The 41909-nt window shown below is 54.0% G+C and carries 42 protein-coding genes; 22 read left to right on the top strand and 20 right to left on the bottom strand.

What is annotated here, in order from left to right:
* The first annotated feature begins 84 nt into the window (after positions 1–84).
* Positions 85–513, top strand: coding sequence for an IS200/IS605 family transposase (tnpA, locus tag G7Y51_RS08050; RefSeq protein WP_241160178.1), 429 nt, complete (start codon positions 85–87; stop codon positions 511–513).
* Between the two features lie 122 nt (positions 514–635).
* Here tnpA and atpE read toward each other — a convergent pair whose 3' ends face one another.
* The 5 genes from atpE to rlmD all read right to left on the bottom strand — a co-directional run bounded on the left by atpE (position 636) and on the right by rlmD (position 4295).
* A complete protein-coding gene (gene atpE, locus G7Y51_RS08055; RefSeq protein WP_165065977.1) occupies positions 636–959 on the bottom strand; it encodes an ATP synthase F0 subunit C in 324 nt (107 codons plus the stop codon).
* 121 nt (positions 960–1080) lie between these two features.
* Complete coding sequence (gene atpB, locus G7Y51_RS08060; protein WP_165065980.1) at positions 1081–1785, bottom strand: F0F1 ATP synthase subunit A; 705 nt, start codon at positions 1783–1785, stop codon at positions 1081–1083.
* A 97-nt stretch (positions 1786–1882) separates the two neighbouring features.
* Complete coding sequence (locus G7Y51_RS08065; RefSeq protein ID WP_165176313.1) at positions 1883–2332, bottom strand: hypothetical protein; 450 nt, start codon at positions 2330–2332, stop codon at positions 1883–1885.
* Positions 2298–2645, bottom strand: a complete 348-nt coding sequence (locus G7Y51_RS08070; RefSeq protein ID WP_165176315.1) for an AtpZ/AtpI family protein — start codon at positions 2643–2645, stop codon at positions 2298–2300. The genes G7Y51_RS08065 and G7Y51_RS08070 overlap by 35 nt, the downstream gene beginning before the upstream one ends.
* Positions 2646–2795: 150 nt before the next feature.
* A complete protein-coding gene (rlmD, locus tag G7Y51_RS08075) occupies positions 2796–4295 on the bottom strand; it encodes a 23S rRNA (uracil(1939)-C(5))-methyltransferase RlmD (RefSeq protein ID WP_165176317.1) in 1500 nt (499 codons plus the stop codon).
* Positions 4296–4476: 181 nt separating this feature from the next.
* Here rlmD and rplU point away from each other — a divergent pair, with 181 nt between their 5' ends.
* Positions 4477–4785 (top strand): 50S ribosomal protein L21, encoded by a 309-nt coding sequence (gene rplU / locus G7Y51_RS08080; protein ID WP_165176319.1) that lies wholly within the window; start codon positions 4477–4479, stop codon positions 4783–4785.
* Here rplU and G7Y51_RS08085 read toward each other — a convergent pair.
* Positions 4775–5071 (bottom strand): hypothetical protein, encoded by a 297-nt coding sequence (locus G7Y51_RS08085; protein ID WP_165176321.1) that lies wholly within the window; start codon positions 5069–5071, stop codon positions 4775–4777. The genes rplU and G7Y51_RS08085 overlap by 11 nt on opposite strands.
* On the opposite strand from G7Y51_RS08085, the gene rpmA reads away from it, so the two are divergent.
* The 3 genes from rpmA to proB all read left to right on the top strand — a co-directional run bounded on the left by rpmA (position 5070) and on the right by proB (position 7988).
* Positions 5070–5336, top strand: coding sequence for a 50S ribosomal protein L27 (gene rpmA, locus G7Y51_RS08090; RefSeq protein WP_165065995.1), 267 nt, complete (start codon positions 5070–5072; stop codon positions 5334–5336). The genes G7Y51_RS08085 and rpmA overlap by 2 nt on opposite strands.
* Before the next feature lie 242 nt (positions 5337–5578).
* A complete protein-coding gene (gene obgE, locus G7Y51_RS08095) occupies positions 5579–6679 on the top strand; it encodes a GTPase ObgE (RefSeq protein WP_165176323.1) in 1101 nt (366 codons plus the stop codon).
* 94 nt (positions 6680–6773) lie between these two features.
* Complete coding sequence (proB, locus tag G7Y51_RS08100) at positions 6774–7988, top strand: glutamate 5-kinase (protein ID WP_165176325.1); 1215 nt, start codon at positions 6774–6776, stop codon at positions 7986–7988.
* Between the two features lie 160 nt (positions 7989–8148).
* Here the strand turns inward: proB and G7Y51_RS08105 are convergent, their stop codons facing one another.
* The 14 genes from G7Y51_RS08105 to G7Y51_RS08175 all read right to left on the bottom strand — a co-directional run bounded on the left by G7Y51_RS08105 (position 8149) and on the right by G7Y51_RS08175 (position 25555).
* Positions 8149–8841, bottom strand: coding sequence for a DVU0298 family protein (locus G7Y51_RS08105; RefSeq protein WP_165176327.1), 693 nt, complete (start codon positions 8839–8841; stop codon positions 8149–8151).
* Positions 8842–9163: 322 nt separating this feature from the next.
* Positions 9164–10555, bottom strand: coding sequence for a class I SAM-dependent methyltransferase (locus G7Y51_RS08110; protein ID WP_165176329.1), 1392 nt, complete (start codon positions 10553–10555; stop codon positions 9164–9166).
* Positions 10556–10558: 3 nt separating this feature from the next.
* A complete protein-coding gene (locus G7Y51_RS08115; RefSeq protein ID WP_165176331.1) occupies positions 10559–10762 on the bottom strand; it encodes a hypothetical protein in 204 nt (67 codons plus the stop codon).
* A gap of 8 nt (positions 10763–10770) precedes the next feature.
* Positions 10771–13608, bottom strand: a complete 2838-nt coding sequence (locus G7Y51_RS08120) for a tetratricopeptide repeat protein (RefSeq protein WP_165176333.1) — start codon at positions 13606–13608, stop codon at positions 10771–10773.
* Between the two features lie 113 nt (positions 13609–13721).
* Positions 13722–15023, bottom strand: a complete 1302-nt coding sequence (locus G7Y51_RS08125) for a radical SAM/SPASM domain-containing protein (RefSeq protein WP_165176335.1) — start codon at positions 15021–15023, stop codon at positions 13722–13724.
* The gene (locus G7Y51_RS08130; RefSeq protein ID WP_206214283.1) at positions 15020–16942 is read right to left on the bottom strand and encodes a glycosyltransferase; all 1923 of its coding nucleotides are present in this window, start codon (positions 16940–16942) and stop codon (positions 15020–15022) included. Before G7Y51_RS08130 ends, G7Y51_RS08125 begins: the two co-directional genes overlap by 4 nt.
* Positions 16942–18621, bottom strand: a complete 1680-nt coding sequence (locus G7Y51_RS08135) for a methyltransferase domain-containing protein (protein ID WP_165176339.1) — start codon at positions 18619–18621, stop codon at positions 16942–16944. Before G7Y51_RS08135 ends, G7Y51_RS08130 begins: the two co-directional genes overlap by 1 nt.
* An 11-nt stretch (positions 18622–18632) precedes the next feature.
* The gene (locus tag G7Y51_RS08140) at positions 18633–20534 is read right to left on the bottom strand and encodes a glycosyltransferase (protein WP_165176341.1); all 1902 of its coding nucleotides are present in this window, start codon (positions 20532–20534) and stop codon (positions 18633–18635) included.
* A complete protein-coding gene (locus G7Y51_RS08145; RefSeq protein WP_165176343.1) occupies positions 20531–21931 on the bottom strand; it encodes a glycosyltransferase in 1401 nt (466 codons plus the stop codon). The genes G7Y51_RS08140 and G7Y51_RS08145 overlap by 4 nt, the downstream gene beginning before the upstream one ends.
* Complete coding sequence (locus G7Y51_RS08150; protein WP_165176346.1) at positions 21918–22583, bottom strand: acetyltransferase; 666 nt, start codon at positions 22581–22583, stop codon at positions 21918–21920. The genes G7Y51_RS08145 and G7Y51_RS08150 overlap by 14 nt, the downstream gene beginning before the upstream one ends.
* Positions 22583–23329 (bottom strand): SDR family oxidoreductase, encoded by a 747-nt coding sequence (locus G7Y51_RS08155; RefSeq protein WP_165176349.1) that lies wholly within the window; start codon positions 23327–23329, stop codon positions 22583–22585. Before G7Y51_RS08155 ends, G7Y51_RS08150 begins: the two co-directional genes overlap by 1 nt.
* Entirely contained in the window at positions 23329–23556 is a 228-nt protein-coding gene (locus G7Y51_RS08160; protein WP_165176352.1) for an acyl carrier protein, read from the bottom strand. The genes G7Y51_RS08155 and G7Y51_RS08160 overlap by 1 nt, the downstream gene beginning before the upstream one ends.
* Positions 23549–24709, bottom strand: a complete 1161-nt coding sequence (locus G7Y51_RS08165) for a ketoacyl-ACP synthase III (protein ID WP_165176355.1) — start codon at positions 24707–24709, stop codon at positions 23549–23551. Before G7Y51_RS08165 ends, G7Y51_RS08160 begins: the two co-directional genes overlap by 8 nt.
* 633 nt (positions 24710–25342) lie before the next feature.
* Complete coding sequence (locus tag G7Y51_RS08175) at positions 25343–25555, bottom strand: hypothetical protein (protein ID WP_206214284.1); 213 nt, start codon at positions 25553–25555, stop codon at positions 25343–25345.
* A gap of 38 nt (positions 25556–25593) precedes the next feature.
* On the opposite strand from G7Y51_RS08175, the gene G7Y51_RS08180 reads away from it, so the two are divergent.
* The 17 genes from G7Y51_RS08180 (at position 25594) to G7Y51_RS08260 (ending at position 41796) form a co-directional block, all read left to right on the top strand.
* Complete coding sequence (locus G7Y51_RS08180; protein ID WP_165176360.1) at positions 25594–25797, top strand: hypothetical protein; 204 nt, start codon at positions 25594–25596, stop codon at positions 25795–25797.
* Between the two features lie 3 nt (positions 25798–25800).
* Positions 25801–27870 (top strand): glycosyltransferase, encoded by a 2070-nt coding sequence (locus G7Y51_RS08185; protein ID WP_165176362.1) that lies wholly within the window; start codon positions 25801–25803, stop codon positions 27868–27870.
* A gap of 31 nt (positions 27871–27901) precedes the next feature.
* On the top strand, positions 27902–28138 hold the full coding sequence (locus G7Y51_RS08190; protein WP_165176365.1) for an acyl carrier protein: 237 nt from the start codon (positions 27902–27904) through the stop codon (positions 28136–28138).
* Positions 28139–28195: 57 nt separating this feature from the next.
* Complete coding sequence (locus G7Y51_RS08195) at positions 28196–29257, top strand: 3-oxoacyl-[acyl-carrier-protein] synthase III C-terminal domain-containing protein (protein ID WP_165176368.1); 1062 nt, start codon at positions 28196–28198, stop codon at positions 29255–29257.
* Between the two features lie 27 nt (positions 29258–29284).
* Positions 29285–29512, top strand: a complete 228-nt coding sequence (locus G7Y51_RS08200; RefSeq protein ID WP_165176371.1) for a phosphopantetheine-binding protein — start codon at positions 29285–29287, stop codon at positions 29510–29512.
* A gap of 2 nt (positions 29513–29514) precedes the next feature.
* Positions 29515–30606: a 3-oxoacyl-[acyl-carrier-protein] synthase III C-terminal domain-containing protein gene (locus G7Y51_RS08205; RefSeq protein WP_165176373.1), complete on the top strand. Its 1092-nt coding sequence runs from the start codon at positions 29515–29517 to the stop codon at positions 30604–30606.
* Between the two features lie 24 nt (positions 30607–30630).
* A complete protein-coding gene (locus G7Y51_RS08210) occupies positions 30631–31383 on the top strand; it encodes an SDR family oxidoreductase (RefSeq protein WP_165176375.1) in 753 nt (250 codons plus the stop codon).
* 9 nt (positions 31384–31392) lie between these two features.
* Positions 31393–32280 (top strand): hypothetical protein, encoded by an 888-nt coding sequence (locus G7Y51_RS08215; RefSeq protein ID WP_165176378.1) that lies wholly within the window; start codon positions 31393–31395, stop codon positions 32278–32280.
* Positions 32277–33092 carry an alpha/beta hydrolase-fold protein gene (locus G7Y51_RS08220; RefSeq protein WP_165176380.1) on the top strand — a complete coding sequence of 272 codons (816 nt, stop codon included), beginning with the start codon at positions 32277–32279 and terminating at the stop codon, positions 33090–33092. The genes G7Y51_RS08215 and G7Y51_RS08220 overlap by 4 nt, the downstream gene beginning before the upstream one ends.
* Complete coding sequence (locus G7Y51_RS08225) at positions 33083–34645, top strand: amino acid adenylation domain-containing protein (RefSeq protein WP_165176382.1); 1563 nt, start codon at positions 33083–33085, stop codon at positions 34643–34645. The genes G7Y51_RS08220 and G7Y51_RS08225 overlap by 10 nt, the downstream gene beginning before the upstream one ends.
* Positions 34642–35958 carry an FkbM family methyltransferase gene (locus G7Y51_RS08230; RefSeq protein WP_165176384.1) on the top strand — a complete coding sequence of 439 codons (1317 nt, stop codon included), beginning with the start codon at positions 34642–34644 and terminating at the stop codon, positions 35956–35958. Before G7Y51_RS08225 ends, G7Y51_RS08230 begins: the two co-directional genes overlap by 4 nt.
* Before the next feature lie 28 nt (positions 35959–35986).
* The gene (locus tag G7Y51_RS08235; protein WP_165176386.1) at positions 35987–36736 is read left to right on the top strand and encodes an SDR family oxidoreductase; all 750 of its coding nucleotides are present in this window, start codon (positions 35987–35989) and stop codon (positions 36734–36736) included.
* A 57-nt stretch (positions 36737–36793) separates the two neighbouring features.
* Positions 36794–37639 (top strand): AAC(3) family N-acetyltransferase, encoded by an 846-nt coding sequence (locus tag G7Y51_RS08240; RefSeq protein WP_165176388.1) that lies wholly within the window; start codon positions 36794–36796, stop codon positions 37637–37639.
* Between the two features lie 20 nt (positions 37640–37659).
* Entirely contained in the window at positions 37660–38844 is a 1185-nt protein-coding gene (locus tag G7Y51_RS08245) for an FkbM family methyltransferase (protein WP_165176390.1), read from the top strand.
* Positions 38845–38854: 10 nt separating this feature from the next.
* Positions 38855–39487 (top strand): sugar O-acyltransferase, encoded by a 633-nt coding sequence (locus tag G7Y51_RS08250; protein WP_165176392.1) that lies wholly within the window; start codon positions 38855–38857, stop codon positions 39485–39487.
* A gap of 19 nt (positions 39488–39506) precedes the next feature.
* On the top strand, positions 39507–40358 hold the full coding sequence (locus G7Y51_RS08255; RefSeq protein ID WP_165176394.1) for a formyltransferase family protein: 852 nt from the start codon (positions 39507–39509) through the stop codon (positions 40356–40358).
* 100 nt (positions 40359–40458) lie between these two features.
* The gene (locus G7Y51_RS08260) at positions 40459–41796 is read left to right on the top strand and encodes a cobalamin-dependent protein (RefSeq protein ID WP_165176396.1); all 1338 of its coding nucleotides are present in this window, start codon (positions 40459–40461) and stop codon (positions 41794–41796) included.
* The last annotated feature ends 113 nt before the right edge of the window (positions 41797–41909 follow it).

The raw sequence follows: 41909 nt of genomic DNA on the forward strand, positions 1-41909 counted from the left end.
TCTGACCCAATTGCAGATGCTAGCCGGGGTATAACCTAAAATATCTGCCAATTGCCTGGCTGTTGCTTTTCCATCAAGATACGCATGAACAGCCTTGGTTCGGATTTCTTCAGATGCAAATTTCACCGCCGTCAGGTATTTTATGGAGAAAAGAAGCGGGCAATAGGAGAGATTCTGCGAAAACTTTGTGAGTGGAAGGCAGTGCACATTGTTGAAGCAGAATGTTGTCCTGACAATATTCATATGTTGCTTGAGATTCCGCCAAAAATGAGTGTATCAAGTTTTGTGGGCTACCTGAAAGGGAAGAGTAGCTTGATGATTTATGAGCAATTTGGCGACCTCAAGTTCAAATATCGCAATCGCGAATTTTGGTGCCGCGGCTATTATGTGGACACAGTGGGTAAGAATACCAAGAAGATTCAGGAGTATATCTGTGGTCAAATAGCCCAGGATAAACAGGGGGATCAGTTGAGTTTACCCTATCCGGGAAGCCCGTTTACGGGCCGCAGGTAACAGAAATGCAAATGTCAGATCGCACATGCGCCTGGTAGGGCGCTGCTGGCAAGAGAGCCTTACAGGCGCATATGAAGACCCCCCGGCTATGCCGGGGGGTTCCTTGTATCGCAATGAAAAAACTACGCGTACGGGTTGGCGTAGAGCAGAATAAAGCTGATGACCAGGGCGTAAATGGCCAGGGATTCAATGAAGGCGAAGGCCAGGATCATGGTGCCGGTGATTTTGCCGCTCACGTCGGGGTTGCGGGCAACACCCTCGCAAGCGCCCTTGAGGCCCAGGCCCATGCCGATGCCGCAGCCGAAAGCCGCAATGCCGATGCCCAGAGCCGCGGCCAGGCAGGTATAGCCCAGAGCGGCCGAATCAAGCTGGTTGGCGGCAAAAGCCATGCTGGCCAGACCCAGCAGCGCCACGGTGTTCAGGGCGACCATCAGAAATTTACGCATGAGAGCACTCCTTACACTGGTTTATTGTTGGGTCGCGTGCGACCATTCCCCACAAAGCGACAGAGCGGGCGGCATGAGCCGCGCAAAAATTTGCGGCGCGGCCGGCCCTATTCCGCAGGCATTAATGCTCGGCTCCTTCCAGAGCGCCCTTGATGTAAAACATGGTCAGCATAAAGAACACAAAAGCCTGCATGGTTTTGCCCAGAAGAAAGAGCGCGTAGATGGGCAAGGTGCCCAGCAGGGGCGCCATGACGAAAAAGAGAATCATCACGATTTCCTCGCCCCGGATATTGCCGAAAAGACGCAGGGAAAGCGAAACCGGCCGCGAGAGATGCGAGACGATCTCCAGCGGAAACATGAGCGGTATCAGAAATTTGGACGGCCCGGTGAACTGGTTGATATAGTGCGCTTTCCAGCGGATCAGGCCTACGGCGTTATAATAGACCAGCACGAAAAGCGCCATGCAGACCGTGGTGTTCAGATTGGCCGTGGGCGCGTCAAAGCCGGGAATCAGGCCCATGAGGTTCATACAGAAAATGTAGATGAACATCCCTGCCAGCAAAGGCACATACTTGCGCCCCACTTCGCCCATGGTCGAACAGACGAAGCGTTCAATAGTGTCAATGAGCGCCTCGAAAAAGTTCTGCAAACCTCCGGGCACCAGGGTCAGACGCCGACGCACCAGCAAAGCCACCACAAAGAGTATGGCCATGCAGACCCAGGAATAGAAGACATGCTTGAATTCCACCACCTGTCCGCCGATGGTGACTGTGTCCATGTCCATAAATGTGGAGAGCAATACCGGATGCGGCAAACCACCTGCCATGAGCCATGCCTCCTGTCTGGATACAAGCCGAAGCGTCGTTTCGGAGCATTTTCACAGTGAAAATGCTCAGTGGGAAAATCGTGCGGCGCCTGCCGCTTCAGGTTCGCCCGTTTCTCGTGGCTTGCGCGTTGCGCGAAACCAGGGCGAACGTCAGCAAGGCCGTGGCCGCGCTCGCGGTCAAGCCGCCCAGAATGGCGGAAGCCGGAGCCTTGCAGACAATCAGGGCCACATAGAGCAGCGCGGCCACAAACAGCAGCCTGCCGCCCCAGTGAAACAAGACCACGCGCAAAAAAGCGGCGCTGTACTCGCCCAGACCCGTGCGCAGAAAAAAGCGCGCCAAGCCCCAGAACGTCAGGGTCATAATGCCCAGGCCCACGCCGAACCAGAAAAACCAGGGCGTCAGCGTGAAGACAAGGCCCCCGCCCAGCAGAAAAAAACCTGTCAGCAAGATCTCGTTGCGCACCAGAGGCCGGATAACCGGGTGGCCGATGCCCCGCCGCCAAAGCCAGGCATCAAGGCCGTGCATCATGCTCTTCAGGGCGCGCATCGCTGCTCGTCTCGCTGGTCTGCTGTGCGGCCGGGTCGGCCGCTGCCGCAAGGCCTTTGCGGCGGGCGTCCTCGGCAGCCATTTTTTTTAAAAGATGCCGGGTATCCCGGTAGACATTCAAAAAGCCCGCGGCAATCCCGATCACCAGAAAAATCAACTTGCCCCAAGGGCCCGTGCCCAGCCAGTAATCCAAGCCGTACCCGATGGCAAAGCCGACCAGCGGGCCGCTGACCAGATGCAGGCCGATGACGCCCGTGGTGGCCAGGGCTTCCATGCCGCTTTGCTGTTGTTTGAGGATATCTTTAAAAGACATTGCCGCCCCCGCGTGATGTCAGGCGGCGCGCATTTCCGGCCAACTGACCCGGAACCCCCAACAAGTGTAAATTATCACAGCCTCGTTGGCGCGTCAACGGCTTTGCAGGGAAATATATGGCTTGCACGCACTTTTTCATGGGCCGCTTGTTCACGGGGCACGTTGCCAGAGGCTCAGGCATTCCAGATGCGGGGTGTGCGGGAACAAATCCACTATGGCCAAGCGCTTCAGGCTGTATTGAGAGGAAATGCGCACAGCGTCCCTGGCCAGGGTGGCGGGGTTGCATGAAATATAGAGCAGCCGCCGTGGGGCGAGCCGCAGCAAATTGCCCAGGGCCCTGGGCGAGAGCCCGGCTCGCGGCGGATCGACAAGGGCCGTGTCCCAGGTCCGGCTGATCGGGTCGCTGCCCGTGCCGGCACGATGGTCCAGAGCCGCGGCGTCATCGGCCAGATAGCGACAGTGGGCAAGGCCCATGATTGCGGCGTTGCTGCGGGCCAGAGCCACGGCCCGCGCGTCGCATTCCAGACCCAGCACGCGCTCGAAAGACGGCGCCAGAACAAGACCCGGCGCGCCCACGCCGCAGTAGAGATCCAGCAGACCGCCGCCCGGCGGGGTGTGCGGGGCGAGCATGTCCCGGGCCAGCCGGGCCAGGGTCTGCGCGGCCCCGGTGTTGACCTGGAAGAAAGAAGCTGCGTCCAGGCTGAAGAGGCGATCCGCCAGGGGCAGATGGAGCAGCGCCGCTTCCGGCCGCTCGCGGCCCTGATCGTCCAGGGTCAGCACGCGCCGCTCGCCCGCCGCCAGGTTCTCGCGGCTGCCGCGTTCCTCATGAATGAAGGCGGCCAGGGCCGGAAAGGCTGCCAGCAGATTTTTGCCCAGAACGCGCACCGCGGCGCGCCGGGCCCTGTCGCCCGGACTGGTGACGCACAGGGCCCACCAGCGCGGCGCGGGATTCTCGGCCGTGCGACCGCGCCGCAGGATCAGAAAGCGCCAGAAACCGTGGTCGCGCTGCCCTGCTGTGCGCTCGTCGCGCTCCGGGCGGGGGACATAGGGCGCAAAATTGCTGCGGGCGGCCAGATCGCGGACAGCGTCGACGATTTCACAGGCCGGCGGCGGCAGCAGCACGCATTCCGGCACCGGTATCGCCTCCAGGCTTCCCCGGCGGCGCAGCCCCAGGATCAGACGCCCATCCCGATCCGATCCGAAGGCGAATTCCATTTTGTTGCGAAATTCCCGCAGCCGGGGCGAAGGATGCACGGCTTCCAGAACGGACTCCAGCATGGCTCGATCCAGCCGGCCGATGCGGGTCAGGGCGTCCAGCGCCAGTTGCCTTTTCCAGTCCAGTTGCCGGGCGTAGGGCATGATCTGCAGCGGGCAGCCCCCGCATATCCGCTGATGCGGGCAAAGCGGCGGCACGGCGTCAGGCGCCGGGCGCAAAATATCCAGCGCAACCGCCTCAATGAGCCGCGGTTTGCGACGCACGGTTTGCGCGCGCACGATTTGCCCCGGCAACCCGCCGGATATGAAAACAACGGTTCCGGCAGCCGGGTCGGAGAGTGCGCCCGGGCAGGCCGCGTCGCCATTGCCGAGGCGGCCTACGCCGCGCCCGTCGTGAGCCAGGGCCTGCACGGCCACGGTAAGGATCTCATTCATGATTTTTCTGCATAGCAGCGCCGCTGCCCTTTGCCAAGAGCCATTCCGGGGCAGCCGCATCCTGGGCGCGGCACCTTTGGCCGCGGCGGGCCCTTGCGTGATGGTAAAATTTTTGCGGCGCGACGCTTGACTTTTTTCAGGGCATGGGGCAAATGTACCTTTCTCTTTCTGGAGGTTGAGCATGTACGCGATTATCGAGACCGGCGGCAAACAGTACCGCGTCGAGGAAGGTTCCAAAATTGTTGTGGAAAAACTCGCGGCCCAGGCAGGCAGCGAGATTACCCTGGACAAGGTGCTGATGATCGGCGGCGCTGACTGCAAAGTGGGCGCGCCGTATCTCGCCGGAGCCGCCGTGACCGCGGAAGTGCTGGATCAGGGGCGCGGCCCCAAGATCATGGTGTTCAAACGCTGGCGGCGCAATGACTCGCGCAAGTTGCGCGGGCATCGCCAGGACTGTACCACCATTCGTGTCAAAAGCATCAATAGTTAGTGCCCTGTAAGGCATACAGGTACAGGGCGCCGTTCGCCGGGCGGAAGTCCGGCGCGTCGCCAAAGGCGGCAAATTTTTGCATCCTGGCATGACAAAAAGCCAAGGGTTTTGCGGCGGCGCAGCCGTCGTGAGTGAGCGAAAACGACCGAGTGCCGCAGCGCCGGGAAGGACGTTTTTTCGCAAACGATCCTGCAAAAATTTCGTTCGTCAGTGTGCGCGAAATTTTTGCTACAGACACTGCGCTGAACCCGGAAACGGAAGAATCAGCGCCCAGGGAGGCTATCATGGCTCACAAGAAAGCAGGCGGCTCTTCGCGCAACGGCCGCGACAGCGCAGGGCAGCGGCGCGGCGTCAAGCGTTTCGGCGGTCAGCGCGTGCTGGCCGGCAATATTCTGGTTCGTCAGTTGGGCACCACCGTGTACCCCGGCGCGGGCGTCGGCATGGGCAGGGATTTCACCCTGTTCGCCAAGATCGATGGCGTGGTGCGCTTTGAAAAATATATGCGCAAGCGCCGCGTGCTCACGCGCGTGCATGTGGAGGCTGCCGCCTGAGAGTGCGGCCGCAGGAATTTGTAAAAGGGAAGGGGCCGACGCGGTTGCGCGGCCCCTTTCCTTTTTGCGTTTTTACAGGCAAATTGAATCAATTCCGCCTGTAAAAGTCGCGTTCAAGCCGCTTGCGGCAGGAACGCCGGATCCCGGCGCGGAAGGCACTGCCCCGTTTCACAGCGTCAGGGCCGCCGTCCCGGTTGCGAAATATATGTACCTGAATTGGCCTTTGGGCCAAAGGCTCTGCTATGAGATTTGTGGATGAAGCAAAAATACGGATCAAAGCCGGGAATGGCGGGCATGGCTGCGTGTCCTTCCGGCGGGAAAAGTTCGTGCCCCGCGGCGGCCCGGACGGCGGCGACGGCGGCGACGGCGGTTCGGTGCTGCTCAAAGCCGACAGTCGTCTGCTCTCGCTCTACGATTTCCGTTTGAAACGCCAGTATGAAGCGCAGAACGGACGACCCGGCCAGGGCAGCCAGTGCGGCGGCAAAAAAGGCGACGATCTGGTGCTGCATCTGCCTGTGGGCACGCTGGTCTTTGTGGAGGAGCCGGAAGGCGAACGCCTGCTGGCGGATCTCAGCGAGCCGGACGCTGAAGTGCTCGTGGCGCGCGGCGGCAGAGGCGGCAAAGGCAATGAGCATTTCAAGTCCTCCACCATGCGGGCGCCGCGTTTTGCCCAACCCGGCGAGCCTGGCGAGGAGTTCAACCTGCGCCTGGATCTGAAAATCCTGGCGGATGCCGGACTGATCGGCCTGCCCAATGCGGGCAAGTCAACATTGATTGCGCAGCTTTCCGCGGCGCGCCCGAAGATTGCGGACTATCCCTTCACCACGCTCACGCCCAATCTGGGGGTGATGATCGATGAAAGCGATCCGGATCGCCGCATGGTCATTGCCGATATTCCCGGGCTCATTGAAGGGGCGCACCAGGGGCAGGGATTGGGGCACCGTTTTCTGAAACATGTGGAACGGACGCGCTTTCTGGTGCATGTTCTGAGCATTGAAGATGTGGGCGACGCCGACCCCTGGGCCGGTTTCACGCTGGTTAACGAGGAATTGCGGCATTTTGATCCTGAGCTGGCCGAGCGGCGGCAAATTGAAGTGATCAATAAAATAGATCTGGTGGACGAGGCAAGGCTTGCGGCCTTGAAGGACCGCGCGGAAGCTGACGGACGCCGGATTTATTTTATTTCGGCACGCGAAGGGCAGGCCCTGGAACCTCTGGTGGCCGAGCTCTGGAAGTTGCGCGACGAGAGTATGCGCCACGAGCCGCTGATCAGGACTGCACAGGCAGTAGCGGAAGCCGTGGAAGAATTCCCGGAGATCGAAGTGATCTATACCCGCGAATAAGCGAGAGGCGGCCAGAGCCTTTTCAAAGTGAAAACGCTCTAACAATATTGTAGGCTCCCAGCCCGCGCGCAAGCGCGGATTCGGCGGAGGCGGCATGGAAGCGCGGCAACCCGGATTCCGGGAAGACTGGCGGCAGGAGCGGGCGCGTGTGACTGCCCTGGCCCGGATTGTGGTCATCAAGGTGGGCAGTGCTGTGCTGGCTGACTCCAGGGGGCTCAATGCCCAGGTGCTGGACAGCCTTGCCCGGCAGGTGGCGGATTTGCAGCGGCGCGGGGATGATCCCGCAGGCCGTCGCCTGGTGCTGGTTTCGTCCGGGGCCGTGGCCGCCGGACGCGCCGCTCTGGCCGCGCGCGGGCAAAGTGTGGAGACGGTGGGCCTGGCGGCCCGCCAGGCCGCGGCCGCCGTGGGGCAGGGGCAATTAATGCGGGCCTGGGACAAGGCTTTTTACGCCCACGGCCTGCCCACGGCCCAGGTGCTCCTGACCCGCGACGATCTGCGCGCGCGCGCCCGCTTTCTGAACGCCCGGAACACCTTTGCGGAACTGCTGCAATGGCGCGTGCTGCCCATTGTCAATGAAAACGACACGGTCTCGGTGAGCGAGCTCAAGTTCGGCGACAACGACTGCCTGGCCAGCCTGCTGGTCAATCTCATTGGCGCGGAACTTTTCGTCAACCTGACCTCCTCGCCCGGTGTGCTGGCCGCGGATCCCCAGCGGAAGCCGGACGCCCCGGTGCTGGATCATATTGACGACGTGGCGGCTCTGGATCTGAATCAGCTTTGCGGGGGCAAGACCTCCGTGGGCACGGGCGGCATGTATTCCAAATTGCTGGCCGCGCGCCGCGCCGCGCAGATCGGCGTGCCCACCCTGATCCTGCCGGGCCGCGCCCCTGATGTGCTGGCCCGCGCCTTTGCCGTTGCGGCAGAAGAAAGCTCTTCGTCGGATCTCCCCGGAACCTGGGTACGCCCTGCGCAACATGCCATCCCGCGCCGGAAATTCTGGCTGGCCTATCAGTCCGAACCCGCGGGCAGCGTGATTGTGGACGAAGGCGCGGCCCAGGCCCTGTTGCGCAAAGGCGGCAGCCTTTTGCCCGGCGGCGTGCGGCAGGTGGAGGGAACGTTCCAGAAAGGCGCGCTGGTGCGGGTCAGCCATGCGGGCCGAAGCCTTGGCGTGGGCCTTTCCAATTACAGCGCCGCGGATCTCAGGAAAATCATGGGCCTCAAGCGGCATGAAGTGGCGGCCATTCTGGGCGACGCGCACTATCCGGAAGTGATCCACAGGGATAATTTGCTTCTGGATGCGGCGGTGTAAAGCGTGTTCCGCGCAAAATGCCCAGGCTGCCGCATCGGGCGGGGCCTGCGCCGTGAGCAGCCGAGGCAGGCTTGCGCCTGCGGCCCGCGCCGAATGAGCGTCCAGACCGCATGATGGCAGCGAAGTGATTGAAAATGGATATTTTCAATCAAAAAATGTTCTATGATCCTGTATGCTCCAGGGCCTCCAGGGCCAGCTGGCTCACGCTTTTTTCATAAAGATTTTCTCCATCGAAAAGCTCGCAGGTTTCCTCGTGCCCGGCCGCTGCCAGACGGCGCAGCCCCGGCGCGTCCATCAGATCCGGCGGCAATTGGGCCAGGGCCCAGGCGGCCATGCCCCGGCAGATCAGATCCTCATCCTCCAGCCCTTTGCGCAGCCAGGGCCGCGCAGCCATGCAGAGCTCAGGCCTGGCCTGGGCCAGACGGCCGATGGCCCAGTATGCGGAGCGCCGCAGCAGATTATTGTCGCAATAATTGTCATCCCGACCCAGATCAATGATGTAGGAGGCCAGCACCCGGTGATATTCTTTGGCCAGAGGCTCGCTGGCGGCCAGAATTTCACCGAAAGCTTCGGGTATGCCCCAGCCGGTGTTGCCGGAGTCCTCATTGAGATGCCACATCAGGCGGCGGATGATATTGCGGGCCGCATCGGGCTGCCGCGTTGCCAGCAGGGCCGTTGTCCGGCCCAGAGCCACCGCGGCGCGATGCATGGTTAACGGCCCCAGAAGCAGGCAGGAAAAGAGCGGGCCCACGTTTTCAAGGCCGCGCTGGGCGATGTCGTCCAGATGTTCCCGCCATTGCGGACTTTGCAACGCATGTCTGAGTTTTTGCTTGGCAAAACGCATTCGGGCCATGCTTTGTCCTCCGTGCCGGATGTACCGGCGTCTGCCTGATAGTTATGGTTTTTTTCTCTTCTGGCAAGCGGGGCATGCGCAAAGAAAAATGCGGCAGCGAAGTGATTGAAAATGAATATTTTCAATCAAAAAATGCTCTATTTTCTGGATTCAATGGGGTCAATCTGTAACCCATTGAATCCATTCAGCCTGTATAGGTGAGCTTAGGCCGAAAAATGCTGTATCCGCAGCTCATCTATGGCGTTTTGCCACTTGGGAGGGATGAAAAACGGCGTGCATTTCCTGCGAAGCTGTTCAGCTCTGAACTGTAAATGACATGTAATCACAATGTGTTGCAGGTAAACAGATGGAGCGTACGGACGCTTTCCGCGATGGGCACACTCTCCACATGCTGCAAGCCGCAATCCTGAAAAACAGCCAGCAATACGCTTTCCTCGTAATCATCAAACACATCGTCGCGACCGGCCAGCAGGCGCTGCACCTGGCTGTCTTCCCTTGGAACGAACTCCACCATGAGATAGCCGCCTTTTTGGAGCAAAGAACGGAAGCATTCCGCCATCTGGGTGAACGGAATACCAAAGGTGAAGCGCAGGTGATGGCACAGAGCCAAGGCCATGACCATATCCGCCTTACAGCGTTCCATGATGGAAGGACGCTCCCCACAGGCCCACCCTATGGATGGTGAGGGGTTGGCCAGATCAAGCACCAGCGGCAAGACATTTTTGAGGGGCGGCGACAACCAGTGCTTTTCCACTGCCGTATGATCGTAATCTGTGGACAGCACCAGATCGAAATGCGGAGCAAGCAGGCGGCTGAATTCGCCGGTATTGGCGCCCAGATCAAGAGCCAGACGCCCCGGATGTTCGGCAGCCAGGCGAGCGACGGCTTCTTCCTTGGCAGCCCGCGCCGCCGGGGTGTAGTTGGTGTCGTTGTAATAATCCCCCCACTCCGTGTGCTGTGTGGGCAGTTTGAGCGAGAGAACGGTATCCTTGAGGGATTGGGCGACATCCTTCATCTTTTGCAGACTCATCCGCATTTGCCTGACTTTGGCGGCTGCCTGTCTGCCGTCCCCATGCTTGCGCTGCATGGAGTCGTGCAGGCGGATATGCATGGCAAGCCCCAGAGAAAGCCACGAGCTTGCGGGAAGCAGGCTATTTGCCAGATCGAGAGGGATGCCATCGATCCATCGGCTGCTCAAAAGGCCGCAGCGGCAATCCAGTTTGCACATGAGCGCGAGCGGAGCCAGAAAATGTCGGCAGAACTGCCCGTAGGCCTGCCAGGGCCGGCCCTCAGCCCAGCGCTCAAAGGAAAGCAGATCTATGAAAAGGGGTTTGCCTTCAAAGAATTGCACGTTGTAGGCTGAAGCATCCTTGAGGATACAGTCATGCTCCAGGGCCAGCAGGTGCAAATCCACGGTAAGCAGGGCCGCTGCCTTCAGCTGGCTGAAACACCATTCATACGGCCAGGAAATGAAGGGCAGCCGAGGGCTGCGCAGCACATGGACGGCCTCGGATGGCAGGCCCTTCGGGAGCTCTTCCGGAGGAATTTCCTCAAATGATCCCAAGCCGATTTTTAGGGCGGATTCCAGCAGGCCGCAGCTTTTCAGGTACGCCCACTCTTCGGCATATGCAGCTGTAATGGTACGATAGACACATGTCTCAGTTTCGTATACCCGGCCGGAGGGATCGCGGAACGAAGCGGCATTGCGCAGCATGGCTCAACCCTTCTTACTGGTGAAAATACCGATAATCTTCCGCCAAAATCGTTTGATTGCGGCTATGGCGGCAATGATGCCCTGTACCAGCGTGCTGCCGGAACCAGGATCAAGATAGCCTGCGTGGGCGGTGTCGGGGGACAAAATCAGAATAGCCACAAAAAGTAAGCTCAAGATAAGAAACTGGTAATTTTTGTTTCCGGCCATACTCCCCCCTAAGTTGTTGTATGCATCGCATGGACAATCGTATTTGTATTTTCCCAGTTTATGTGAGAATGACGAGCCATATACGCTTGTATATCAAATTGTCTCGATGGATTTCTGTTTTCAAAAGAAGGACATATAAGAAAATGATATAATGGGTCATAACCGTAAAAAAATATATCTCTTTGCGTAGCAACGTAAAATGCCTGATTAAATAATCGATTTGGATCAAGTGCCAAAAGTCTTCCATAATGGATATAATGGGTTAAAGGATCCATTTCTGTTTTGGAAATCAGATATGAATATCTATTACTATAGAATTCTTTATCAAAAACAATACTAAATACATTTTTCATCATCCGAAGATAGGCGTATCCCGCTTTCTTTTCCTCATGCAAAGAACTGGCAGCAATTTTATTCCGGATGAGAAACAAACCTATTTGAGCAAGAAGAAATGGAACCGGAGGTCTGGCATCACGCGCCGTTATCAGGTATTTCAGGGCTTGATCCGGATTGCCGCACTGCTCCTCCAGACCTGCCTGCCATAGATACAGAGTTAGCGGATAGGATCCTCGCAATGTTTCAACTGCTTTCAGAATACAAGCCTTTGTATCTTGATACCCTGCCGTTCTCATACCGAGAGCGGCGGCAAGCAAAAAGATAGTGTGAAAAAAGACGGCCGGCTCCGCAGCCGTTGAGCAAATCCTGTCCAGTTCAGCAAGGGCTTCATCTGTGCGCCCCAGGCAATCAAGGCAAAGCGCCAAAGCCCTGGCATCGCCAATCAGCTCGTTGATGCGGCCCGAAGGTAATGAGAGACACTCCCTGAAGCATAGGGCGGCATCCTCGTACCGGCCATCCAGACAGAGCAGGTCGGCCTTACAATATAAAAACTGACGGGGAGGCATTTTTTTTGAAAGGGGATGCGCGGCAAGTATCTTTAACGCCTGTCCAGCATGCCCGGTGAGGGCAAGGGATCTTGCGAACATGCCGAGCGCTTCTTCATCTGTATCGATATATTTTTCAAGCAGGGGCAAACTTTTGGATGCCATTCCCATCCTGACATACAGTCTGGAGAGCGCCAGATGCAGTCTGGCGGACGGGGGGAAGGAATCCATCCCCCTCTCCAGCAGTTTCAGGCACACCTTGAACTTTCCGGATGACTCCAGATAATCAGCTACCTCAAGAAGCTCATTAATGGACGAAAGGTAAAGCTCCGACCCCGTTCCTATTTTACGGGCAAGTCTGGCAGCCGGCGTATCCAGTTCCCATTCGTCCAGGGGCTCGGCATTCTTTGCCAGGATAAAGGCTACAGGGTTTAATGGTTCATGCAGATATGAGAAATTGCTTGGAATGGCTGGCAGATGCTCTGGCAAGACGCCAGTATACTCAAAAACTAATCGAAAGAGATTTGAAGGCGTGATTGGCTGATCCGGAACAGCATTCTTCCCCGGCATCCGCATTGCCAGTAAAATCCCCGTCAGATCTTCACTCACTACTGAAGGCTCCACGCCGTTAGCACGCATATTGGCGTTGCAGTCTTCCTTACCCCGCCAGACGCCTTGCCATGAAGCCGCTCCATGATCGCCCATGGCAATGATGCATCCATCAGGATCTCGCGTCAGGATAGTATCAATAATTTCTTTGATTTGAGGGACAGCTTTTGAATATAGAGTGATATATTCTTTATCCCATGCGTTCTTTCCTTTCCAGGTATAGTGTCTCGGCGCATGCTCTGCCCCGAAACGGACAATATAAAACGCCGGAGAGTGACTTTCGCTTTGCATCATGCGCAGGAGGCTATGTCGTGCTTCGAAAAAATCGCTCTCATCTGTAAAAGGATCAATATTACAGGTCAGCCTTGTCAGCAAAGATGACTGGAGAAAAAACGGTAAAAACCAGATATAGAGTTTTTCAACCCATCGCGGCATGGAGAAATTGAAAGAATCGCAGTACGGCACATAATGGGCGAAGGTATACAAAGCACAGTCAATAAGGTTGATTGTGTATCCTGAAGCCTTCAGCCACCGAAAAGCCGGCGGGGCATCCTGCAAGGGCTTCCAGCCTTCGCTGCTCATGTTCAAAACTGTATGTAAGGATGGGATGGTTCCGTATTCATTGCTGCGCGAGCGGGAAAAAATCGTAAAGCCCTTATTTTGCAGAAACTCGCCAAGCCCGGCATCATCAATGCCATAGATTTTTTTCAAAGCCTTTGCCGAATGGATAGATTCCAAAAATAAAAGATAAATATTTGGAGTGCTTGCCATCCGGGGGAGAGGATTGCCTTTGTCATCAATGACAACAATGCTCTTTTCTCCTGGCCGTTGCACCATGGGCATCGCATGTTTTGGCTTGTGCAAATTTTTAACAAAATCAGCCAAAGAAAAGCAGATGCAAATAAAAAGGAGAGCACAAAGCGGCCATAAGCCGAAAAAATGCGCGATAAGAGCAAAGAAAGCGCCTGTTATCAGAAAAACAATGGCTTTTATCAGGCTCTGCTGCACAAAAAGATGGATCAGCTTTTCGCTGAGAATACAAAAGACAAGGCCAGCAATCAGCGCAGCGACAACGTCCGGCAGGTGTATCGATCCAATGCCGCACAGGCATGACAGGCAGATGGAAAGCAGGAGGGATCCGACGACCTGGCGGGAGGTAAAGCGATCTATATTATTGGCGCAAAAGAAAAGAAGTGGACCGATCCAGACCAATAACCACAGGATGCAAGAGGCCAGATCAGATCTGAGCCAGCAGAGATCAGACGCCATGATTGTCCCCTTTACGGCATAGAGCATTTTCACTTTGAAAGTGCTCTGCTGACGCGAAAGCGGCAGCCGCCGCAATGCGGCGTACATTCAGGCGAAAACCGCGTTTTTCGCCTGAATGCCACCTTTGACTTTTATAAAAAGTCAAAGGTAATCTGCTCTAGTAAGATAATATTTTCAGAAGCCATCCTGCGAAAATGGAATCAATCCAACCTTGAAAAGTCAGGCTTGATGTATGCGTTGGCCGGGCAAATGATCAGCTTTTCCGGACTATAGTCGGGGAATGTGCTTTTCAGGCGTTTCAGAATGGTTGCACTGGCGGCAGGGGCGGCAAAAATGACCAGGGGGAGCTTGCCCTCCGGCCCTGTCAGGATATGGGGACTTTTGACCGGTATGCCGTCAATCGCAGGGGGCAGGGAACCGGCATCATCATGAATGATGGCAACGGGTTCACTCCGGTTAAAATAGCTCCTGTACATGCGATAGGATTCTCCGCAGCCGTAAAAAACAACCTTCTGGCCTGCGATCTGATCCGCCTGCCACGCGGCAAGGCGTCCTGCTTCCTCCGGCCGTGAGTTATCACGGTAGATCTGGCACAGATTACAAACCGGAATATTGCCCGGTTGCATTTTCCACCAGGATTCATTGAAAAAATGCCAGTTGGGGGAGTTGAAGATCTCTTCCAGAGATGACTCCCGCAAATTCCCGAGAATAAAGTCATCGCCTGTAAACATGCAGCAGGGAACCACATCAAGATTGGCGTGGATGTTCAGTATGCCGGCTCTTTGGCCCCACACTACCGAGCAGGGAGATGGCAGCGACCACAACGCGTGGCCGTCAGGCTGAACAGGCTGTTCCCACGGGAAACAGTCATTGTAACTGAATCTTTCAATGCCGCACCCTCTCGCAACATTCTCAAACGCCACGCGTTTGCTTTCGGCATTGGCAACGCCGTAAAGCGTTTCCATATCATTCAAAAACACAAGTTTAACTCTTTGCAAATACTCCTTTCCCTTTTTTCTATTTTTCAGGGCTTCGAGATTTTTTATGAGTCCTGCGAATGACTTTGAACCGTGTATTTTTTTATAATCATCATCTGTATGGGCATAACAGGAGATGCTCACGCCATCCAGGCCACTCTCGAAAAGCTCTTCAAGGTATTCTCCCCCCCGATACACGTTAAATGTTGTGGTGAGTCCGCAGCGACACTCCGGCCAATGGCGTTTGATCAAGCGGATTCTTTCCGGCATGGTATCAAGGAGCATCCCTTCTCCCGACATGCCCAGGCTGACAAAGCCTCTGAATCCTGGAATTGTTTTGAGAATATGCTCAAGATCAGCCATCGCCATGTCCCCATGGTTTCTCCTGGAAGGAAGCTTTCGATGCTGTTTTATGCAGGCACAGAAAATGCAGTTATTAGGGCAACGTGTGGTTTGCTGCAGGTATACTGCTGAAAATTGTTGATAAATTGAATGAAAACCACAGTTCGGCAACGGGTAATTCATACAAGCACCTCTCTATTTTTACCTATTTTCAATGCAGCAAGAAAATCCCTCCCGAACATGGGGAAAGTCTGGCATCCTTGTTGCAAAAGGGAATCATCACCTGATTCCAGATAGACACGAAGAAAATCCGCAAACACGCCGTTTGCCAGCTTTTGCAGATCAGCATGATAGTTGCCGTTGAAATGCTCATCCAGCGCGGCATAAGTTCGCAGCTCGTTAAGCCCCCACAGTTTGCGGTGAAATACATGATTTATATCGGCACTGGCATACATGGATGTTTCATGCCTGCGGTAGACGGCCATATGATCACGCATATAGCCGATCAACCCGGTTTCAGCATGCAAAAGATGCCAGTACCAGTCACCCGGAATAAGCGTAGGGTCAAACCACTCCGGCAATCCTTCCCGAAAGCGCCAGCGGTACATTACCGAATTAGTCTGTATGAAATTGCCCTGCAAAAGATCCTGAATGTGGTAAAACGGCCGCAAGCCACGGGGCAGCATATCTTCAGGCGGATATGCGCGAGAAGGCGAGCCGTCTTCATAGAGAACATCCACCCGATGAAAACACAGGGCGCATTCCTTGTATTGATCCAGAAACTCCATCTGCTTGTGGAGCTTGTTTGCATCGGAAAAGTAATCATCCCCATCGCAAAGGGCAGCGTATTCGCTGTTGCAGGCAGCAAAAAGCTCTCGTACATTTTCTCCGTGACCGGCCCGCTTGCGCAGATAAATGGGACGGATATGCGGGTATCTTGACGCATAGCTTTCTATGACAGCCTGCGTCCCATCGTCTGAAGCATCATCCAGAATGATGTGCTCCAAAGTTGCGTCCGTTTTCTGGGCGATAACGCTTTCAATATTCTGCGCTATATAGCGCACATGGTTATGACTCAGTGTGAGGACAGAAATTTTTGGCTTGCTAGCGGACTTGCAAAAAACATACTCCGGCGCACCCGGGGAAAGGGCCTCAAGCAATGTTTTTTTCACGTCGGCGGGTATCTGCTGTTCACGGTACAAATGACGGATAACAGCCTTCTTTTCTGTTGTGTCAAGATGGCGCGCAAATTCTCCGGCAATTTGTGGCGTAATTGAAGCGTAGTCCGGAACTTTGAATTTGTTGCCTGAAGCCTGACAGAGCGGCTGCCATGGAAGGCCAAGATTTTCTTCCATTTTGCGTATTGCCGCAAGAATATCCTCAGGCCAACTATTTGTATATATCTGTATAGTTCGCAATGCGTATAAAATTTCAAAACCTGCAATACTTTTGGGCATGAGTTTTTCAGCATTATTGTCGAATTGATCAATATGCAGCAGTTCACAAAGTACTTTTTTGTGTTCCTTTACAAGAATGGTGGGATCACTGTCACGGTGCAGCCATATATTCACCTCAGGTACGCCACTGAAATCCGCCGCTATCTGCTCCGGATTATGAAAAGCATCGTAGTCAACAGTATTTTTCATGTATTCCAACAGATTGGGAACATCACGAAATAAATATTGGCGATAAAGAAAGTCGATACTCCTGTCAGGGCGCCCAAGCAGTAGCTTTACTTCAATGGCAGCATGTGCAATCGCAGAAAACCCTTTTCCTGTATTCAAAAACTTCTGTAAAGCCGAAAAGTTCGGAAAGCCGCCGCTGAGCAGGACATCATTTCCCAACTCCAGAACAGCATTCAATTTTTTCAAATAGGCGAACATCTCCTTGCGGGCGTTGGGCCTACCCTTGCAAGCGTTTTTGAAAATTTCGAACATCCGCGCGCTCGAAGGTATCCGGGGATAAGCAGGGCTCCAGGAGTAGTCTTCAGCAAAATATATCCAACCCGCCTTTTCCAGGGCGGCTGAATTGATATGCAAAAGCCAGGCTAGCTCCTCATAGCCCGACCCGGGTGTTCCAAAAAAGACGAGCATTCTTGGCATCAGGATTCTTTCCTTTTTCTGGAACATGGCATGTAAAGCAGAGAATGCAGGAGCGGATTTGTGGGGGAAGCCATCATGTTCATGTGCGTGCGCCGATATTTTTCCGAATCAAAATCAGGATTGGGCCAATACCCTTTGGACGCGCCGAAACGCACATAGTGCTCCAGCGGATCCATAACTTCCGGGCCTCTGACATATTGTTTTCTGTACCAGGCCCAATCAAAAAGGCCGGACAGAAAAATGGCCTGTATCGTCGGCTGAACCATTGCTTCGGGGAGAGGCAGGGCGGGAGGCGCCCCCCTCAGTTCCGGCGGATCGGGCTGGCAACTGAATATGTAAATGACACGGGGGATTTTCTGAAGAGATGGCAGCGCGGCGACAAGATGCATACCGCTTCTCCGGGCGGCATCCCTAGCCTCTGCCATGGTGATGCGTGGAGCGCGATATTCCGATGGAAGAGAACGCTCTTCAGGGGGAAGACCCCATTGCTTACTGTACACTGCATTCAGGGGGTGCCCGTTAAAACTGGCATCTACCTGATCGACAAGAATACATCCTGTGGGCGAAAGCCTGTTTTTGCAACCTGATAAAAACTTCCGCAGATCAAATTCCGTATGGTAGATGACACAATTGACGGCGAGCAGCAGATCCGTTTCTTCCGGAATATGTTCCGGATCAAAGAGGCTCCCCCGGCCAAGGTTCCATGTAAAGCCGTGGAAATCAGCCATGCCGGCCGCTACGGCCAGAGCCGCGGCGTCTGTATCGCTCCCCCCAAGATGTGCATAACCATGCTGGGCAAGCCACAAAAGGTTGTTGCCGCTCCCGCAGCCTATCTCAAAAATATGTTTGCCATAACCAATACGGGAATATATCCACTCCATCGCAAGGATAAGTTCACGCCTCTGCAAGCGATTTTGGGCGGTTCCCACAAACCATTCCTGCGCGTTATATTCTTTGACAAGTTCTTTCAAACGGCCAAGATCCCCCTCATAATTGAAGGATGGGACAGGCAGAGGCCCCGTACAGGGATTCAGGACTGCCTGACCAAGCGCTTGCTCCAGGTTTTCCAGAGTAAGAGAGGGGTTTCCGAAGGTCGAGCCGGGATAAAAACGATGGTGGTGATATCTGTACCAGACCCCGGGGAAAAGGCGTAAGGCGGTGAGAGATTTTTCCAGATGCACCCCTTCATCGCCGACAACTGTCAGCCCCAGCCTGCCTGCCGCACGGTGGGTAGTAAGGTTACGGCTGTTAAATGGGGGTACAAAAAAGCGAATGCGTTTTTGCGGAAATATCTTCCGTAAAAGGGCAAGCCCCTCCTTCATTTCCTCATACTGTTCATTGTCTGTCATGCTGGCATAATTAGTATGATACAGCCCATGCAAGGCTACTTCATCAGGAATATCAGAAAGATACCGGACGAGTTCCTCATTATCTTCCAGCCTGTAAGGCATGGAAAGTTTTCGAATCTGTTCGTTATCGAGTCGTAACAGGGTTGGATGACCTTCGTAAACACAGTATGAGCCATTATGGTAATGCGAATAATTGCATAGGCCCCGCAGGGTTACGGCATGAACCTGCGTCAATCCATGCTTATGGAAAATACCGCAAAACTGTGGAAAGTATTCCATTTGTGTATCATAAGAGACATCATCATTTCTGAAATAAGGTTTTACCTTCATGATAAGCCCTTTTACCGAACTTGATAAATAAAACGAAAAACATCTTCTCCTGAGCCGTTTCGGGGATCATTGAGGGAAATGAACTCCTCAACCAGAGTCCTTTCTATCCGGTCTGCAAACAAAACACGGACAGCATCTGCTTCCGGACAGGTATGCAAATCCACGCTGTCCGGCACGGCATTGACCGGCACCTCAATGCATACATGCCCACCTGGTTTGCAAACGCGTATCATCTCAGCGGCGGCCGCTCTCTGATCCTCGCAGTGCTCAAGGCTATGGCATGAATAAACAACGTCGAAAACCGCATCTGAAAAATTCAGGTTCTCCATGTCCATGGAATGAACCAGGGGCTCGGCGCCGTTCAAATCGATTCCCACGGCATCAGCGCCCATCCGCCTCATGTGCAGCACTTCCTCAGGGCTTCCGCAGCCCACGCACAAGACCGCACGATTTTTCAACGAAATAAACCGTACCGCATGATCGCAAAAAGCCCTTGTTCTTGCCTGTGAGCGGCGGGGAATCATCCGTCTTCTCTTGGCTATCTGCCGGTAATATCCCGGCAGCTTGCGCCAGTCAGCTTGTGCAAGCCTTACGGATTCATAAATATTTACCATCGTATTGACTGTGTTGCGCACAAGATCCTTGCATCCTTGAATGGTTCCATTCCTCAAGTTTGCAGAGAGATTTTTTCCCCGAAGGCGGAAAAACGGCCAGGACCAGGGCATGGGTTCCCCAAAATTACGATAAAGGTATTCCCGCCTTGCCGCCGAAGAAAGGGTTGCCATGCTGGCAAACGGCTCTGAACGAAATCCATCCATGACGGCAGCCCCCTTCTTTTCGGAGACCTGGCGCAAGAAACTTTCCCATTCGTCCCAAATCGCTTCCTGGTTGTATACTCCTGCGCAGTCTTCAAGGCCTTTCTCCGCCAGCTTTTGCCGCAGGGCCGGAGAGCTCATCAACTCCGCCAGGGCGTTGCCCAGAAGATCCGCATCCGGTGCAGCCACCAGAATACCATTGTCGTGATCCCTGATAATAGAGCGCATGGCCGGGCAATCGGCAATACCTGCGACGGGCAAGCCGCAAGCCATGGCTTCAATAAGACTGTTGGGAAAGCCTTCAACTTGCGTCGGCAGGCAATAGATGCTTGCCTTTTCGTATTCCAGAAACACATTCTCAGGGTGCAGCACAAATTCCGTCACGCTGCCAATGCCAAGAGACGCTGCAAGTTCTCGCAGTTTTTTTTCTTCCCGGCCATATCCCACTATACGCAAACGCCATTCGGGGAAGCGGCCGGATATGCCGGCAAAGGCTTTCAGGAGCAAATCAGCCCGTTTGCCGGGGATAAAGCGGGCCAGAAAAAGGACGGTTCCGCTTTCATAATTGAGCCCCACATCTGCCCTGATGGAAGTCAACGGCGCCGCATTGGGAATCACACGACATTTATGTCTGTGGATTTCCGGCACCGTCTCCATATGGGCCTCCACCAACTCATGGATGGCGTCAGCACAAGCGAGAACAGCCATACGGCCCGGCCTGTTCCAGGTTACAGCTTCAGAAAAACGAGGATCGGATCTTTCTGAACAGATTATGGGCACTCCCGTTCCAAGGCATGTGAGGCACCACAACATATGGGCCCATTGTGACTGCAACGAAAGCATGACATCAATGTCATTGCTCTTCAGATACTCCCGCACTTTCTCAATCTCGCAATGCTTGCCGTGGCCGAATTCTTTCGGCAGACGCAGAAGCGAAATGCGTGCATCCAGCGGAAAAACAGGATCCCGGCCATGTTCATAGGCGAAAATATGGATAGTATGCCCGCGAGCCAGCATAGCATGGGCCAAATTAACCGCGACTCTCTCCGTTCCCCCTTTTCCGAGGCACAGACTGGCAGCACCGATGGCAATATTCATACGCGAGATCCGGAACCTTTATGGAGTTTGCAGCAGATTCCCCTGATGGCGTTTTTCATGCGCACCACGGCTGCTCTCAACCTCACCGTCAGTGCATCAGGAAAAGGCTGGCCAAAATCACGCCCGGCATATTCCTGTCTGGCCCTTGCGGACATTCTGGCCATGCTGGCAAAAGGCTCCTCTTGAAAGCTGTCCATGACAGTGTTGCCCTTTTTCCCGGCAGCGCTCCGGAGAAGCTTCTCCCATGCGTCAAATACCGCCGCATGGCTGTATGCAGACATGAACGTTCTGGCATTCCTGCCAAGCCTGGTCCGCAAGGCATCATCTGCAAGCAGCTTCTCCAGTTCCTTTGCCAGACTCAGGGGAGTCATTTCGTCAGCCAGCAGCCCTGTTTCTCCATCCGTTATGATGTCAGGCACACCATCGCAGTCTCTGAATGCCACGCACGGCAGCCCTGCCGCCATTGCTTCCAAAAGCACGTTTGGCATCCCCTCCGTGCGGGAGGAAAAACAGAAAGCCTGCGCCCCTGATAACACGCCTTCAGGATTGGTGGACATACCAAGAAAACGGATCTTTTCTCCAAGGCCAAGAGCTTTCGCATGGGCTTCCACCTTCGCCCTGTCTTGGCCATCCCCGGCTATTTGCATTTCCCAGTCAGAGTACTGACGGGAAACAGCGGCAAAAGCATCCATAGCCAGGCAACATTGCTTAAGCTCTTCCTGCAGTCGCCCCATCCACAGCAGGATTTTGCGTTCCGCCCCCCGGCCACCCGGCTTTGCAGCGGCATCGGGGAGAGACACGGCATTGGGAATGATCCGTACCCTGTCCCGCAAAAATTCAGGAACGCTGCCAGCATAGGAAGGCAGCAAAAGATGGATGGCATCCGCGCCGCTCATGGCGGCCAGACGGCCCCTCCGATTCCAAAAAATATTTTCTATGGCGCCTGGTGAATGCCGTTCGGAGTACACATACGGAATACCACTCCCCAGGAGCGTTACAGCCCACACGAGATGCGTGCCGTCAGGGAAGGGGCATACGCAGACATCCGGCGAAAGATTACGGATTTCTTGCCTCAGGCGCTGAATTTTCAGGTTTTTATCCGTAAAGTTGTAAGGAAGAATCGTCACATCGGGGCGGAGCGGATACATATCCTGAAGCTTTTCCGTACCCTTGGGAATGTCCGGGCGTTTGCCTTCAGGCAGGCTCCGCGTATACAAAAAATATCCCAGCCGGTAGAGCGGATAAAACCAGAGCGGAACCGGACGCTGGCTGTAGATCGTGACCTTATGCCCGCGTTCCGTCATGGCGTTGGCCAATAGTGATACAGCTTTCGGGATTCCCCCGCGTGCTGTGTAGTTATTGACCAGCAGAATATGCAGCGATTTATTGGCAGGCATCTCTCCTGCCTCCAACCCTCAGGGCCGGATTGCCGGCCATTCGGCAATTATCCCTGCAACCTTTGTAAAGGGTGCTTCCGGGCGCAAGGATATTACTGTTTCCCACTACTGAACGCTCAAGAACAACACTGTGCGGCCCAAGATGATTGAGTGAGCCGATGCTTGCCCCTCCAAGAACAATAGAATATGGGGCGAGGAAATTAAAATCACCTATTTGCGCATCATGGGAGATATTCGCAGCTCCATTGATATAATTCGCGTTACCTATGACGGCATTGCAAAAAATGGTACATCCACGCTGAAAAATATTTCCTTCACCTATACGAGCTGTCCTGCTGATGGAAGTCCATGGATGTATAAGATTCATAAAATTTGCACCGCGTCCCTTGAGCGTTGTAAATATTTTGCCGCGCAGTTCAGGCTTTGCGATGCCGATGACAAACATATCCTCCGGCCGGATCGTGTAGGCATCCACACTCCCAAGGTAGAGGTGCTGTAACTCCTTCAGATCACCTGTATAGCCCTGCCAGTCAAAAAATCCACCAAAGGTGTAATAATCAGCAAGACCTGGTGCGCTTTCCAGCACATCGCGTAAAATCCAGTAACACTCCCGCGCGGCCCCGGAATTTCCGATTATGAGCACATTGGGCATCAGTAGCGCCCTCCATCCAGAACAAAATTTTGCCCTGTGATCCAGGCCGCCTGTTCAGAAAGAAGGAAGGCCGCCATATGGGCCACGTCTTCCGGCCTGCCGAAGCCAAGGGGATAGCTCTGGAGCTGATGCTGCCGATATTCCGGCCCCATCAGGGCTTCGGCCCTGCCTTCCATGGGCGTGTCAACAATGCCCGGCGACAGGCAATGAACGCGCAGGCCGCGAGGGGCGACCTCCTGACTGATGCTTTTGGCAGCGGCAACCAGGGCGGCCTTGGCAGCGCCGTAAATCAAATGCCCCTTTTCAGGATACACTGCGGCTGCGGAAGCGATAAAAAGCAAAGCTCCGCCTTTACGACCCACCCGGCGATCACAGAATCCCTGAGCCAACAGGCACGGCGTATGAAAGTTGAGAGAAAAATGCCTTCTGGCAGAGGCAAGGTCATAGCCTTGCAGGCTGTCCATCACTCCTTCACCTGCCGCATGAGCCAGGCCCCACAGTTTGCCGTGGGCTTGAGCAATCCCGCGAACCCAGGCAGGAATTTCCTCCATGCCTTCCAAAAAGTCTCGCTGGAGGCTTATCCATCTGTCTGGAGCTGATGAAGCCTGCCGGGCTTCCTCCAAACGCTGTACGTCACGGGCGCAGGCAAGCACTGTTGCCCCTTGGGCCACACACTCAAGAGCAATGGCTTTGCCGATGCCTGAGCTTGCCCCGGTGATCAGAATCCTTTGGTCTGCAGAAAACATCAGGCAACTGCCCCCCTGGTCATCGCAATCAGATCAGCAGCTGTCCGGATGGATTTGAGATCGTCAAAGATAATCCGCTGCCCCCATGATTTGTCGAAAAAGGCAATCAAAACCATAAAGGCCAATGAATCCCATTCTTCCAGATCAGTGAGTACTGTTGTTTCTTCGATGGCTTCGGAGCATTGCAGCATTTCTTGCAGTGAACAGAGAAATTCTTTCTTAGTCATAACGGTTTTGCTCTCCCTTGATAATCCGTTCCCACCGTTCAATTCGTTGCAATCGTGTAGGACGATCAGGATCAGGCTCGTACTCAAGAGGCCTGGCGCAATTCCAGGAATCTATCTTGCACAGACAAGAAGCCCAGGATAAGCCTATGCCGTAGCCACACAGTAAAATCGTGCCCGGAGATTGTTTTTCATAAAAGGTGTCACATAGAGCAAGCGGAATGGATGCAGATGCCGTATTGCCGTATTTACTGAAAGACTGAAACGGAGCTTTGTTACTTGGAAAACCTGATTTTAAAGCTATATTTTCAATAATCTGCTTATTTGCTTGATGGAGTATCAGCCAGTCAATGTTATCATGATTTATTTTTGAATACTGCATGAGCCTGCAAATATGATCAGGAACAACATTCATGGTAAAGTCATAAACTGCACCACCATCCATGTAGGTATCTGCTATCTGCCAAATATTACCGTACTGATCAGCAATATCTCTTACAAGAGATTCGTTTTCACAATGCTCTCGAAGAAATGGAATTCTAGCTTTCCCGGCAGGGACGATGATGGTCTCAAAGCCGCTGCCATCAGTACCGATCCCAAAATGAACCGGTGAGGCGGTTTCGTCCCGGACCAGCAGCGTGGCACTTCCGGCATCACCAAACACTGGTGTTGTGATACGGTTACGAATATCCCGCCCTGAAGGGTGAGCATCACCGACAAGCACAAGCACTTGCCGCGCAGCGCCGGAAGCCACCAGAGAACTTCCGAGCCACAATCCGTAAACATATCCGGCACAACCCTGATTGACATCAAAGGCGGCACAGTGTTGGCCCAATCCAAGGCGGTGTTGCAGTTCACAGGCCGTGGCGGGCTGATGCCAGTCCGGCATTTGACTGACAAAAATCAGAGCGTCAATAGTATCACGGGAGTCAGGCAAGGCCTCCAGCAGGGCAAAGGCAGCATGAGCGCACAGATCGGAAGCCGTCACATCCGGTGGGCATACCCGACGCCGATCCATTCCAAGTAGAGTGCGTAATCGTGAAATTTTTTTGAGACTGCCTCCATAATATTCTATTTCGTCTTCCAGAGAGATTTCATTTGTTGGTACAGCAGATCGCAGACTTGCGATACGAACATTCTGTAACGTAGTAAACATATAATTTTACCTTTTTAAAAGAATAATTTATGTATGATTTCTGAAGTCAAATAAATACAATGCGTTGATAAATCACCATACACAGGTAAACATAATACTCGGTTTGACGTAGATTCCGCAACAGAACAGGATACACGCCACTCAGCTTTCACATATGGTAAATTATTAAACGCAGGGTAAAAATAACGCCGTGTGATGATGTTTTGTGCTAGGTGTATGGAGTAACCGCTACATTTTTTCCTGCCAGTCCTGCACATTGCAAAGCCAGCATGAAAGCAGTCGTTCCGTTATTGCAAGCAATGATATGAGAAATGCCAAGATATGCGCTTAATGAATATTCGAATTTTTGGACATAATTCCCATTGTTTGTAATCCATGCAGATTTGAAAATATCTCTGCATTGCTAAAAGAAGAAATCTTCATTGGGCATTCGCGATTTTGTAATATATATTTACTGTTGATGTTCATTTCGTGAGCAAAGTTAATATATCTGAATACAAAAAAAGAGAAAAAGCAGTCTCAAAGACCTGCCTTCAAGCAGCTCCCGGCTGGAGCCATAAGAACCTCATCGACAGACTCACTGTCGGTTTTTTGCGTGCAAAAAAAGGAAGAGAAATGTGTAACATAATGAATTTACTGATGATTTTTCAGACAAAAGAGATAGGGAAAGTTTTTCTCCAAAAGCTGATATTGCCAATGAACGCGCTTTAATGTATTGTTTTTCAACGATTCATCGACAGTGAGTCTGTCGAAGAGGACGAGCGAGGCGCTGCCGCGTTGTGGAATGCGGCAGGGGCCGGCGTGGCGGCACAGCGGGTTCGGCATGTCAAAAGGCCGCATGCTCACGGAAAATCGGCGTTCCTGCGCGATGAGCCTACTGAAGAATGCAACAGGCTATCTACATCACCCAATCGAGAATGCCCGATCCGCAGCGCTTCTTCCGACTCTGCGCCGAATGTTTCGAAAGCTTGTGGGTCACCAACAACGGCGCCCTTGTCCGGCAACTGGAGCGCGAGCTGAAGCGGTATCTCGGCATCCCTTCCCCCCTTGTCTGCAATAAGGGCGCCACCGCCGGCAAGGCGGCATAAGCCATGTCCCGGCTTCTGCTGTACACCGATCTCGGCCCGTCGTGGCCGTGGCTGTTCGCAACGGTGCACGCCAATCGCGACGCGCTGGCGGAACACGGCGTTGACCTCGGTCCGTTCAACCCCTGGGCCTGCAAGCTGCTCCCCGCGCATTCGAGGTTCTGGACAATCGTGCCCGAAGGCGGCGTCACGCCGCCCCCTCTGGCCGCCGATCTGCAAGGCGTGGTGGCGCGGCTTGATGCGGGGCGCGACGTGCTGCTCATGAGCTGGGTGCTTGCCCTCCCGGCTCATCGCTCCCTGGCCCGTTTGCTGCGGCGGCAGCCTGGCTTGGCCAGGCACGAGGTGCGCGCCGTTTTTCTTGTCGGCCGTCCCGCGTGCGTGCTGGAGCAGCGGTATCGGTGGGCCGGCAAGGCGCTCCCCTCCGCTGTGGAACAAACCCTGCTGAGCCGCTGCAAGATGCTCCCCCTGCTGGTGAAAGACGCCCGCCGCGCATGGGGAGAGGCCAACGTCGCTCTCCTGGCCGATACGTCGGACAGCCCTGTTGCCACGCCATGCACGACGCTGGCCGAGCGCCTTTTCGCCATCCTGGGGGCCGGTTGCCCGCCGCTCCGCCTGCCGGAACATCTGCCGCGCCACCCGCTCTTTCTGGCCTCGTACGTCGCCCGCCGCCTGAGCCGGACGCTGGAAGTGCGCGAAAACGCCTGGCCGCCGCTGGACGCCGGCCTGTTCATGGATTGCCTGCGGGCAAGCGAGCGGAGCTGGGGTACGGAGCCGGTCAGCCCGCTGGACCTCCGGCAACGGCTGATCCGGGAAGGCGCGGCCGGGCTGCGCGCCCTGGAAGCGCTTCTGGAACTCGAATCAGGCGCTCTGGACTGCCCGGACTGGCTGGCTGCCCAGGCCGAAGCCTCGCCCGAAGCCGTGTACGGGCAGCCGCTTCCCGCCGAGCGCGTCGCCGCGTTCGCCGCCGCGCTCCCCCCTGCCGTGCGCGAGCCGTTGCGCCAACGCTACGCCAATGACGCGCCGCTGCTCACGCCGGATCAGCGCGCGCTGGCCAAGGCCCTTGCCGTTCCGGAAGCCGCCGCGCCGTCCGCTTTGCCAGCCGTTGCCGCGAGGGACAGCGTGACCATCGGCGAGCCGGTCCCGCCCGTGGAACTGACCGTGCTGACCATGACCTACAATCACGAACGGTACATTGCCGACTGCATGGACAGCGTGCTGGCCCAGCGGACGGATTTTCCGGTGCGGCACATCGTGCTTGATCACCGCTCCACGGACGCGACCCCGGCCATTGTGACCGCCTACGCGGAGCGGCATCCGTCCATCCGGGCGGTGCTTCTCTCCCAGCGCCGCCCGTCCGAAAACGTCATGGGGCTGTTTCTGCGCTGCCGGACCAGATACGCGGCGCTGTGCGACGGGGACGACTATTTCACCGACCCGCTCAAGCTGCAAAAGCAGGTGGATTTTCTGGAAAGCCGCCCGCACTGCGCCCTGTGCTTCCACCCGGTCCGGGTGGTGCATGAAGACGGCAGCCGCCCGCCGTATCTCTATCCGCCCCTGTCCATGCTGCCCAACGGCGTGCGCGAGGAGTACGATCTGGAAGACCTGTTTCAAGGCAACATGATCCAGACCAACTCCGCCGTCTACCGCTGGCGCTTCAGGGACGGGATGCCGCACTGGTTCCGGCCCGGCTTGTGCCCCGGCGACTGGTACTGGCACCTGCTGCATGCCGAGCTGGGGAAGATAGGCTTCCTGCGGGAAGTGATGTCCGTCTATCGCCGGCACAGCCAGGCGGTCTACGCCACGGCGTCCGGATCGAGCACGGAGCATCGCCGCGTCCACGGCATGGCGGAACTGAGAACGTATCAGGCGGTGAACGAGCACTTCACCAACCGGTATTTTCCGCATCTGGCGGCGCTCGCCAACGGTGTGTTCGCCGATTTTCTCCGGATCAGCATGGAAGAGGGAGACCAGAGCCTTCTGGATCGGGCATGTGACGCCTTTCCCGACTTTGCGCGACACTTTCTTGCGGATTTGAAAATGGTACAGGTGAAAAATACCGCTGCCAGAAAAATATGAAAACACTCTCATTATCCTTGGAAGAAACGCGATGGAAAAAAAAGTGCTGGATATGCTCAGGGAGCTGCAACCGACCTACGACTTTGAGGAAGGTGTGAATTTCATTGAACAGGGGTATCTGGACAGTTTTGATGTGGTGACGCTGATTTCGGAGTTGGAGCAGACTTTTTCCGTATCCATTTCCGCTCTGGACATCGTGCCTGAAAATTTCGCGTCGGTGCAACGCATTTGTGATTTGGTGCGGCGGAGCACCAAGGTTGATTTTTAGCGCTCATGAGCGGGGCAAGCAATGCGGGCAAGCATTCACGGCGTCAGAATTCGGGGCGTGTGCGCCACCGTGCCGCAACAGGTGTATCGCTTTGAGGACGAACTCAAGAGCTTTCCCTTTCCGGAAAAATCGTCCCGGCGGCTGGGACGGGTGATGGGCTTCAGGGAGCACCGCATTGCGGACGCGAAAACCACGCCCTGCGATCTTGCGTCCTACACCATGAATTGCCTGTTTCACCAGGGGCGACTTCGCAAGGAGAAGATGCAGGCCATGATAGTGGTGGCGCAGATGGCGGATCATCCTGTTCCGGGCAACAGCAAGGTGATTCACGGCCAGCTTGACCTGCCTACGGATGTGTTCTGCACGGATATTTACGAAAACTGCATCGGTTTTCTCTCCGGTCTGTATACGGCCTGCTGCCATGTGGCGGCGGGCGCCGTGGACGAGGTCATCCTGATCACCACGGATGGTGGCGCCTGCTATGCCAACAAGCTGGACAGGAACACCTACCCCCTGTGCGGCGACGCGGCGGCGGTGACGGTTGTCAGCCGCAGTGACAACCCGGAGGATGTGATTCACTTCGTCTTTCGCACCGACGGCAGTCGGCGGGAAGCGTTGCTGACCCCCGCGGGCGGATGCCGGATGCCCGCCACAGCGGAGACGGCCAAAATGGTCAGGGACGAAATGGGCAATTACCGCTCGCTGAACAACATGTATATGGACGGCACGGCTGTTTTCCAGTTCGTCATGGAGCGCGTGCCGCCGCTGATTGACGAAATCTGCCGCTACGCCGGCATTGAAAAGACCGCTGTTCAATACCATCTGACGCACCAGCCCAACCGTTTCATGCTTGAGAAACTGGCCGATCTCATGCGTGTGCCGCGGGAGATCCTGTTCAACAATATTGTGGAGCATTTCGGCAACTCTTCCTGCGTCACCATCCCGGTGAACATTGCCTACAACCTGGGCGCGCGGCTGCTCGACGAACAGCCTCTGGTCTGCTGCTCGGCCTTCGGGGCCGGGCTTTCGCTGGCCGCCGCGGTGTGCCGCCTGGGGCGTATGGATTTTTGCGAACTCATTGAGCACCCCGGCAACGGAACCATTGCCTACCCCGTGTAATCACATGGCATGGAAAGGAGAACAGATATGAATACACAGGAAAAACTGGCTGCGCTGGAAGATATCATGGAGCTGGATGAAGGCGCGCTGAAACCGGAAATGAGCCTTGATGAAGTGGAGGAATGGGATTCCCTGGCCGCGCTCTCCTTTGTCGTGCTGCTGGGCGACGAATTCAACAGAAAGATCAGCGGAAAAGAAATCCGCGCCTTTCAGACCGTTCAGGATATGCTGGATGTCATGGAGCCGGGGGCATAGCTGTGGCCTTTCTGCATTTCGACAATGTGGGCATTGCAGCTCTGGCCGGGGCACTGCCGGAGCATGTGCAGACAATAGACATGGATCCCGCTCATCCGCGCGCCGCCTACATTGCGAATTTCGTCAAACAGACCGGCATCAGACAGCGGCATATTTCCATTACCGAGCAGACCGCCACGGATCTGGGCTATACCGCCCTGTGCAAGGCGCTGGAAAGAGCGGGGTGGGAGGCGAAAAGCCTCGACGCGCTCATCTTCATGTCCCAAACGCCGGACTTCAATCCCAGCACAAGCAACGCGCATGTGCTGCACAATCATATGAAGCTGGGCGATCACGTCCTGGCGTTTGACATTACGCTGGGGTGTTCCAGCTTTCCGCATGGTCTTTCCGTGTGCGCCGCTCTTTTGCAGCAGGCGCACATCAACCGCATTGCCATGGTGTCCGGCGATACAGTGTGGCCTCAGTACCGTTCACGGGAAGAGCTTCTGGCGGCCTCCGTCTTTCTTTCCGGGGAAGGATCGACCGCAATCCTGCTGGAAAAGGCAAAATCCTCTCCTGTGGACGTGGCCTTGCACAGTGATGGGACAGGCTATCACTTTCTGTATGATCCCTGGCAGGGATGCCGTAACGCCTGGAGACGTTGCAGTGGCCTCATGCCCAATGGCGAAGTCTATGAAGGCGGCGGCTACATGGATGGTATGGAAATCACCTCCTTCTCCACCATGCGGGTTGTGGACAGCATCAGGGCCTTTCTCGCACGCATGGGCAGGGATGTGCGGGACTATGACGGGGTAGTGCTGCATCAGGCCAACATGCAGATTGTCAAGACCATGATCAGACGGTTGAAAGTGGACAGGGCCAAGGCTCCGACCACGGTGGAGCGGCTGGGCAATACCAACGGCGCATCCGTCTCCCTGACCATGGTGGACGCCTATGCCGGGCGTGACGCCGGGCCGCTGAATCTGCTGGTCAGCGCGTTCGGCGTGGGGCTTTCCTGGGGAGTGGTCAGTCTGTCGCTGGACCCCGCTGTCGTTGTGCCCATGGTGACCTGTTCCAACCGCTTTGAGGACGACTTTCTCAAGCCGGCGGTCTGATTCGTGAACGAAGAGAGGTAACGCATGGATGCCACCCTGACGCAAAAGGTTGTTCTTGTCACAGGCGCTTCTTCCGGCATCGGGCGCGCGGTGTGCCGTGAGCTGGCTCATCAGGGGGCGTCCGTTATCCTTCTGGCTCGTAATGAGCAGGGGATGCGGGAAACCATGTCCGCCATGCCGGAAGACCAATGCCTGCCGCTGGCGGCCGATCTGCACGATCTTGCAAGCCTGCCCGCCGTGCTGGAAGAGGCCCGGAACTGGCGGGGGCATATTGACGGCTGCGTGTATTGCGCCGGGGTGGGAGGGCGCGCCCGCTTGCGTGACACAGACCCGGCATTCATGGCCGAGTGTATGCTGGTCAACTGTTTCGCCTTTGTGGAGCTGATCCGCCTTTTGGTGAAGCGCAAGGAGAGGGCGCGGCCCCTGCGGGTGGCCGCCGTGTCTTCCTTTGCCGCCCTGGGGCGCGATAAATATTTTGTCGCCTACGCGGCTTCCAAGGCGGCCCTGGAAGCCGCGGCCAAAACACTGGCCGTTGAGCTTCTTCCCCGAAATGTCACGGTCAATCTTATCCGACCGGCTTTTGTGAATACGCCCATGATTTCCGGCGCCGCGGATCCGCTGGGGGATTTCGCGGCGCGGCTTGAAGAGAGCGGCTATCAGCCCATGGGGCTGATAGAGCCGGAGGAAGTAGCCTGCATGGCCGCGTATCTCATGGGGCCGGGGGCCGCCCATATCAGCGGTTCAACCTTTTCAATCAATGCGGGTGCGGCCTGTTAGGGAGGTTTCATGCAACATGCCACATTTGAACATTTTTCCGCCGCGCATGACGCCCTGAAGGCACGGACCCGGTACACGCTCACCAATCTTTTTCTGGATAGCCGCACGCTTCGCGCCCTGCTGACGGAGAAGAGGTGCCTGACGCATGTGGAAGAAGGGGCGCTGTTTCTGCTTATTCCCTATCATGAAACCTATTACGACTGCCTGTATCTGGCTGCGGACGGGAGCGCCCTTGCGGACGGGCTGGGGCGGCTTGTGGAGGCATACCATGAACCGCTGGCGTTGCGCGGATCGTGTGTGGGCAGGGAACCGCAGGCAGGCGAAGCGGCGGAACTGTTTCGCCGGCAGGGGTTTGTACTGACCAAAAAGCTGTTGCGCATGCAGCTCAAGGGCGCTCCGGAAAAGATGTTGAACGCCATGCGCCCGTATGCCGACGAATACCGGGAGTGCATGTCCTTTGCCAATCCTGAAGACGCCGAGGAAATTCTGGCGCTTCTGAAGGAAGAATTTGATCTTGTGGCGGACAATCTGCCGGAGCTGGACGCCATTCGGGAAAACATTCTCCGTGGCCAGGTCGCGGTTTTGCGGCGCGACGGGAAAATTGCCTCTCTTCGTTATTTTTCCTTGTTAAAGAATACACTGCATAGTCTTTATGATGTGACGCGCAAGGAATATCGCAGAGAAGGCTTTTTCATGGCTCTTTCGACGTTTGTGAATGAATATTTCACAAAACAGGGCACAAAGAATGTGCGTGCTCTTGGATGGAGGGATGCGACGCGTCAAAAGCTCGTGAAGCACGCCCAAAAAAGCAATCAGTCATCTGACGGTATTGTTATTTACAACATGCTCCGGACGCCCGCGTCCGACCGAAACGTGGAGAAGGACAACCACCCATGATGCGCCTGCGCATAACCCTGCCTTCCACAACGCTGCTTCGGCCCGTGGAGCTTGCGGCGGCCCTGCCGTATGGCTTTGGGGCGACGGAGCCGCCGTATCGCGCCGTGTGGGCGTTGCACTGCGCCATGAGCAATGGGGATTTTTTCTTTGACAGCCTGGATGCGGCCGGGATTGTGGAGCGGGAGCAGGTGGCGATCATAGCGCCCGGCATGGGGAACGGCTACTTTGTCAATTCCAGTCATGAAAATCAGGCGGATTTTCTCAATGAGCTGCTGGACGCCGCGCGCGAGGCGTTTCCCCTCTCGCGCCGGCCGGAGGACAATGCCGTTATCGGCGTGTCCATGGGAGGCTTCGGAGCTGTCCGCTGGGCGCTGGACAGCGGCGCGTTCGGAGCGGCGGCGGCCATTTCGGGCGTGTTTGACTGCCGGGTGCCCCCGGACGATCGGATGATGAAAAACCGTGCTCAACGCGCCCTGTACGCGGCGTTTGAACGTGTCATGCGCCGTTGTTTGCTGGATGGGAGCGGCCGGGTACGGCCCGACGCCGATCTGGAACAGCTCCTGCGGAAGGGGCGGAAGGAGGGGGCTTCCCCTTTTCCACGCATCAGCCTGTATTGCGGGGAGCAAGACTATCTGAGTCTGCCGCAGAGCAGAGCGCTGGAGGACGCGTGCGTCCGACACGGCTGCCCTGTGCGGCTGCGCCTGTCGGAGGGAGAGCACGATCCGGTTTACTGGCGGGGCGCGTTTCGGGCCGCCGTGAGCGCGTGTTTTCATGCCGCCGATGCCGGAGAAGAGGATTCCTTATGTATCTGACGCATATTACGCAGTATTTTGAAACCACAGTGGCGGAACATCCCGACCGCGTCGCTGTGCATGACGGCGACGCCGCCATCACGTTTCAGCGTCTGTACGAGCGCGTTCTTGCTGTGGCCGCCCGCATCAGTCAACAGATCGAGGGACGAACCGGCCTTGTTGTGGCTGTTCATCTGCCCAAGAGCCTGAACGCCGTAGTCGCGGATCTGGCCATTCTCTACAGCGGCAACGCGTACATGAATCTGGATGTCAAAAGTCCGGAACAACGGCTGCTGAACATTCTGGAACAGACCCGGCCCGCCCTGATTGTGACGGAGGCGGAGCGGCCGTCAACCCTGCCACCGGGAGTCGGCCGCATATGGGCGCTGCCCGCCGCTGGGCCGGATCTCGATGGGGAGGAACGCGCGGCGGTGCTTGCCGTGCGGGAACGGTGCATCGACACTGACCTTTTGTGCGTCATCAATACCTCCGGGTCCACCGGCACGCCCAAGGCCGTAGCCCTCACGCACCGCGGTTTCATCGATTTCACCGAGGTTGTGTGCGAAGCCGGGCTTGTGGGCAAGGGGGAAGTTGTCGCCAGTCTCTCGCCGGCGGTTTTTGATATCTTCAGTTTTGAGCTGTGCATGCTCATGGCCAGGGGTGCTACGCTGGTGCTTGTGCCGGAAAGCCACGCGGCCTTTCCTGTCCGTCTGCTGGAGCTTATGGCCGCGTTGCGGGTGACGTTTCTCTTCTGGGTGCCGACCATCATGGTCAACATCGCCAACATGGATCTGCTCGCCCGTGTTTCCCTGCCGGATCTCAGGATGGCCTGGTTTGCGGGCGAGGTCTTTCCCACAGCCAAGTTCAATTACTGGCGCGCAATGTTGCCGCAAACCACCTTTGCCAATTTTTACGGGCCGATAGAAATCACACTGGATTGCCTGTACCATGTCGTCCAGCGTGATCTGCGCGACGATGAGCCGATTCCCATCGGCAAACCCTTCCGGAATACCGCCATTCTGGTCCTGAATGCCAATGATGAGCCTGTGCGTCCGGATCAACCCGGTGTGGAAGGGGAACTCTGCGTGCGCGGCTCCTCCCTGGCGGCAGGCTATTACAACAATCCGGAAAAAACGGCCGCCGCCTTTGTCCAGAACCCGCTCAACACCGCGTACCCCGAACCCGTCTACCGTACAGGCGATATCGTCGCTTGGAACGAATACGGAGAACTGGTCTTCAGGGGAAGAAAGGACACCCTGATCAAGCACATGGGGTATCGCATCGAACTGGCGGAAATCGAACATGTGGCGGTCAACACCCTCAAGCTCGCGCCCAACTGCTGCGCGCTCTACGATCCGGAACGCAAAAGGATTGTTCTGGTTTGCGAGGCGGCCTCGCCACTGCCGGAGAAAGAACTGCGCCGCAGGCTCGGCGAGGTTTTACCCCGGTACATGGTGCCTTCAGTCTACACATATCTTCCGGAAATGCCGCGAAACAGAAACGGCAAAATCGATCGCCAGTTCCTGAAGGAACATATTGATACGCTCTCGTTTGCGAAAGGAAGCGCCGCATGAACGTTCTGGAATCCACATTCAAGAAGATCGAAAAGTTTGTGCGCAATATGGCGTATGACAGACATGTGTATATGCTTTCTCTTGATTCTGAAGAGACTGTGCTTGCGAGATCCCCCCATAAATATGTTTCCTATGCCATACATGACGAATCAGACCCTGCCGATGCCGTTTTTGCAGCCGCTCTTTCCGCAATACCCATATATGCGTTATCCGGAGAAGACCGGACACGGGAAGCAGTGCTGTTTGCAATGTGTTCCGGCCTGAATCTTTCACCTTTTGCATTGGGTTCCGGAAGGATGGCGGCGCCGGTTCCTCAGGATATTGAGGGAGAGATCCAGGCCCGGATTGCCCGTTTGCAACAGTTGTTTGCCAGAGAATTTCACGTTGATCTGGCATGTTCCCCGGCCCCCGCGGACTATGTGGCTCTGTTGAACAGACGAATCGGCGAAGCGCGTCAGTATTATGTGGAGGAGCACGGGGCCTGGATACAAACCTTCATGAACGCGCTGGGAGACGATATCTCACGCGACTCTTTCGCCACGTTTCTGCGCCAGCGCATCAAGGCGCATGTCTTCAGGGGCGTTGAAAACTGCTATCCCGTCATGCCTCCGGTGCGGACAGCCGGATGGCGCAGGCAACGAGAGGCCGCAACGTATGATTTTCCAATCCTTGCAGGATGCCGGGAAGATGTGCGCCAGTTTTTCTACAGAGATACTTTCGTGTATGAGCAGTATGCCATTGCCGGAGTCGTGGAGGCTCGCCCCGGAGACGTGGTGATCGATGCCGGAGCCTTTATCGGCGATACGGCCTGTTATTTCAGCAGAAAAGTTGGAGAAAGCGGCAAGGTTTTTGCTTTTGAGGCTGTCCCCGAATCAGCGTGCTTCGCCAGAAAGAACATGGAGCTTAATCATTGCGAGAATGTTGAAATAGTGCCTCTGGCGCTTTCCGATCGTAAATCCACGTTTTCCATTGCTCTCAATCCACACAGTAATTCCGGAGCATCGCTTGTCTCTGCAAGCTCAACAGATAGTTCTCTCATATCAGTTGAATCAATAACATTGGATGATTTTTGTACAAATACAGGTTTGGATATTGATTTTATCAAATCAGATATTGAAGGTTCTGAAATGCAGATGCTTCATGGGGCAAAACGAACTATTGCAAACCAGTCTCCAGTTTGCGCAATAGCGCTTTATCATAAAAAAGATGATTTTTGGCAGATACCAGAATTTCTTGCAAGTCTTTGTCCAGACTATACATTCTGGTTTCGCTGTGAAGCCGAACCTGTCCTGTTTGCAAAACGAAATCAATAGGTTGAAACTGTAAGGTAAATGAGAAGCTATGCACGCAACCGACTATACGCTGATCACCGGCGCATCCTCAGGTATGGGCGAGGCCACGGCCAAACTGCTCAGTACTTCCCGCAATCTTGTTTTGCACGGGCGGGACGAGGCGCGCCTGGCCGCTGTGGGGGAAGCCTGCGCGCGCAATGGCGCGGATGTGGCGCTTTTTCCCTTTGATCTGGAAAAGGCGGACACCGTCGGGGCCGCCCTTACGGAACTGCTCAAAGCACGAGCGTTGCCGGTTGAAGCCTTTGTCCACTTTGCAGGTATGACGGAAGTGTTGCCCATGGCAAAAACAAAATATTCCGTGGGCCTGCGGGTGATGAACGTCAACTACTTTTCCGCTGCGGAAATCATCAGTGCTCTTCTCAAAAAGAAAGTCAATGGGCAATCGCTTCGTAATATTCTCTTAACATCAAGCATTGCTGTAATTACAGGAAAGAAATACCAGCCGCATTATTGCGGCAGCAAAGGAGCAATCAATGCTCTTGGTATTACTTTGGCCAATGAATTAGCGCCAAATATTCGAGTTAATGTCATTGCTCCGGGGTCATTTCCAACTCGTATTGTCCAAACAACATTTGTTGATGCTCCTTTAGATGGTTCATGGAACCCTTCTACGCTTCTTCATCCAGGAACTGTGGATGATGTAGCGCGTATCGTTCGTTTTTTAATTTCTGAAGATGCTTCATATCTTACAGGACAGATTATTAATGTGGACGGTGGGGAACATTTTCCTCATTTTTAACGCAGGCAGACAGACTGAACTTCATTTCAAAAAGGCTTTCTGTTTTTGGAGAAAAAGATGAACAGCGTTTTGTTCCATAGCCACAAAGAAGAAGTGAACGCGGGCCGAATGCGTGCGGCCCTTCTGGATATCGGCGCGGCGGAGTGCGATGTGCTGTATATCCATACGGACATGACGTTCGGCCTGCCTGCTCTCAAGCGGAGCGCGTTGCTGGCCGAGCTTCTGGGGCTTGTCGAAAACCTGGGCGTCGCCACGCTGGTATTCCCGACCTTCACGTTCAGCTTTTGCAATAATGAGCCTTTTGACGTGCGCAACAGCCGTACGCCCATGGGCGCGCTCAATGAATACGCGCGCAAGACAGGGCGGGGACGGCGCTCCCGCGATCCCTTGCTGTCCGTCTATGTCCTGGGTGACGCGCTTGACCTTGTTGACAACCTCGGCCCGTATTCCATTGGCGCGGATTCCAATTACGACAGGCTGCACCGGTGCGGAAAAGAGGTCAACTTTCTCTTTTTTGGGGCGGACATGCGCGCTTGCTTCACCTACACGCACTATATGGAAGCGGTTATCGGCGTTCCCTACCGCTACAATCGGGAATTTACCGGGACCATTGTGGATGGCGGAAATGTCGCTCCGAGTCGCGTCTGGCTGTATTCCACCTATGCCAATTGCCGGCTGAATCCCAAACCGGTTGTCCATGACGCCATGCGGGCGCGCGGCCAGTTGCGGACAACAGCTGTGGGGGACGGGCAGATGTGCTGTTTCCGCGAAAAAGACGCGTATGCGACCATCTCGCAGCTTTTGGCCGAAGATCCGCTGTGCCTGACGGACGGCTCCTTTGATGCCGGCAGGAAAGATACAACCTACAACGCCGGTAAGGAACGCATCGTCAGCGTCAGGTAGAATGAAACAGGAGAAAAGAAATGCTTCCCATCAAAGCAATACTTGATTCGCATGAAGCGGCCAGAGTAAATCCTGTGCCTTCCAGTCGCAGCCGTTTTGGTTCTCTGTGGCGTCCTGAAGATGGCATTATTTTGTATCCACCCAATGGAAATGCTCGTGACTATATTACGCTTCTTAAAATTACGGTTCCCAATATTCCTCTTATTCTTTGCAATGATGTAAAATCACCTATGGAAGTGGTGAGTAATCTTCGATCACATTCAATTGATGAAGCTACATCAATTTTACCGCATGCACTTTTTGTTATTTGTGCGACAGGTGAGCTGGCTTCACAGCTTTTTTCCCATGTTGCTTCCCATCTTTCCGCAACACATATCAATAATACGATCACGTTTCGCCAACTTGGCGAATTTTTACCTGTAGGCGATAAAAAAAGTCGGGCTTTTGATGTTTACCGCAAAACATTTCTGGCGGCATCTCCTCGAAATCGAAAAAAAGTGGAGGCCGCCTTTGGGCTGTTTGAAGATTCGCTTTCCCAAGCCGTTTTTTGTGCAATTTTGAAACGCTATCTTTTGTGTTCTGATACATTGATGCCAGTATCGGTTTCACGGGAGTATTTTGAGGATGTGTATACGCTGTCTCCTGATGAAGTGTTTGTGGATTGCGGCGCGTATACCGGTGATACCTTGCGGGATTTTCTGGATGTAGGGGGAAGCCTGAAAGAATATCATGCGTTTGAGCCTGATCCTGGCAATTTCAGTCAACTGCTCGCCTATACGGAGAAACTGCCCGCGAATTTTTATGGCAAGATTCATCTTCATCAAAATGCTGTAGGGCACGAACGCGCGACGATCTTTTTTGATGCCGGGGGTACGATGGGGTCCATGGTCAACCCGGATGGAACAACTTCTGTGGAGTCCGTCACTCTGGACGAAACACTGCGCGGCGTCAACCCCACCCTGATTAAGTTCGATATTGAAGGTTACGAGGCATTTGCCCTGCAAGGAGGTCGTGCGCTCATTCAGAGCGCGCGGCCTGTGCTTGCTTTGTGTGTGTATCACCATCCTTTTGATCTTTGGGAATTGCCCTTGATGGTCAAGAACATGGTTGGCGATTATCGCTTTTTCCTGCGTGCGTATCAGGAACAATTCAGCTATACCTGCTACTGCGTGCCCCCGGAAAGGCTCAATCAAAAGTACGCATAGAGGTTGCGGGATGAAGGATTTGTACATCGTTGGCGCCGGTGGCTTCGGTCGCGAACTGCTGAACCTCATCCTCGACATTCACGCGATCTCCGGGCCGCGCTGGAACATCATGGGGTTTCTCGACGATACGGGAGATCCTCTGTACGGCAAGACGTGCGGCTTTTCCGTTGTGGGAACAATTATGGAGTATATGCCGAAGCCCAATGACGTGCTTGCGTTCGGCATTGCCAGCCCTGCGGCCAAGCGCAAACTTGTTCCCCTGCTCAAGGCACGGGGCGCTGCGTTTGAAACCGTCATCCACCCCTACGCCTATCTGGGGCGGCACAATACAATAGGGGAAGGGGTGATTGTGTATGGCGGTTTCAGCATGTCGGTCAATGTGGAAATTGGCGATTTTGTCACTCTGTTGGGGACAGGGCTTGGCCATGACGTGCGCGTGGGCGCTTACAGCACTGTGTCGGCCTGCTGTAATATTATGGGTAACGTAACCCTGGGAAGTGGCGTGTTTGTAGGCGGCAATGTCGCTATAGCGCCCCATGTGCGCATTGGGGATGACGCCTATCTTTGCCTTGGAAGTGTGGTGATGAAGGATGTGGGGGACGGCGTCAAAGTGATGGGCAACCCGGCACGGGAAATTGGATAATAGGATTTACATTCATACAATGCATTATCTCTATGACAAAATATATATCCTTGGTTATGGAAGGACACCCCTGGCCTGTGCAGCTTTAATTCATGGTCTTGGTATTGCCTGTTGTTTTTTAGAAAAATCTCGAATGCATCAATCTTTTTCTGAAAGAAGGGCGCATTTACTTGGAATTCCATATAAAAATTGGAATATTGAAGACATATATGCCATTTTTGAACAAAAAGGCAGAATTCTTGTTTTAAGCGCTAATAATGATTTTCTTTTTCCAAAAGATTTAGTATCTTCTACTAATGTAGATATTATTAATTATCATAATTCCTTGCTTCCACATCATAGAGGAATGAATGCTGAAGCATGGGCTATATATGACAATAATTTGAAAACAGGCATAACTTGGCATTTTGTTGATAGTGGTATTGATACAGGGAATATTATATTCCAAGAATCTTTACCAATTACTGATACAACAACATCAATACAACTTTTAGAAAAGCAGTCAGATTTAGCCGTGAATGTTTTAAGAAAAAATATATACAATATTTTGTATGGTAATATAGATATCAAGTCTAATACATGGGAAAAAGAGGGATCAATACATTATAAAAAAGATGTTCCAGGAAATGGTATCCTTGAATCAAGATGGTCCAATTCAAAAATATGGAATTTTTTGCGTGCAATGGATTATGGTCCATTCTATAATTTAGGATTACCAAAAATTTTATTTAATGGTAAGTATTATGGATGGAATAAATATTTTAAAATAGATAATAGTAAAAAATATGAGAAAAAATTTTCTAAAGAAAACAATATTATAGTAAATGATATATTTATGTTGACAGATATATTTGAAATATCAGAAAGATAAAAATAATATCAACAAAAGTGATATATAGGAATATATTATCATGATGTATAATGTATAAATATGTTAACCTACACCAAGTAACTATATAGGATATATACAAATGGCTAAAATTTGCTTTATCAATGCATATGAAACTTCTTATCTGGGTACACGTATTTTGGCTTCGTATATGCTTGCAAAAGGTCATGAGGTCCATGGGATTCTTTTGGAGTCCGGTGAGTACATCTCAATAGAAGAGCCGCTTGAAGGGCATGAGGGCTATCAGTCATATAGCCGTGGCGTCTTGATGGTGAACAGAGCTACTCAATATAAAATCGGGCAGGATGATACGGATCTGCTTGCCAGGATTTTACAGGCTGAGGCCCCAGACGTGATAGGCTTTTCCGCGCGCAGCACGAATAATTGGTTGATTCCTGTCCTTGTGCCTGTATGTAAGGCCGCCGTCCCCTCAGCCCTGCTGGTTGCCGGAGGGTTTGGCCCCACACTTGAACCGGAGCTTTATCTGGATGGAGGTTTTCATTGTGTCATCCGGGGAGATGGGGAAGAAGCGCTTGCCGGTCTGATGGATTGCGTGGAAGAAGAAAAACGCACCCGGAGGCCCAATGAGCAAAAATACTCGGTATGTAATACTGTCTGGTTTTATAGGGGGGGGTATATAAAAAATACTATGAGCCCGCAAGAAAAAAATCTCAGCAAATACGGTGAACCCTTGCACGGGCATCGACATTTTTCTTTTATCAAAAATGGGGTCATGTATCGCTATTATGATCCGGAAGTCAATGGAGGCATCTATTTTACCTATTTTGGACGTGGTTGTATAGGACATTGCACCTATTGTTCTGGTGGGCAATGGTCATCTTTATATAAAGATGACGGAGCTAAGGTATACAAACGGCGGAATAGAGACGTTAATGAAGTTGTTGAAGAACTAAAAAAAATGCCTGAAAAGCCGCAGCACATATGGTTTGTGGATGAATATTTCGGCCTTTCTCGTGAAAAAACACTTGAATTTTGCAAACTTTACAAAAAACATATAGGAAAGACATTTTTTTGTTATATCAATTATGACTATATGCTTGAACATGAAGATGTTTTTTATAGCCTTGTAGATGCAGGTCTTGTTGGTACAGGGGTAGGTTTTCAAACAGGCTCGGAAAAATTCGCGCGAGAGCAATATCATCGCCAACTAAAAAATTCACACCTGCTTGAATTTGCTAAATTGTGTTTTGAAACAAACTTGTTTACTGGCATTCATCTTATTGGTGGAAATTGCTATGAAACAGAAGAAGTGTTCCAGGATACCGTTGACTTGATAAGAAAGTTGCCTTTTTCCATTGAAGACCCCTGGCGCATGCCGTTAGAAAATATTCGTCTGCGGCCACATCCCAAAACACCCATTACTTTTCTCTCTCCTAAAGTCGTTACTAGAGCAATTTGACTTTTATTTTATTTAGAAATCGTTTAGATTGCAGAGATGAAATTTGCATCTGAAGAAATCCGAACCAAGGCTGTTCATGCGTATCTTGATGGAAAAGCAACAGCCAGGCAATT

The organism is Desulfovibrio sp. ZJ369 (assembly GCF_011039085.1).
Taxonomy (GTDB): Bacteria; Desulfobacterota; Desulfovibrionia; order Desulfovibrionales; family Desulfovibrionaceae; genus Desulfovibrio.

Coding starts and splice junctions, on each gene's coding strand:
- tnpA (WP_241160178.1), top strand. CDS start 85: ATGAACAGCCTTGGTTCGGATTTCTTCAGATGCAAATTTCACCGCCGT.
- atpE (WP_165065977.1), bottom strand. CDS start 959: ATGCGTAAATTTCTGATGGTCGCCCTGAACACCGTGGCGCTGCTGGGT.
- atpB (WP_165065980.1), bottom strand. CDS start 1,785: ATGGCAGGTGGTTTGCCGCATCCGGTATTGCTCTCCACATTTATGGAC.
- G7Y51_RS08065 (WP_165176313.1), bottom strand. CDS start 2,332: ATGCGCGCCCTGAAGAGCATGATGCACGGCCTTGATGCCTGGCTTTGG.
- G7Y51_RS08070 (WP_165176315.1), bottom strand. CDS start 2,645: ATGTCTTTTAAAGATATCCTCAAACAACAGCAAAGCGGCATGGAAGCC.
- rlmD (WP_165176317.1), bottom strand. CDS start 4,295: ATGAATGAGATCCTTACCGTGGCCGTGCAGGCCCTGGCTCACGACGGG.
- rplU (WP_165176319.1), top strand. CDS start 4,477: ATGTACGCGATTATCGAGACCGGCGGCAAACAGTACCGCGTCGAGGAA.
- rpmA (WP_165065995.1), top strand. CDS start 5,070: ATGGCTCACAAGAAAGCAGGCGGCTCTTCGCGCAACGGCCGCGACAGC.
- G7Y51_RS08085 (WP_165176321.1), bottom strand. CDS start 5,071: ATGATAGCCTCCCTGGGCGCTGATTCTTCCGTTTCCGGGTTCAGCGCA.
- obgE (WP_165176323.1), top strand. CDS start 5,579: ATGAGATTTGTGGATGAAGCAAAAATACGGATCAAAGCCGGGAATGGC.
- proB (WP_165176325.1), top strand. CDS start 6,774: ATGGAAGCGCGGCAACCCGGATTCCGGGAAGACTGGCGGCAGGAGCGG.
- G7Y51_RS08105 (WP_165176327.1), bottom strand. CDS start 8,841: ATGGCCCGAATGCGTTTTGCCAAGCAAAAACTCAGACATGCGTTGCAA.
- G7Y51_RS08110 (WP_165176329.1), bottom strand. CDS start 10,555: ATGCTGCGCAATGCCGCTTCGTTCCGCGATCCCTCCGGCCGGGTATAC.
- G7Y51_RS08115 (WP_165176331.1), bottom strand. CDS start 10,762: ATGGCCGGAAACAAAAATTACCAGTTTCTTATCTTGAGCTTACTTTTT.
- G7Y51_RS08120 (WP_165176333.1), bottom strand. CDS start 13,608: ATGTACGCCGCATTGCGGCGGCTGCCGCTTTCGCGTCAGCAGAGCACT.
- G7Y51_RS08125 (WP_165176335.1), bottom strand. CDS start 15,023: ATGAATTACCCGTTGCCGAACTGTGGTTTTCATTCAATTTATCAACAA.
- G7Y51_RS08130 (WP_206214283.1), bottom strand. CDS start 16,942: ATGCCAAGAATGCTCGTCTTTTTTGGAACACCCGGGTCGGGCTATGAG.
- G7Y51_RS08135 (WP_165176339.1), bottom strand. CDS start 18,621: ATGAAGGTAAAACCTTATTTCAGAAATGATGATGTCTCTTATGATACA.
- G7Y51_RS08140 (WP_165176341.1), bottom strand. CDS start 20,534: ATGAATATTGCCATCGGTGCTGCCAGTCTGTGCCTCGGAAAAGGGGGA.
- G7Y51_RS08145 (WP_165176343.1), bottom strand. CDS start 21,931: ATGCCTGCCAATAAATCGCTGCATATTCTGCTGGTCAATAACTACACA.
- G7Y51_RS08150 (WP_165176346.1), bottom strand. CDS start 22,583: ATGCCCAATGTGCTCATAATCGGAAATTCCGGGGCCGCGCGGGAGTGT.
- G7Y51_RS08155 (WP_165176349.1), bottom strand. CDS start 23,329: ATGTTTTCTGCAGACCAAAGGATTCTGATCACCGGGGCAAGCTCAGGC.
- G7Y51_RS08160 (WP_165176352.1), bottom strand. CDS start 23,556: ATGACTAAGAAAGAATTTCTCTGTTCACTGCAAGAAATGCTGCAATGC.
- G7Y51_RS08165 (WP_165176355.1), bottom strand. CDS start 24,709: ATGTTTACTACGTTACAGAATGTTCGTATCGCAAGTCTGCGATCTGCT.
- G7Y51_RS08180 (WP_165176360.1), top strand. CDS start 25,594: ATGCAACAGGCTATCTACATCACCCAATCGAGAATGCCCGATCCGCAG.
- G7Y51_RS08185 (WP_165176362.1), top strand. CDS start 25,801: ATGTCCCGGCTTCTGCTGTACACCGATCTCGGCCCGTCGTGGCCGTGG.
- G7Y51_RS08190 (WP_165176365.1), top strand. CDS start 27,902: ATGGAAAAAAAAGTGCTGGATATGCTCAGGGAGCTGCAACCGACCTAC.
- G7Y51_RS08200 (WP_165176371.1), top strand. CDS start 29,285: ATGAATACACAGGAAAAACTGGCTGCGCTGGAAGATATCATGGAGCTG.
- G7Y51_RS08210 (WP_165176375.1), top strand. CDS start 30,631: ATGGATGCCACCCTGACGCAAAAGGTTGTTCTTGTCACAGGCGCTTCT.
- G7Y51_RS08215 (WP_165176378.1), top strand. CDS start 31,393: ATGCAACATGCCACATTTGAACATTTTTCCGCCGCGCATGACGCCCTG.
- G7Y51_RS08220 (WP_165176380.1), top strand. CDS start 32,277: ATGATGCGCCTGCGCATAACCCTGCCTTCCACAACGCTGCTTCGGCCC.
- G7Y51_RS08225 (WP_165176382.1), top strand. CDS start 33,083: ATGTATCTGACGCATATTACGCAGTATTTTGAAACCACAGTGGCGGAA.
- G7Y51_RS08230 (WP_165176384.1), top strand. CDS start 34,642: ATGAACGTTCTGGAATCCACATTCAAGAAGATCGAAAAGTTTGTGCGC.
- G7Y51_RS08235 (WP_165176386.1), top strand. CDS start 35,987: ATGCACGCAACCGACTATACGCTGATCACCGGCGCATCCTCAGGTATG.
- G7Y51_RS08240 (WP_165176388.1), top strand. CDS start 36,794: ATGAACAGCGTTTTGTTCCATAGCCACAAAGAAGAAGTGAACGCGGGC.
- G7Y51_RS08245 (WP_165176390.1), top strand. CDS start 37,660: ATGCTTCCCATCAAAGCAATACTTGATTCGCATGAAGCGGCCAGAGTA.
- G7Y51_RS08250 (WP_165176392.1), top strand. CDS start 38,855: ATGAAGGATTTGTACATCGTTGGCGCCGGTGGCTTCGGTCGCGAACTG.
- G7Y51_RS08255 (WP_165176394.1), top strand. CDS start 39,507: ATGCATTATCTCTATGACAAAATATATATCCTTGGTTATGGAAGGACA.
- G7Y51_RS08260 (WP_165176396.1), top strand. CDS start 40,459: ATGGCTAAAATTTGCTTTATCAATGCATATGAAACTTCTTATCTGGGT.